This window comes from Variovorax boronicumulans, assembly GCF_040544675.1.
In the GTDB taxonomy this organism is placed as follows: Bacteria; Pseudomonadota; Gammaproteobacteria; order Burkholderiales; family Burkholderiaceae_C; genus Variovorax; species Variovorax boronicumulans_D.
Genome location: NZ_JBEPKK010000005.1, coordinates 112,709 through 170,379, shown reverse-complemented (window position 1 = coordinate 170,379; position 57,671 = coordinate 112,709). Strand labels below are relative to the sequence as shown.

Genomic DNA, 57,671 nt, shown 5'->3' with positions numbered 1-57,671 from the left:
ATCGCGGCCAACCTGAAGCACTACGACGTGGAGCGCAAGCAGCTCGTCATCGAGCATCCGCGCTTCAATGCGCGCGTCAAGCGCAACCTGCCCTGGGACGTGGTGCTGTGCGTGGACCAGAGCGGCTCGATGATGGATTCGGTGATCTACAGCGCCGTCATCGCCGGCATCATGAGTTCGCTGCCCGCGGTGCGCGTGAAGCTGGTGGTGTTCGACACCGCGGTGGTCGACCTGACGCACATGGCGCACGACCCGGTCGAGGTGTTGCTCACCGTGCAACTGGGCGGCGGCACCGACATCGGCCGCGCGGTGTCTTACTGCGAGTCGCTGGTGGGCAACCCGCAGCGCACGGTGTTTGCGCTCATCAGCGACTTCATGGAAGGCGCGGCGCCCGGCCCCTTGCTGGGCGCGGTGCAGCGCATGGCCGAGGCGCGCGTCACGCTGCTGGGCCTGGCTGCGCTCGACGAGTCGGCCAACCCGGTGTACGACCGGCAGATGGCGCAGCGGCTGGCCGGCAAAGGCATGCACATCGCGGCGCTCACGCCCACGCATTTCGCGCAGTGGCTGGCGGAGGTGATGAACTGATGGCCTGGTTCGACGGCTACCGCGCCTACGACGACGACACGCTCGCCACGCTCGCGAACCCGGGCTTGTTGCGCCGCGCCGCGAAGGACGTGGAGGCGGGCAAGGTCGCATGGGCGGAGCAGGGCGCCGAGGGCGGGGTGATCGAAGCCGACGGCCAGCGCGTGCAGCTCGATGCGCGCGGCCCGCAGCAGGCGCGCTGCGACTGCCCGGCGCCGGGCATCTGCAAGCACATCCTGGGCGCGGCGCTGTGGCTGCGGGCGCTGGAGCCGGCGGCTCCGGCCGACGCGGCTGCGGCACAAGAGGAAGAAACAAAGCAGACGCCCGCCGCCGCCGATCCCCTTGCGGAAATCCTCGCGCTGGATGCCGCCGCGCTCTTCAAGGCCGCCGGCATCGCCGCCGTGCGCCGCGCCGCCGCCGCGGCCAGCAGCGCCGTCGAATGGCGCGTGCAGGGCGGCGCGCTCGTCATGGACCTGCCCGAGCTCGGCGCCTCCTGCCGATGGGTGGCGGGCGCGGGCTACGCGGGCATGGTCTCCGAAGTGCCGGCCGCCGAGCGCAAGGCGGTGCACCTCATCGCCGTTGCCGCGCTGCGCAGCGCGCACGGCCAGTCTTTCGCATGGCCTGAAGGCGCGCGGCCCGCGCCGGTCGAGGACACCGCGCGCCTGGGCGACCGCGAGCGCGTCTTCCTGGGGCAGGTCGAGTCGATGCTGCAGGAACTGCTGACCGGCGGCCTCTCGCATGTGAGCGAGCTGACGTCGGCGCGCCTGCTGGCGCTCAACATGTCGGCGCGCGGCGAAGGCCTGCCGCGCCTCGCGGCCTTGCTGCGCAACCTCGGCGGCACGGTCGACCTGCTGGTGCGGCGCGACCACCGCGCCGAGGAGCGCGATGCCTTCGCGCTCATGGCACGCATCCACGCGCTGTGCGCGGCGCTGGCGCGGGCCGAGGGCGATCTGGCGGTTTCCTTGCGCGGCCGGCTGCGCCGCGACTTCGACGAAACCGCTGGTCTCGACCTGCTGCCGCTGGGCGCCCATTGGTGGCAGACGCGCGGCGGCGCGCGCGGCCTCACGGTGGCGTTCTGGGACCTGGCCGGCGCCCGCGTGCTGCAGGCCACGCTGGCGCGGCCCGACGGCACCGACACCGCCTTCACACGCAGCGGCGCCTGGTCGGCGAACGCGCTGTGGCCGGGCGCGGGCGCGGCCGAGAGCGTGTGCGAATCCGCACTGCGGCTCGAACAACCGCGCCTCGCCGAAGACGGCCGCCTCGCGTTGGGCGGCGCCTCGCGCGCGCAGCCCTTGCCCGCCTGGGCTGCCGACGATCCGCGCCTGAAGGAAATCGGTTGCGGCAACTGGGCCGAACTCGGCGAACGCCTGCGCGCCGCCACCGGCCTGGCGGGCGAGTCCTTCGATGCGGTGCTGCTGCGCCCCGCCGACACCCGCCCGCCCGTGCTCGACGAAGCGCAGCAGCGCCTGGACTGGCTGGTGCAGGACGATGCGGGCCAGTGGCTGCGCCTCGGTATTCCGGTCGGCCCCGAGCATCGGCAGCGCGTGGACACCCTCGACCGCTTCACCGCACGGCGTGCGCCGATGCATGCGGTGCTGGTGCGCATCGAGCGCTCCGCCGCCAGCACCGAACTGATGCCCATCGCGGTGCTGAGCACCGATGCCAGGAAGAAGCTGCAGGCGGTGTCGCTGGACTTCGCCAACGAGGCCGCGCGAACCACGTCGCTGGCCAATCGCATCCTGCGCATGTTCGAGGCGCGGCAGCAGCAGCGGCAAGCGGCGCCCATGGCCGCGCCCACGCTATCGGCGCGCCTGCTCGCGCCGGTGATCGACGTGGCCGAGACGCAGGCCGCGACCGGCCGCATGGCGCTGACGGCGCCGCAGCGGCAGCGCCTGCACGATGCGCTGGAGCGCACCGGCTCGGTCGGCCTGGAGGTGCTGGCGAATGCGTTGCGCGCGCACCTGGGCACGCCGCCCGCGTCCACCGCACCGGCTGCGGTGACGCTGCTGAAGCTGGGCTTTCTTTGCCAGCTGCTGAACGAGCTCGACGGGCTGCCGGTGCATCGAACACCCCAGGCATCGCAGGCAATTTAGAACCTTTGGTTTCGGATATTGCCGAGATTGGAGCGATGGCCGAAGCGTCATCGCCTACTGCCAAAATCCCCGGTCGCTTTCAGGAGAACGCATGGGATTTCTGGACAAGATCTTGGGTGCCGTCACGGGCGGTGCCACCCCCAAGGCCGAGGGCGGCCTCACGCGCGATCAGGCAAATCTGCTGGAGCAGGCCGTCGCATGTTTCGAGAAAGCCGGCAAGGAGCTGCCCGCCAAGGCCGCCGCGTTCCTGGTCCACGGCACGCAGGAGGCGGTGCTTCTCGAGCTGCAGGCCGCCCGCCCCTTCGAGCCCGGCCAGCTGCTCGGCGGACCCGGCCGCCTGCGCTGGGGCTTCAACAACTACCAGAACAAGCCGCTGGAGAAGATCGGCGAAAACAGCCTGGCTGTGCGCGGGCGCTTCTACGCCAGCATCAGCGCCGACACGCCGCCGCTCGATGCGCTGGTGCGCCTGGGCAAGGTGATCGCGGCCGCGGACGGCGGCCAGTCGCTGGAGCACCCCGGTGCAGCCGTGCCCGACTGGCTGCAGTACCTGATCAACGACGCCGTGTTCGCCACCTTCAACAAGGGCAGCGCCAACACCAACGACCGCGAACTGGCCAAGCACCGCCCCGCGTGGAACGTGCGGCTGATCGCGGCCCTGCTCGCGCATGAAGGGCTGGATGCGCAGCTCGCCCTGCAGGAGGTGTTCGAGCGCAAGGGCCTGGACAGCTGGTACCACGACCGTCTCGACGGCCTGGTCGATGCCGCCCAGGTGGCCGACTACATGCGAAGCCACCGCGACGCCGCCGAGGCGCTGCCCGCGCAACTCTCGGCCTCGGGCCGCGTGCTGCTGGCCAGGCGCATCGGCAAGGACAAGGCCCTGCTCAACGACTTTGCGCCGCTGTTCGTGCGCCTGGCCATCGACGGCAGCAAGACGGTGCGCGCCGAAGCGACGCCGCACCTGGAGGGCATCGCCGACCCGCAGCGGCTCGAACTGCTCGGTCAGTTGCTCAAGGACGGCGACACCACGCAGCGCACCCAGGCCGCCGAGCTGCTCGCGCGCCTGCCAGGCGACGCGGCCCGTGCGCTGCTGGCGGCCGCGGTCGAAACCGAAACCAGCAAGGCCGTGCAGCAGGCCATCCGCTCGGCGATGTCGCGGCTCGATGCGGCGGGCGATGCCGGCGAACTCGAACTGCCCGCGCCACCGGCCTGGCAGCCCTTCGAGGACCTGCCGCTCGGCGAAGACGCCGTGCAATTGCTGATCGCCAACCGCATCGAGCTGCTCGAGAAGAACCGCATCGCGGCCGAGGCCGAGATCGAGGAGAACAAGAGCGCCAAGCAGACGTACAAGTACAAGTGGCGCCAGGAAAGCTACGCCGCGCACAAGAAGCTCGGCGACGACGACATGCGCGCGGCGGTGCGCGTGCTCAACGGCCAGGGCAACAAGCACGACCGCACGCGCGTCAAGAGCAACAGCGCGCTGCAGCAGGTGGTGGGCCTGGGCAACCGGCTGCAGTCGATGCCCGCCTACGGCATGCCGCACCTGATCCGCTGGCTGGGCGTGTCCCGCCACTGGAACAGCTTCTGGTTCGACGACGGTTTTCACAAGTGGCTGGGCCGCCAGCCGGTGGGCGCGGTCGACCTGCGCGCGCTGGCCGAACTGCTGCAGCGCTCGGGCATGCCGATCGACGACGTGGCGCATGCCGCGCTCTACCAGTACTGGAACCAGGCCTCGGCGGTCGACGTGCTGCCGGCCGACCGCGTGTGGCCTTTCTTCGCCGAGCACCCCGAGTACATCGACGAAGGGCTGGGCCTCGTTGCGCCGCCCAAGCGCGAAGGCCGCCAGACCCAGCTGGACATGAACGCGACCCTGCGCACGCTGGCCGTCTTTCCGACGGTGCAGGCGCGCTGGCTGCCGCGCGTGATGGAACTGGCGCTGGGCGAAGGCAAGACGCACCGCGCGGCTGCGCAGAAGGCGCTGTCGCAGCTGCCGGACATCGGGCGGCGCGTGGTCGAGTCGCTGGACGCGACCAAGAGCGAGGTGCGCATCGAGGCGGCCAACTGGCTGGCCGACCTGAAGTACGCCGAGGCCGTGCCCGCCATCACCAAGGGCCTGGAGAAGGAAACGCGCGAAACCGTGCGCGCCGCCTACCTCACCGCGCTGGAGGCGCTGGGCGACGACATCTCGCCGCGCCTGGCGCCCGCGATCCTGCTGGCCGAGGCGAAGAAGGGGCTGAAGGCCAAGCCGCCCGCGGGCCTGGCGTGGTTCTCGCTCGATGCGCTGCCGGCCTGCCAATGGTCGGACGGCGGCGCGGTGGAACCCGAGATCGTGCGCTGGTGGGTGGTGCTCGCCTGCAAGCTCAAGGAGCCGGGCGGCAACGCGCTGCTCACGCGCTACCTGGGTCTTTTGGATGCGCCCAGCCGGCAAGCCATCGGCAGCCTGGTGCTGCGGCAGTTCATCGCGCAGGACACCCGCCATCCTTCGCTCGACGAAGGCATCGCGCACGCCAACGCGGTCGCGCCGCAGCGCTACCAGGGCAACCAGCAGCGCTACCAGAACGCCAAGGCCGAGCACAAGCAGTACTACGAAACCGACTTCCAGAAGACCCAAGAGCAGGTCTTCGAGGAATGCAAGCGCGAGAAGATGAGCGAGTACCTGGGCAGCGCCATCGGCGAGAAGGGCATCCTGGCCCTCACCGCGCAGGCGCCGGGCCACGAGGTGGTGACGCTGCTGCAGCAGTACATGCGCGACCACTACCAGCGCCGCTCGCAGATCGAAGCCATGCTCGAAGGCGTGGCGCCGGGCAACGACCCGGTGGTGATCCAGCTCCTGCTGGGCATTTCGCGGCGCTACCGCACCGCCTCGGTCCAGGAAAAGGCGCGCGCGCTGGTGCAGCAGATCGCCGACCGCAACGGCTGGACGCAGGACCAGCTGGCCGACCGCACCATTCCCACCGCGGGCCTGGACGACACCGGCACGCTGGCGCTGGCATACGGCGACCGCATCTTCACCGTGGTGCTCGACGCTGCCATGAAGCCCGAGCTGCGCAACCCCGAGGGCAAGGTCGTCAAGGCCCTGCCCGAGCCGCGGCAGAACGACGACCCGGCGCTCATCAAGGAAGCCAAGGCGCAGTTCTCGACCAGCAAGAAGGAGCTCAAGCAGGTCATCGACCTGCAGACCGCGCGCCTCTTCGAGGCCATGTGCACCGGCCGCGTCTGGCCGCAGGCCGAATGGCGCGAGTACCTGCACCGGCATCCGGTGGCGGGCCGGTTGATCCAGCGGCTGGTGTGGCTGGAGCTGGACGCCGAAGGCAAGGTGCGCGGCAGCTTCCGCCCCACCGAGGACGGCAGCCTGATCGACACGCAGGACGACGAGGTCGAGCTTGCGGCCGGCAGCCAGTTGCGCCTGGGCCACGCCTCGCTGGTCGACGAGGCCACGGCCGCCGCCTGGAACAGGCACTTCAAGGACTACAAGCTTGCGCCGCTGTTCCCGCAGATGACGCGCAAGCCGCCGGCCATCGCCTTCACCGACGCCAAGGGCCATGCGGTGAGCGAGATCGACGATCGCCTGGGCTGGATCAGCGACACCTTCACCCTGCGCGGCAGCTTCACCAAGCTGGGCTACCAGCGGGCGCAGGCCGAGGACGGCGGCTTCTTCTACCAGTACACCAAGGAGTTCTCGTCGGCGGGCGTGCGCGTGGCCATCGATTTCTCGGGCAACACCCTGCCCGAGGAAAACGTGCCCGCCGCGCTCAAGACCCTGGGCTTCGAGGACACCAAGGCCCGCGGCTACGGCGACCGGGCGCTGCCGCTCTCGGCCGTGCCGCCGGTGCTGCTGGCCGAGGCCTATGCCGACTACCTCGCCATTGCCGAGGCCTGCGCCGGCTTCGACGCGGACTGGGAAAAGAAGATGCCGTGGTAGGCCCAACGGCGGGCCGCGGGGTAGGCCTCACGTTAGGCCATTCGGCGGGTCTGCCGCGCTGCGCCAAACGGCGCATTGCCTTGCCACGGTGCATGAATCATGATGTGCGCCAATCCGGTGCCGACACGTAACGACAACACGGCTGCGCTCCCGCGGCACAACGAAGAAAGCATGATCCGTCGCCCCCGGGGCGGCCTCTCACCACACGCATGGCTCTTACCCTCGCCCCCGAAGATACGCGCGCACGCATCCACGACCTGGTGTGGTGCGGCTTCTATCCCGATGCCGATATCGAGTGGATGATCACCGACGAGTACCTCGACCCCGACGAGCTCACGGCAGAGGACCGGGCCTGGGTCAAGGCCGAGGCCGCGCGCGTCTGCGCCGACAAGCACGCCGCCGAGGCCGAGTGGCCCGCGCAGACCGAGTACGACCGCCTGGAGGCCGTGTTCGCCCAGCTGCGCAGCGAAAAGATCATTGCGCTGCATCGCGCCGGCAACACGCTCTCCGACGGCCACGACGACGTGCGGGAGCACTGGCGCGCCGCGGGGCGGCTGGCGTCGGGCATCCGGGGCTGCTGCTTCTATCACTCGCAAGACCTGGACACGGCGGTGCGCACCGGCCGGCTGCACCTGGCCTTCAGCGGCGGCATGATCCCCGAGATCGAGCAGCGCGAGGCCAACACCGTGGTGGTGGGCAACCGCATCGTCGAGCTGCTGCGCGCGGCCGGTTTCGAGGCGCACTGGAGCGGCAACATCAACGAGCGCATCGAGGCCCATCTCGGCCAATGGCGCAAGCGAGGCCCCTCGGTGTGAGCGTGCCGGCCTGGCAGCCGCCGCGCCGGATCGACGCGATCGATTTCTGGCTGCGCTCCCGGCTGCTGGCCACCGCGCACGCGCTGCGCGAGGCGCTCCGGCCCTCGGCGCGGCGCTGGCCGGGCGGGGCCGGGGCACTGGCCGATGCGCCGGTGCTGGCGCAATACCGTACCCCGCTGTGGTCCGACGGCCGCGCGGAAGAATTTCCCCTGGTGGCCGGCAAGGTGCACAACCTGCGCGTGGCGCGGCGTTGCTTCGATGCGGTCGAGGTGCCGGCCGGCGAGCTGCTGAGCTTCTGGCGTCAGCTGGGCCGGCCCAGCGGCTGGCGCGGCTTTGTGCAGGGGCGCGAACTGCGCGGCGGCTGCGTGGTGCCGACGCTGGCCGGCGGCATCTGCCAGCTGTCGAACGCGCTGGCCACCGTGGCGGCGCGCGCGGGGTTCGAACTGGTGGAGCGGCACGGCCATACCGCGCGCATCGAGCAGGCCGCCGATGCCGAAGGCGATGCCGTGGATGCGACGGTGTTCTGGAACTACGTCGATCTGAAAGTGCGCGCCAGGCATGCGTGGCGGCTCGAGGTCGAGTTGACGGCCGACGAACTGGTGCTGCGCATCCGCGCGCGCTCGCCTGTCGCGATGCCGCTGATGCCGGTGGTGCTGCGGCGCTCGAAGGAGCCGGCGGTGGGCGCGGGCCGTGCGCTGCCGGTGGCGCGCGGCTGCCTGAGCTGTGACCAGACGGCGTGCTTTCGCCATCGCCCGCCCGCCGAGTTGGCGCAGCAAGGACGCACGGCTGCGCTGCTCGACGCGTGGACGCCCGAGTTCGCGCGCTATCTGGATGCGCAGCATGCCGGCGCCGAGCGCATGCAGCCGGCGCCGATCCGCCTGGCGTTCTGGCGTCCACTGCCGGCTTCGGGCTGGCACCGGGAGGCTGCGGCATCCGTTCAGTCGCCGAGCTGGACGAGCCTGCGCCGCGCCGTCTGGCAGCGGCTCTGGGCGCGGCATGCGGGGCGGCGCCAGGCCAGCCTTCTCGACGGGCAGCGCTGGCTGGCGATCGCCTGCGCGGCGCGCCTCGTGCCGCAGCACACGCACCTGATCGTCGACCAGGCGCTGCTGCCGCACCTGCAACGGACCGGCGCGCTCGACGGCCGCCGCGTGACGGTGCTGGCCGGCGCGCTGCCGATGGCGGAGATCGAACGCCGGCTCGATGCCGCCGCCCAGCGCTGGCCCGGCGACGCCACGCTGCGCGACTTTCGCGCCGACCCTGCACTGGTGCGGGCCGAGGCCGCGGCGCTGGCGCAGGCCACGGCGGTGGTCACGCCGCATGCGGAGGTCGCGCGGCACCTGGCGCTTGCGGCGCCGCAGGCTTCGTTGCGGCGGCTCGACTGGGCGCAGCCCGTCGCGCAACCCGCTGTGCAGGCCGCGCAGCCTGCAACGGCTGCTGCGCGCAGCAGCCCGCCGCTGATCGTCTTCGCCGCCAGCGCGCTCGCCCGCAAGGGCGCCCGCGAACTCGCGGCCGCGCTGCAGGGCCTGCCGTGCCGCCTGCGCGTGCTGGGTTCCCCGTCGGACGACGCGCAACTGTGGCGCGGCATCGAACGCGTCGAGCACATGCACTGGCGCGGCGACGGCCTGCGCGGGGCCGATGTGGTCGTGCTCCCAGCCCACATCGAACATGCACCGCGTGCGCTGCTGCGCGCGCTGGCGGCCGGCGTGCCGGTGGTCGCCTCCACGGCCTGCGGCCTCGCGGGCATGCCCGGCGCGCGCTGCTTCGAGGTCGCGGCGGGCGATGTCGACGGCCTGCGCGCCGCGTTGCAGTCCGCGCTCGCCCGCACGCCACCCGCTACCATCGCCGACGCCCGATACGCGGCCGAAGAACCCTCTGTCACATCCCCATGAGCACCGGCACCCCATCGCCCAATCCTTCCGCCAACCTGGCCGTGCGCCTCGCCCCCGAGGCCCGCTATGCGGACGAACTCGCGCGCCTGCTGGCCGCGGACACCGACGCGCGCCCCACCGGCTGGAAGCTGTCGCCGCGCGCGGTGCGGCGCTTCATCCTCGGCGACGAGAAGCTGCAGGTGAGCCGCAAGTTCTACGGCGACGATCCGCTGGTCGACCGCGCCATCGTCACGCTCATGGGCCACCAGGGCCTGATGCTCGTGGGCGAGCCCGGCACCGCGAAGTCGCTGCTGTCCGAGTTGCTCGCGGCGGCCATCAGCGGCGATTCGGGCCTCACGGTGCAGGGCACGGCGGGCACCACCGAGGACCACATCAAGTACAGCTGGAACTACGCGCTGCTGCTGGCCGAGGGGCCGAGCCAGCGCGCGCTGGTGCCGTCCCCGCTGTACCAGGCGATGCGCGCGGGCAAGCTGGTGCGCTTCGAGGAAATCACGCGCTGCCCGCCCGAGATCCAGGACGTGCTGATCTCGCTGATGAGCGACAAGCAATTGATGATTCCCGAGCTCGGCGACGATGCGCGCCTCTATGCGCAGCGCGGCTTCAACATCATCGCCACCGCCAACCTGCGCGACCGCGGCGTGCACGAGATGTCCTCCGCGCTCAAGCGCCGCTTCAACTTCGAGACCGTCAAGCCGATCCGCGACCACGCCTTCGAGGTCGAACTGGTGATGGCGCAACTCAAGCGCGAGCTGGACGGCGGCGGTGAGTCGCCGGTCGATGTGCCGCGCGACGTGGTGGCCCTCCTGGTCACCACCTTCCAGGAACTGCGCGCGGGCCAGACGCAGGACGGCACCGCCATCAAGGGGCTGGACGCCGTGATGTCCACCGCCGAGGCGGTGAACGTGGCCTACGCAGCGGCCTTGCAGGCGCGCCATTTCAACGACGGCAAGCTCACCGCGCGCGAGATCGCGGGCCAGCTGCAGGGCGTGGTGCTCAAGGACAGCACCGACGACGTGAAGCGCGTGCGCCACTACTTCGACACCGTGGTGCGCGAGCGCGGCAAGCGCGATGCGCAGTGGAAGAGCTTTCACGACGCGGCGCGCGCGCTGTGGCAATAGAGCCGGTCACCGGTCGCGCGCTCCCCGCCGCGCTGGAGGCCGCGCGCAGCCGGCTGTTCGGCGAGGACGAGGTGTTCTTCGTGCCCGTGCGGCACCACAGCCCCGCGTGCGCCTTCGCCTTGCGCGGCTTGCTGCGCGAGGTGAAGCCCGCGGCCGTGCTGATCGAAGGACCCGATGACCTGGCCGCACTGCTGCCGCTGCTGCAGCATGAAAAAACCCGGGCCCCCGTCGCCTGGCTGTGCCAGACCACGCGCCAGGTGCCGGCCGACGACCCGGACGCGGAAGACAACAAGACGCGCAGCGAATCGCGCACCTCCTTCTTTCCGTTCTGCGACTACAGCCCCGAGTGGATCGCGGTGCGCGAAGGCGCGGCGCTGGGTGCGCAGCTCGGGCTGATCGACCTTCCTTGGCGCGACAAGGCCTGGCAGCGCGTAGACGACACCGAAAGCGACAGCGAAGGCGACGCGCGCGATGCCGCGCGCAGCCTGATGGAAGAGCGCCACTTTGCGCACAGCCGCTACCTGAACGCGATGGCCTCGCAGCTGGGCTGCGTGGACCACCAGGAGCTGTGGGACCGGCTGTTCGAGCTGCGCACCACGGCCGCGCTCGGCGACTGGCGCGCCTTTTTCTCCGACGTGTTCAGCTGGTGCGCGATGGCGCGGCTGGACTACGAACCCGAGGTGCTCGAAGCCGAACTCAGCCTGCCGCGCGAGCGCCACATGGCGGCGCACATCCGGCGCTGGCGCAACGAGGTGAAGGGGCCGATCGTGGTGGTGACGGGCGGCTTCCACACGCCCGAGCTCGTCGCGCAGTGGCGGCAGGCCAAGCCCGCCAAAGCGCCCGCCGCCGCCAAGGCGGGCGTGGCCGATGCCTGGCTGATCCGCTACAGCTTCGAGCGCCTGGACGCGCTCAACGGCTATGCCTCGGGCATGCCTTCGCCGGGCTACTACCAGCAGGTGTGGGAGCGGCTGGAGGCCGGCGAGGCCGACCCCTTCACCGCGGTGACGCTGGACAGCCTCACCCGCTTTGCGCGCCAGACCCGTGCGCAGGACCAGGTCGATGCCGTGTCCACCGCGCTGGTGCAGGCCGCCGCCGCGCAGGCGATGCGGCTCGCGGCACTGCGCGGCAACGCGGGGCCGGGCCGACAGGACCTGCTGGATGCGATCCGCTCGTGCTTCATCAAGGGCGCGATCGACGAGGGCACGCGCGGCTTCACGGCCGACCTGCGGCATTTCCTGAGCGGCACGCGCATCGGCGACGTGCCGCCCTCGGCCGGTTCGCCGCCGTTGATCGAGGACGCGCGGCGGCTCGCGCGCGCGGCCGGCGTGCGGCTGGACGACAGCACGGCGCGCGTGGCGCGGCTCGACCTGTACCGCAAGCCCTCGCACCGCGAGCGCAGTCGCTTCTTCCATGCGATGGCGTACCTGGATGCGGGTCTGGGCACCTGGCTCGCGGGGCCGGATTTTCTGGGCAACAGCCGGCTGCACATCCTGTTCGAGGAGTGGCGCGCCGCGTGGTCGCCGCTGGTCGAGGCGCGGCTGATCGAACTCGCCGCCGACGGCGCGAGCGTCGAGGCGGTGTGCATGGCCAAGCTGCGCAAGGAAGAGATTGCGCTCGCCGACCAGGGCCGGGGCCGCAGCGCGAGCGCGGCCGTGGCGCTGCTGCTGCGCGCCTGCCTGATCGGCCTGCAGTCGCGCCTGCCGCAGTTGCTGTCGATGCTCTCGACCCATCTCGATGAAGACGCCGCGCTCGGCTCGGTGGTCGATTGCGGCCATCGGCTCGTCACCCTGTGGCGGGCGCGCGAGCCGCTGGGCGTGCAGCAGCATCCGCAGTTGCGCAGCCTGCTGGAGCGCGTGTGGCCGGCCGCTTTGTTCCTGCTGCCCGACCTGGGGGCTGGCCCCGAAGAGGCCGAGGCAGGCGCTGTGAAGCAACTGCTGTCGCTGCGCGAACTGGGGCGGCTGCTCGCGTCGCTGAACGACGAACTGGGCGATGACGCCTGGTCCGTCGACCTCGATCTGCTGCGGGTGCAGCTGGAGCGCTTTGCGACGGGCGCAGCGGTCGCGCCGGCGGTGGCGGGTGCGGCATCGGCCCTGCTGTTTCTGGACGGCCATTGGGACGAGTACGCGCTCGAAACCGTGGTGCGGCAGCGCTTCGGTCCCGGTGCGCAGCCGCGCGAGGCGGTGCGTTTTCTCAACGGCGTGATGGCCGCCGCGCCCGAACTGCTGCTGCGCCTGCCCGCGCTGCTCGAAGGGCTGGATAGCCTGGTAAGCGGATGGGACGCCGAGGCCTTCGTGGCGCACCTGCCCGATCTGCGCCAGGCCTTCACCCGCCTGAAGCCGCAGGAAACCTCCGACCTCGCGGGCCGTGTCGCCGGCCTGCACGGCCTGGGCGAGGCGCAGGGCGAATCGCTCTACCAGGTGCACTACGAAACCTCCGAAGACGACCTGCTCGAAGGCGCGCAGCTGCAGCTCGCGCTGGCCGAGTGCCTCCGGCGCGACGGCCTTGCCGCGTGGCTGGCGGCTGCGGCACCTCCCCACATCGAAAGCACTTCTTCATGACCATCGACCTCCAGACGCTCAAGTGCGGCGAATGCGGCAGCAGCGTGCTCAAGCGCACCGGCCTCAACGAATACACCTGCGGCCACTGCGGCTCGGTCACGCTGGTGGAGGACAACGTGTCCGACCGGCTCGAACGCGTGCTGAACCAGGTCAAGAGCGAAGCGGGGCGCCAGCTCGCGGCCGAAGGCGCGCTCAGGCAGCAGCAGATGCTGCGCAAGGTCGGCATCGGCGTGGCCGTCGTGCTGGGCGTGGTGCTGGTGGCGAGCGTCGCCGGGCTGCTGCTCGACTCGCGCCGGCCCGACAGCGCGCGGCCCACGGTGGCCGCGTTCGTCGACCGCACCATTCCGGTGGACGGGCTCAAGCTGGGCGAACCGCGGCAGGTGCTGGTGGGCAGCGGCACCTCGGCGGTGCCCAAGCTGCTGGTGGTGGCGCGCAACGAAACCGGCAAGCCGCTGTCGCGCCCCGGCATCCGGGCCGTGTACTACGACGGCGAAACCCGGCTCGAAGAGCGCTCCGAGACGCTGCCGGTGTCGGTGCTCGCACCCGGCGAAAGCGCGCCCGTGCTGATCGACATGCCCCGCGGCAAGAACACGACACGGCAGGCGCTGGATGTGCAGAAACTCGCCGAGCCGTACAGGGCGGCCGAGGGGCCGCGCATGAGCTTCTCGCGCGTGCGGCTGGTGCAGCAGGGCGACCGGGTGCGGCTGGTGGGGCGCATCGTCAATGCCCAGGCGGATGGCCCCACCATTGGCGGCATCGACGTGCTCGCCACGCTGTACGACGACGCCGGCCAGGTGATCGGCTTCGGCCACGGCTACGGACAGTCGAACGAGGTCAAGGCCGGCGCGCAGACCTCGGTGGACATGAGCATCGCCCGCTTCGGCCGCGCCGCCGCTGTCGCAGCCTGGGACTACCGCATCGGCTACGACACCATCGACGCGTCGGGTGTTCGCACGGCGGTGCTGAGCGCCGACCGCGTGGTGCGCACCGCGGGCGGGCCCGAGAGCTTCAACCCCGAGCTGCGCCTGGGCACCCAGGACCTGCTGGCCGAGGACAGCGAGCGCTTCGACGAGAAGCAGCTCGAGCTGCTGCCGCTGGTCGACGGGCGCAACAACATCCAGCAGCGGCTCTTTCTGGGCGAGCTGGTGAACCGCAGCACCGACGCGATCGTGCTGGCGCCGGGCGGCGTGATTTCGCGCTTCAGCGGCAGCAAGGCGCACGGCACCACCAACATCACGGGGCTGGCCTACCTTTACCCGGGCGAGCGCTTCCCGATCTTCCTGGAGCCGGAAGACATGGAGCGCTTCACCTCGACCCGCATCGAGTGGAAGCCGATGCGCCGCGCCGCATTGCCGGGGCCGCGCAAGCCGCTCGAAGTGAAGGTGACGGGCACCAAGGCCGAGCTGGGCAGCGTGCTGCTCAACTTCAGCCAGCGCTTCACCTACAAGAGCGTGGAGGTCACGGGCAGCGTGAGGAACCCGGGCACGGCCATCGTGGGCAAGGTGCGGCTGTGGGTGAGCCTGCGCGACCGCAACGGGCAGCTCACCGGCTTCAAGCTGGTGGACAACCTGCCGCCCGTCGCGCCCGGTGAGAGCGTGCCGTTCCAGGTGAACGTGGAGCAGAACGGCCGCGACTTCGCGAGCGTGGCCACGCTATACCAAACCGAATAGACCTTGCCGGGGCGGCGTTGGACGGATCGCGCCATGATGGCGCCCATGATTCCGTTCTCGATCCTCGACCTCTCCCCCATCACCGAGGGCAGCGACGCTGCGCAGTCGTTCCGCAACTCGCTCTCGCTGGCGCAGCACGGCGAGAAGCTCGGCTACACGCGCTACTGGCTGGCCGAACACCACGGCATGCCGGGCATTGCCAGCGCGGCGACGGCGGTGCTGCTGTCGTACATCGGGGCGGGCACATCGTCCATTCGCATCGGCGCGGGCGGCGTGATGCTGCCGAACCATTCGCCGCTGGTGATTGCCGAGCAGTTCGGCACGCTGGCCTCGCTGTACCCGGGGCGCATCGACCTGGGCCTGGGCCGTGCGCCGGGTTCCGACCAGCGCACGGCGCGCGCGCTGCGCCGCAACCTCGAATCGGATGCCGACCAGTTTCCGCAGGACGTGGTCGAGCTGATGGATTTCATGTCGAAGTCGCCCCAGCAGCCGGTGCGCGCCGTGCCCGGCGAGGGGCTGGAGGTGCCGGTGTGGATCCTCGGCTCCAGCACCTTCGGCGCGCAACTGGCGGCGCACCTGGGGCTGCCGTATGCCTTTGCCTCGCACTTCGCGCCACAGCAGCTGATGCAGGCCATCCAGATCTACCGCGAGACCTTCAAGCCTTCGGCGCAGCTGAAGAAGCCGTATGTGATGCTGGGCTTCAACGTGTTCGCGGCCGACACCGATGAAGAGGCCGAATTCCGCGCCACCTCGTGGCAGCAGGCCTTCGTCAACCTGCGCAGCGGCCGGCCGGGGCGCCTGCCGCCGCCGGTGGAAAACTACCGCCAGAAGGTCGGCCCCGCGGAGAACGCGCTGCTCGACTCGGTGCTGTCGTGCTCGGCGGTCGGCTCGGTCGAGACGGTGCGTGCGGGCATGGAGGCCTTCATTGCGCGCACCGGTGCCGACGAGCTGATGATCACCTCGCAGGTGTTCGACCACGCGGCGCGGCTGCGCTCCTACGAGCTGCTGGCCGGCCTGCGTTAAGAAGCCCCGGGAGCGCCACGGTCCATTCCCCCACGCCGGGGGCCCTTGCGCCGGGGCTGGGACAATGGCGGGCTTATGGCAAAGCAACGGATCGTGGTGGGACTGAGCGGCGGGGTGGACTCCGCGGTCACGGCGCACCTGCTCAAGCAGCAGGGGCACGAGGTGGTCGGCATCTTCATGAAGAACTGGGAAGACGACGACGACAGCGAATACTGCTCGTCGAACATCGACTTCATCGACGCCGCCAGCGTGGCCGATGTGCTGGGCATCGAGATCGAGCACGTCAACTTCGCGTCCGACTACAAGGACCGCGTGTTCGCCGAGTTCCTGCGCGAATACAAGGCCGGCCGCACGCCCAACCCCGATGTGCTGTGCAACGCCGAGATCAAGTTCAAGGCTTTCCTCGACCATGCGATGCGCCTGGGCGCCGAGAAGATCGCCACGGGGCACTACGCGCGCGTGCGATGGAGCGAAGCCACGGGCAAGCACGAGCTGCTCAAGGGGCTGGACCCGGCCAAGGACCAGAGCTATTTCCTGCACCGCCTGAACCAGGCGCAGTTGTCGAAGACGCTGTTCCCGGTCGGCGAACTGCACAAGACCGAGGTGCGCCGCATCGCGGAAGACATCGGCTTGCCCAACGCGAAGAAGAAGGACTCGACCGGCATCTGCTTCATCGGCGAGCGGCCGTTTCGCGATTTCCTGAATCGCTACATCTCCAAGGAGCCGGGCCCGATCAAGGACGACCGTGGCCGCAAGCTCGGCGAGCACCAGGGCCTGAGCTTCTACACGCTGGGACAGCGGCAGGGGCTGGGCATCGGCGGCGTCAAGGACAAGGGCGCGCAGCGCGGATCGGGTGACCATTCGCCCTGGTTCGTGGCGCGCAAGGACGTCGAGAAGAACACGCTGTGGGTGGTGCAGGGGCACGACCATCCGTGGCTGCTGTCGTCGGAGCTGAAGGCCGATGACGCGAGCTGGGTGGCTGGCGAGGCGCCTGCGCCGGGCAGCTACGGCGCGAAGGCGCGCTACCGGCAGGCCGATGCGGCGTGCGAACTGGCCGGCGGCGCCGACGGGGCTCATGGGCCCTTCAGCCTGCGCTTCGATGCGCCGCAATGGGCGGTCACGCCGGGGCAGTCGGCCGTGCTTTACGACGGCGAGCGCTGCCTCGGAGGCGGCGTCATCGTTTGATCGGGGGCGAGCGCACCGATTCGTCGGTGTGGATGAGTTCCAGCGGATAGCGCTTGCAGGCGAGAAAGTCCTCGACGCACTGCAGCAGCAGCGGACTGCGATGCCGCGCCACGCTGGCGCGGATTTCATCGGGCGTCATCCACAGCGTGCGCACGATGCCCTTGTCCAGCGCGCGGCCCTCTTGCCTCGCGCCCAGCTCGCCGGTGAAGGCAAAGCGCATGTAGGTCACGTCCTTTCCCTGCTCGGCCTGCGGGCGGGCGCGCGAGAGGTAGACGCCGACCAGTGCGGTGGGCGTGAAGTGATGCGCGGTTTCTTCGAGCGTTTCGCGGATGCAGCCTTCGGCCGGGGATTCGCCGCGGTCCAGGTGGCCGGCGGGCGTGTTGAGCCGAAGGCCGTCGGGAGTTTGCTCCTCGACCAGCAAGAAGCGGCCGTCTCGCTCGATCACCGCGGCCACGGTGACGTTGGGCTTCCAGCGCGCGGCCATGGTCAACGCAGCACGTAGCCGGCAAAGCGCCAGGTGCGGTCGGGGTCGAGGCGAAAGCTCACCAGCTCGCGCAGCGTGCCGTCGGGCTTGTTGGCGAAACGGGTTTCGTATTCGATGCTGACGTACTGGCCGGCGGTGTCCGCATCGGCGGCGTCGGCCACCACCTGGCGGGTGACCGCCACCCATGTGCGCTGCTGGGGCTGGCCGAGCGGCGCGCGGCTTGCGGCGACCTTGCCGGTGAACTCGGCGCGGGTCACGCGCTTTCGGGTGGCCGGCGTGGCGCCGTCCCAGAGTTCGCCGACCTTGCCCTGGTCGATCATCTGGATCGCCTGCATGCCCCCTCGCACCATGTCGCTGGCCTCGACGACGTCCTGTGCGGCGGCCGGGCCGGTGAAGCCGCTCCAGAGCAGTGCGGCGGCAACCAGAAGCCGGGTCATGCGGTTCATCGTCTCATTCCTTGTTGAAGTCGCGGTGTCGGCGACACGCGCTGCTGTGCCCGCGGCGGGGAAGCCGTTGGAGACTGTAGCGCTGCAGAGATTCCCGGCCTTTTGGATCCCGGGCGCGGCGGTGCCTCGGCGGCCTCAGCGCGAGGGGGTCGAGTGCAGGGTGTTCGCCTCGATCGTTTCGAGCCTGTAGCCCAATCCGTAGATGGCGAGCAGCAGGAAACCGTTGGCGGGCCGCAGGTCCAGCTTGGTCCGCAGCCGCGACACATGGGTGTCGAGCGAACGGGAGAGCGCTTCGACGCCCAGGCCCCACACCGCCTCGTGCAGATGCTCGCGCGAGAGCAGGCGCCCCAGGTTCTGGAACAGGAACAGCGCCAGTTCGTACTCGCGGTTCTTCAGCTCGACCGGCCGGCCGTGGACCCGCAGGAGGCGCGAGGGAGGGTAGAAGTGATACGGGCCGAACACCAGCTCGGCTTCGTGCTTCGAGGGGTAGGAGCGGCGCAACAGCGCATTGACGCGGGCTTCGAGCTCGCCGGCCCGGATGGGTTTGGCCATGAAATCGTCGGCGCCGCCGTTGAGGCCCTCGACCATGTCGGCCTCTTCGCTCTTGTTGGTCACGAACAGGATGGGCAGACGGCTCTTGAGTTCCTGCCGGATGGTCTTCACCACGTCCAGGCCCTTGATGTCGGACAGGCGCCAATCGAGGATGAGGAGGTCGAAGGTCTGCCTGCGAAGAGATTGCAGCAGTGCCCTTCCTTCGGTGTACATGTGGCACTCGTGCCCGAGCGCCGCCATGGTCTTGTTGATCAGCTTGAGTTGTTCCGGCCCGCTGTCCAGTACGGCAATACGCATTCCATCTCCCATTTCTCTCCCGGCGTCGCCCGCCTCGTTGGGCGGGGCAATCGAGGCGAAGTGTATCTATCTGCGTCTGGCGTAGAAACCGAGAAATCCAACTAATGCACGCATATGAAGCTTGCTTCGATCGTGTTCGGCTCAATTGGCTGCAGTTAAAAACAAAGAATATCAATTGATCACTATTGCATCGACACTGGCGGCAGCCTTGCCGCTTGACCGGGGTCAAGAATTTGATTTGTTCTTCCGGTCAGACCCGTCCCGGGAATGGGCAAATACCCGAATTCGCTATGAATTAGATAGCTGCACCGAGAGCACGCACGGGGCCTGGCGGGCAAATTCGGTGCGGCGTTCGCGCGACACGGGCATTTGTAATCTTGCTGTAAGCTCTGCCCGCATTCCGTGCTGCCCCTTCCCCTGAGGAGATCTCTATGTTGATAGGCGTGCCTGCCGAAACCGCGGCTGGCGAAACCCGAGTGGCCGTGACACCCGAAACGGTGAAGAAACTGGTCGCTTCAGGACATACCGTTCGTGTGCAGTCGGGGGCCGGCGTTGCAGCCAGCGTGACCGACGCGGCCTATCAGACGGCCGGCGCGGAAATCACCGACCAGGCCGGTGCGCTGTCCGCCGACATGGTGCTCAAGGTGCGCACGCCCAGCGACGCGGAGGCCGCGCAGATGAAGTCCGGCGCTGTCGTCATCGGCATGCTGAATCCTTTCGACGCCGCGGGCCTGCAACGCCTGGCCGGCGCAGGCCTCACCGGCTTTGCGCTCGAGGCCGCGCCCCGCACCACGCGCGCCCAGAGCATGGACGTGCTCTCCTCGCAAGCCAACATCGCCGGCTACAAGGCCGTGATGATCGCGGCCGACCGCTACCAGCGCTTCTTTCCGATGCTCATGACCGCGGCGGGCACCGTGAAGGCCGCGCGCGTCGTCATCCTGGGTGTCGGCGTGGCGGGGCTGCAGGCCATTGCCACGGCCAAGCGCCTGGGCGCCGTGATCGAAGCCTCCGACGTTCGTCCGAGCGTCAAGGAGCAAATCGAATCGCTGGGCGGCAAATTCATCGAGGTCTCGTACGACACCGATGAAGAAAAGGAAGCCGCCGTCGGCGTCGGTGGCTACGCCAAGCCGATGCCTGCAAGCTGGCTCGCACGCCAGCAGATCGAGGTTGCCAAGCGCGTGGCGCAGGCCGACATCGTCATCAGCACCGCGCTCATTCCCGGCCGCGCCGCGCCCACGCTCATCACCGAAGACATGGTCAAGTCCATGAAGCCCGGCTCGGTGATCGTGGACATCGCCGCCGGCAAGGGCGCGGATGGCGTGGGCGGCAACTGCCCGCTCTCGGAAGCCGACAAGACGGTGGTCAAGCACGGCGTGACCATCGTCGGCGAGACCAACCTCGCGGCGCTCGTGGCGGCCGATGCATCGGCGCTCTATGCGCGCAACGTGCTCGACTTCCTCAAGCTGATCGTCACCAAGGAGGGGGCGCTCAAGATCGACCTCGAAGACGACATCGTCGCCGCCTGCCGCGTCACCCAAGACGGCCAGGTCACGAAGAAATAAGCGAACACGCGAACGCGAACAAGCGAGGAGAAGAGCCCATGGATCCCGTTTCCCACACAGTCATCAACCTGATCATCTTCGTGCTGGCCATCTATGTCGGCTACCACGTGGTCTGGACCGTGACCCCCGCGCTGCACACGCCGCTGATGGCCGTGACCAATGCCATCTCGGCGATCGTGATCGTGGGCGCCATGCTGGCGGCCGCGCTCACCACCACGCCGCTGGGCAAGACCATGGGCGTGCTCGCCGTGGCCCTGGCCGCGGTGAACGTCTTCGGCGGCTTCCTCGTCACCCGGCGAATGCTGGAGATGTTCAAGAAGAAGGAAAAGAAAGCCGCTCCCAAGGCCGAAGAAGGAGCCGCCAAGTGAGCATGAACCTCGTCACGCTGCTGTACCTGGTTGCCAGCGTCTGCTTCATCCAGGCCCTCAAGGGCCTGTCTCATCCCACCACCTCGATCCGCGGCAACATCTTCGGCATGACCGGCATGGCCATCGCCGTGCTGACGACCGTGGCGCTGATCCACGGACAGGCGCGTTCGCTCAACCTGGACTTCACCACGGGCATCGCCTGGGTGCTGGCGGCCGTGGTGGTCGGCGGCGGCCTGGGCGCCTTCATGGCCAACAAGGTCGAGATGACCAAGATGCCCGAGCTGGTCGCCTTCATGCACAGCATGATCGGCCTGGCCGCGGTGTTCATCGGCGTGGCCGCGGTGGCCGAGCCCTGGGCCTTCGGCATCACCGCCGCGCCCGTGGCCGCACTGGTCGGCGCGCAGACACCGGACGGCGCCGTCCTCCTCGACGGCTTCGTGCGCTATGCCATTCCCGCGGGCAACCGGCTCGAACTGTTCCTGGGTGCGGCCATCGGCGCCATCACCTTCAGCGGCTCGGTCATCGCCTTCGGCAAGCTCTCGGGCAAGTACAAGTTCCGGCTGTTCCAGGGCGCGCCGGTGCAGTTCTCGGGCCAGCACATGCTCAACCTCGTGCTGGGCCTCCTGACCGTTGCACTGGGCCTGGTGTTCGTCTTCACCGAAAGCTGGCCGGCGTTCTTCGCGATGCTGGCGCTGGCCTTCGTGATGGGCGTGCTCATCATCATCCCGATCGGCGGCGCCGACATGCCGGTGGTGGTGTCCATGCTCAACAGCTACTCGGGCTGGGCGGCCGCGGGCATCGGCTTCAGCCTGAACAACGCGATGCTGATCGTGGCCGGTTCGCTGGTGGGCTCGTCGGGCGCGATCCTGAGCTACATCATGTGCAAGGCCATGAACCGCTCGTTCTTCAACGTGATCCTGGGCGGCTTCGGCGGCGAGGCGGCCACCACCGGCGGCGCGGCCAAGGAACAGCGCCCGGTGAAGACCGGCAGCGCCGACGACGCGGCCTTCGTGCTCGGCAATGCCGAGACGGTGGTGATCGTGCCGGGCTACGGCCTGGCCGTCGCACGCGCGCAGCACGCGGTGAAGGAACTGGCCGCCAAGCTCACCGAGAAGGGCATCACCGTCAAGTACGCCATCCACCCGGTGGCGGGCCGCATGCCCGGCCACATGAACGTGCTGCTGGCCGAAGCCGAAGTGCCCTACGACCAGGTGTTCGAGATGGAAGACATCAACGGCGAGTTCGGCCAGGCCGACGTGGCGATCATCCTGGGCGCCAACGACGTGGTGAACCCGGCCGCGCACACCAAGGGCAGCCCGATCTACGGCATGCCCATTCTTGAGGCCTACAAGGCCAAGACGGTGATCGTCAACAAGCGCTCCATGGCCGCGGGCTATGCCGGCCTGGACAACGAGCTCTTCTACATGGACAAGACCATGATGGTTTTTGGCGATGCCAAGAAAGTAGTAGAAGATATGGGCAAGGCCATCGAATAGGCCGACGGTCCGGGCCCGCAGCAATGCCGGCCAGATCATCGCGGCGCCACATCGAGCGCCGTTTTCGTTTTCTGTTACCCGCAAGTTCCAAGACCTGGAGGAGACACACCCATGACCGACCGCCCCTGGCTCAGCAGCTACTCACAAGGCGTGCCTGCCGACATCGACGCTTCGCACTATTCCTCGCTGGTCGGGCTCATGGAGGAGAGCTTCACCAAGTACGCCGACCGCACCGCCTACAGCTTCATGGGCAAGGACGTGAGCTACGCCGAGACCGACAAGCAGAGCAAGGCCTTCGCCGCGTACCTGCAGGGCCTGGGCCTGGTCAAGGGCGACCGCGTGGCCGTGATGATGCCCAACTGCCCGCAGTACCCCTTTGCGGTGGCGGCCATCCTTCGCGCGGGGCTGATCCTGGTCAACGTGAACCCGCTCTACACGCCGCGCGAGCTCGAGCACCAGCTCAAGGACTCGGGCGCCAAGGCCATCGTGATCATGGAGAACTTCGGCACCACGCTGCAGCAGTGCATCGCGGCCACGCCGATCAAGCACATCGTGCTCACCGCAATGGGCGACCGCCTCGGTTTCCTCAAGGGTGCGCTGGTCAACTATGTGGTGCGCAACGTCAAGAAGTTGGTGCCGCAGTTCAGCCTGCCGGGCGCCGTGCGCTTCAACGAAGCGCTCGACAAAGGCGCCGGCCGTACGCTGCAGGTTCCGGCCATCGGCCCCGACGACGTGGCCGTGCTGCAGTACACCGGCGGCACCACCGGCGTCTCCAAGGGTGCGGTGCTGCTGCACCGCAACGTGATCGCCAACGTGCTGCAGTCCGAAGCCTGGAACGAGCCCGTGATGGCGAAGGTGCCGGCCAACGAGCAACCCACCAGCGTGTGCGCGCTGCCGCTGTATCACATCTTCGCGTTCACGGTCGGCATGATGCTGAACATGCGCACGGGCGGCAAGCTGATCCTGATCCCGAATCCGCGCGACCTCGCGGGCGTGCTGAAGGAGCTGTCCAAGCACACCATCCACAGCTTCCCGGCGGTCAACACGCTGTTCAACGGGCTGGCGAACCACCCCGACTTCAACACCGTCAACTGGAAGAACCTCAAGGTCTCGGTGGGCGGCGGCATGGCGGTGCAGGCCGCGGTGGCCAAGCTCTGGCTCGAAAAAACCGGCTGCCCGATCTGCGAGGGCTACGGCCTTTCTGAAACCTCGCCTTCGACCACCTGCAATCCCACCGACAGCAAGGCCTACACCGGCACCATCGGCCTGCCGCTGCCGGGCACATGGCTCAAGCTGCTGGACGACGACGGCAACGAAGTGCCGACAGGCCAGCCCGGCGAAATCGCGATCAAGGGTCCGCAGGTGATGGCGGGCTACTGGCAGCGCCCCGACGAAACCGCCAAGGTCATGACGCCCGACGGCTACTTCAAGAGCGGCGACATCGGCGTGGTCGACGAGCGCGGCTACTTCAAGGTGGTCGACCGCAAGAAGGACATGATCCTGGTGTCGGGCTTCAACGTGTACCCCAACGAGATCGAAGACGTGGTCGCACAGATTCCGGGCGTGCTCGAATGCGCGGCGGTGGGTGTGGTCGACGACAAGACCGGCGAAGCGGTGAAGCTGGTGATCGTCAAGAAAGACGAGTCGCTCACCGAAGCGCAGGTGCGCGACTACTGCAGAGCAAACCTTACGGGTTACAAGCAGCCGCGAATCGTAGAGTTTCGTACGGATCTGCCGAAGACACCGGTCGGCAAGATCCTTCGCCGCGAACTGCGCGACGCGAAGAAGTAGCCTGCGGATAAGGGTTCGGCCCGGGTAGGGCCACGGCATCGATCTTGCATATTCGCGGGTCGATGCTCAGATTCATATTCACGCGCTTGAGCCTGCTGGTGCCGACCTTCATCGGCATGACACTGCTGGCCTTCTTCCTCATCCGGCTCGTGCCGGGCGATCCCATCGAAACCATGGCCGGCGAGCGCGGCATCGATCCCGCGCGCCACGCCGAACTGCGCACCGCCTACGGCTTCGACAAGCCGGTGCTCGTGCAGTACGGCATCTACATCGGCCGGGTGCTGCACGGCGATCTGGGCAAGTCGATCATCACGCAGGACACGGTGATGAGCGAGTTCCTCGCGCTGTTCCCGGCCACCGTCGAGCTGGGCGTGTGCGCCATTCTTTTTGCGCTGCTGCTGGGCCTGCCCGCGGGCATCCTCGCGGCGGTGCGGCGCAATTCCATCTTCGACCACGGCGTGATGGCGACCTCGCTCACCGGCTACTCGATGCCGATCTTCTGGTGGGGCCTGCTGCTGATCCTTTTCTTTTCGGTGCAGCTCGGATGGACGCCCGTTTCAGGGCGCATCGCGGTGCAGTATTTCATCGAGCCCCAAACGGGCTTTTTGCTGATCGATTCGCTGCGCGCCGGCGACATCGACGCCTTCTGGTCGGCGCTGCATCACCTGATTCTTCCGGCCATCGTGCTGGGCACGGTGCCGCTCGCGGTGATCGCACGCATGACGCGCTCGGCCATGCTCGAAGTGTTGGGCGAGGACTACATCCGCACCGCGCGCGCCAAGGGGCTCTCGCGTTTTCGCGTGGTCGGGGTGCATGCGCTGCGCAATGCGCTGATCCCGGTGGTGACCGTCATCGGGCTGCAGGTCGGCGTGCTTTTCACCGGTGCGATCCTCACCGAGACCATCTTTTCCTGGCCCGGTGTCGGCAAGTGGCTCATCGAGGCCATCGGCCGGCGCGACTACCCGGTGCTGCAGGGCGGCATGCTGCTCCTGGGCGGCATCGTGATGCTGGTCAACCTGCTCGTCGACGTGGCTTACGGCGTCATCAACCCCCGCATCCGACGCTGATGAACACGACCACGCCCCCCGCGTCCCCCAGCATTCCGACGGCCGGCGCGAGCGCCGCGCCGCCCGGCCCGTGGCGCGAGTTCTGGACGGCCTTCTCGGCGAACCGCGGCGCGGTCATCGGGCTGGCCATCATCGTCGTGCTGCTGCTCGTTGCGCTCTTCGCGCCGTGGATCGCGCCGCACGCGCCCAACGAAACCAACAGCGCCGTCTTCCTGCAGCCGCCGGCCTGGCAGCAAGGCGGCTCGATGAGCTACCTGCTGGGCACCGACGCCATCGGCCGCGACATCCTGTCGCGCCTCATGTACGGCGCGCGGCTCTCGCTGTCGATCGGCATGGCCGTGGTGGCGCTGTCGGTGGTGGCGGGCGTGGTGCTGGGGCTGATCGCCGGGTTCTTTCGCGGCGTGCTCGAGATCGCGATCATGCGGCTCATGGACATCGTGCTCACGCTGCCGAGCCTGTTGCTCGCCATCGTGATCGTCGCGATCCTCGGCCCGGGGCTCGTCAACGCCATGCTCGCGGTGGCCATCGTGGTGCTGCCCCACTACGTACGCATCACGCGCGCCGCCGTCATCGCCGAGGTCTCGCGCGACTACGTGACCGCCGCCCGCGTGAGCGGCGCCGGCACGCTGCGGTTGATGTTCCGCGAGGTGCTGCCCAACTGCGCCGCGCCGCTGATCGTGCAGGCCTCGCTCGGCATCTCCACCGCCATCCTCGATGCGGCGGCGCTCGGCTTCCTCGGCCTGGGCGCGCAGCCGCCGTCGCCCGAGTGGGGAACGATGCTGGCCGACGCACGCGAGTTCGTGCTGCGCGCGTGGTGGGTCGTGACCTTCCCGGGCCTTGCCATCCTCGCGGCGGTGCTGGCTTTCAATCTGCTGGGCGACGGTCTGCGCGATGCGCTGGACCCGAAGCTCAAGCGCTGAAAGCAAAGGAAATAACAGATGCCTTTGCTTGAAATAAAGGACCTGCACGTCGAATTCCCTACGCAGGGCGGCGTGCTGCATGCCGTCGACGGCGTGAGCCTCACCCTTGAAGAAGGCGAAGTGCTCGGCATCGTCGGCGAATCGGGCTCGGGCAAGAGCGTCACGATGATGGCGCTCATGGGGCTGGTCGGCTTTCCGGGCCGCGTACGCGCGGAGCACATGCGCTTTGCGGGCAAGGACCTGCTCGGCATTTCGGACAAGGCGCGCCGCTCGCTGGTCGGCAAGGAGGTCGCGATGATCTTCCAGGAGCCGACCACCAGCCTCAACCCCTGCTTCACCATCGGCTTCCAGCTGATGGAGACGCTGCGCCTGCACCTGAACCTGGACAAGCGCACCGCGAAGAAACGCGCAACCGAACTGCTGGAGCAGGTCGGCATTCCCGCCGCGTCGTCGCGCCTGGGCAGCTATCCGCATCAGCTCTCGGGCGGCATGAACCAGCGCGTGATGATCGCGATGGCGATCGCCTGCAACCCGCGCCTCCTGATCGCCGACGAGCCGACCACCGCGCTCGACGTCACCATCCAGGCGCAGATCCTCGACCTGCTGCGCGAGTTGCAAAAGGAGCGCGGCATGGCGCTGGTGCTGATCACGCACAACATGGGCGTGGTGAGCGAAATGGCGCAGCGCATCGCCGTGATGTATGCGGGCCAGGTGATGGAGCACCAGCGCGTCGACCGGCTCTTCGCATCGCCGCAGCACCCGTACACCGAGGCCCTGCTCGCGGCTTTGCCCGAGCGCGCCGCGCCCGAAGAGCGGCTGGCCACCATCAGCGGCGTGGTGCCCGGCGTGCACGACCGGCCCTCGGGCTGCCTGTTTGCACCGCGCTGCGGCTACGTCACCACGCGCGCCTGCAATGTGCGTCCCGCATTGCGCGAATTCCAGGGCGCGGAGGTGCGCTGCCATTACCCGCTCGGCGAGCCGGGCCGCACCGTGGCGATCGAGCAAGACCGGCCGCGGCAGTTGCCCGTGGCGGAGGCGCTGCCATGAACAACGACAAAGGCGCGCCTGGCGACATCGTGGTCGAGGCCACCCATCTGCAGCGCACCTACGACGTGCGGCGCGGACTCTTTCGCGCGCCGGCCAAACTGCGCGCGGTGGGCGACATCTCGTTTCGCCTGGAGCGCGGGCGCACGCTGGCGGTGGTCGGTGAGTCGGGTTGCGGCAAGTCCACGCTCGCGCGCATGGTCGCGCTCATCGAAAAGCCGACGGCGGGGCAGCTCACGCTCGTCGGCGCCGATGCGGTGAATCCGCCGGCCGAGCGCAAGCGCGAGCTGCGCCAGGCCGTGCAGCTGGTGTTCCAGAACCCCTACGGCTCGCTCAATCCGCGCAAGAAGATCTCGGCCGTGCTCGAAGACCCGCTCGCGATCAACACCACCATGGGCAAGTTGGAGCGCGCCGCCAAGGCGCGTGAAATGCTTGCCCGCGTGGGCCTGCGTCCCGAATACGCGAACCGCTATCCGCACATGTTCTCGGGCGGCCAGCGCCAGCGCATCGCGATCGCGCGCGCGCTCATGCTGTCGCCGCGCCTCCTGGTGGCCGACGAGCCGGTGTCGGCGCTCGACGTGTCGATCCAGGCGCAGGTGCTGAACCTGCTGGCCGACCTGCAGGCCGAACTGGGGCTCGCGTACCTTTTCATCTCGCACGACCTGGGCGTGGTGCGCCACATCGCGCACGACGTGCTCGTGATGTACCTCGGCCACGCGGTGGAGCAGGGTCCCAAGGGGCGCATCTTCGCGCGGCCGCTGCACCCGTACACGCAGGCACTGCTGGCCTCGACGCCGGGGCTCAGCAGCCAGCGCATCGTGCTCAAGGGCGAGCTGCCCTCACCGTTGAATCCGCCCTCGGGCTGCGTCTTCAGCACGCGCTGCCCGCATGTGCAGCCGCGCTGCAGCCAGGAGCGGCCGCTGCTGCGCGCGCTCGACGAGCGGCTGGTGGCCTGCCACTACGCAGAGAAGTTTCTCGACGGCGCGGCTCCCGTGCGCGCCGATGTCCCCTCGCTCGCCGTTCCGATGGCGACGAATCTCTAAGCAAGTTCGTTTTTTCTCAACCGTGTCTGAAGGAGTCCACATGAAGACCCAACCATCCGTTTCGCGCCGCTCACGAAAGCTGGCGCTCCTGGCACCGACAGCGCTTGCAGCCCTTACCCTGGTTTGCGGCGCGGTGTCAGCCAAGACGCTGGTGTACTGCTCCGAAGGAAGCCCGGAGAATTTCTATCCGGGCATGAACACCACCGGCACGTCCTTCGACGTGACCACGCAGGTCTACAACACCATCGTCGAGTTCGAGCGCGGCGGCACCAAGGTCGGGCCGGGCCTGGCTGAAAAATGGGACATCTCTGCAGACGGCACGGTCTACACCTTTCACCTCCGCAAGGGCGTGAAGTGGCACACCACCAGCAAGAGCTTCAAGCCCACGCGCGACTTCAACGCCGACGACTTCATCTTCATGATCGAGCGGCAGTGGAAGGAGAGCGACCCCTTCTTCAAGGTCACGAGCCAGAACCACTCGTACTTCAACGACATGGGCATGCCCAAGCTCCTGAAGTCGGTGGACCGCATCGACGACTACACCGTGAAGATCACGCTCAATCAGGCCGAGGCGCCGTTCCTGGCCAACCTGGCGATGCAGTACGCGGGCATCCAGTCCAAGGAATACGCCATTGCCATGCTGAAGGCCGGCACGCCCGAGAAGGTGGACCAGGACCCGATCGGCACCGGCCCCTTCTACCTCGTGCAGTACCAGAAGGACGCGGTCATCCGCTTCAAGGCCTTTCCGCAGTACTGGGGCGGCAAGGCGAAGATCGATGACCTCGTGTTCGCGATCACGCCCGATGCCTCGGTGCGCTGGGCCAAGCTGCAGAAGGGTGAATGCCATGTGATGGCCTACCCGAACCCGGCCGACCTCGATGCGATCCGCAAGGACCCGAACGTGCAGCTGATGGAGCAGCCCGGCCTCAATGTGGGCTACCTCTCGTACAACACGACGAAGAAGCCTTTTGACGACGTGCGCGTGCGCAAGGCCATCAACATGGCGATCAACAAGAAGGCGATCATCGACGGCGTCTACCTGTCGACCGGTGTTGCGGCGAAGAACCCGATTCCGCCGACCATGTGGTCCTACAACGATGCGATCAAGGACGACCCGTACGACCCCGAAGCCGCCAAGAAGCTGCTGGCGCAGGCCGGTTTCCCCGACGGCTTCACGACCGATCTCTGGGCCATGCCGGTGCAGCGGCCCTACAACCCGAACGCCAAGCGCATTGCCGAACTGATGCAGGCGGACCTCGCCAAGATCAACGTCAAGGCCGAGATCAAGAGCTTCGAGTGGGGCGAGTACCGCAAGCGCCTGCAGGCCGGCGAACACCAGATGGGCATGCTGGGCTGGACGGGCGACAACGGCGATCCGGACAACTTCCTCTACACGCTGCTGGGCTGTGCTTCGGCCAAGTCGGCGAGCGGCAGCAACATCTCCAAGTTCTGCTACCAGCCGTACGAAGACCTCGTGGTGAAAGCCAAGACCGTGACCAAGCAGGCCGACCGCGATGCGCTCTACAAGAAGGCCCAGGTGATCTTCAAGGAGCAGGCGCCGTGGTTCACCATCGCGCATGCGGTGCAACTGAAGCCCGTGCGCAAGGAAGTCATCGACTTCAAGCTGAGCCCCTTCGCGCGTCACACCTTCTACGGCGTGGACATGAAGTAATCCATGGCCGGGCCCATCGCCATCGTCGCGGCGATGCACGAGGAGCTGAAGGCGCTCCTCGCGCAGATGCCCGACGAGCAGCGCGTGCGCGTTGCCGGGCGCGACTTCTGGGTGGGCCATCTGCATGGGCAGCCCGTGGTCGCGGTGCTGTCGCGCATCGGCAAGGTCGCGGCGGCGGTGACGGCCACGGTGCTGCTGGAGCGGTTTGCCGTGCGGGCCATCGTGTTCAGCGGTGTCGCGGGCGGGCTCGCGCCGGGCGTGGCTGTCGGCGATGTGGTCGTGGCAACCGAACTGCTTCAGCACGACATGGACGCATCGCCACTCTTTCCCAGATACGAAGTGCCCTTGATGGGCCTTTCGCGTTTCACGGCCGACGCTGCAATCAGCGATGCACTGGCGGCCGTGGCCGAAGAGACGCTGCGTGATCCAGTCGCGTTGGTAGGGCAGGGCGCCATCGACGAGTTCGGCCTTCGTTCACCGAAGGTGCACCGCGGGCTGCTGGTGAGCGGCGACCGCTTCGTTTCGACCGCTGCCGAAAGCGAAGCGCTGCACCGCCATCTGCCCGATGCGCTCGCGGTCGAAATGGAAGGCGCCGCCGTGGCCCAGGTGTGCCACGACTACGGCGTGCCCTTCGCGGCGATGCGGACCATTTCGGACCGCGCCGACGACGAAGCCCATGGCGACTTCGCGCGCTTCGTCGCCGAGGTCGCGAGCCGCTACAGCCTCGCGCTGATCGGCGCGTGGCTCGCCGGCCTGCCTTCGGACAGCGCGGCTACTTGAGCCAGCCGCGCCGGCGGAAGTACCACATCGGCACCAGCGCGCTGGCCGCCATCAGCGCGATGGCATACGGATAGCCCATCGCCCAGTCGAGCTCGGGCATGAACTTGAAGTTCATGCCGTAGATGCTCGCGATCAGCGTGGGCGGCAGCAGCGCCACGCTCGCCACCGAGAAGATCTTGATCGTCTTGTTCTGGTTGATGTTGATGAAACCGACGGTCGCATCCATCAGGAAATTGATCTTGTCGAAGAGGAAGGCGGTGTGGTTGTCCAGCGACTCGATGTCGCGCAGGATCTGCCGCGCTTCCTCGAACTGCTCGGCGTTGAGCATCTTGCTGCGCATCATGAAGCTGACCGCGCGGCGCGTGTCCATCACGTTGCGGCGGATGCGGCCGTTCAAGTCTTCCTGCCGCGCGATGGCGCCGAGCACCTCGCCGGCGAGCTCGTCGCTGACGTTGCCCGAGAGCACCTTCTTGCCCGCCACTTCGAGCTCGTCGTAGATGTTCTCCAGCGTGTCGGCCGAGTATTCGGCGTCGGCGTCGAACAGCTTCAGCAGCACCTCTTTGGCGTCCTCGATCAGGCCGGGGGCGCGGCGCGCGCGCATGCGCAGAAGGCGGAACACCGGCACGTCTTCGTCGTGGATCGAAAACAGCACGCCGCGGCTGCGCAGGTCGGTGTTGTGCTGGTTCAGGATGAAGGCCACGCGCACGGTGCGCGGGTCTTCGTCGTCGTCGATCAGGAAGTCGGAGCGGATGTGCAGCTCGCCGTTGTCTTCCTCGTAGAAGCGGGCGGATTCCTCGATGTCCTCGTCCATCGCGTCTTCGGGAATCGAGAGGCCGTAGTACTGCTTGATCCAGCGCTTTTCTTCGAGCGTGGGCGACTCGAGGTCGACCCAGATGGGCTGGAACTTGGAGAGCTCTTCGAGCGACTCGATCTCTTCCTGGACGAGGCGGCCGTTGGCGAGCGTAAAGATATTGAGCATGGGCTCACTCCCGGAGATGACTGAAACGGTGGGCGGGGGAGGGGCGCTTTCAATTCCCAGGCCCGGCGCGGGGCGTCAGAAGGGAGTTGAAAGCTGCCGAGACGGGGCGGTTTCCATTGGGGAGTCTCCGGTTGCAGCGAGGCGCGATTATGTCACCGGCCACATGGCCGCAAGGCGTCCGGGCTGGACGTTCATACAGTACAGTCGTGCGCCATGCAGGCCGCTGCGCCCCCCGTCATTTCCACTGCGCCGAAGACCCAGGCCGAGCGCCTGGCCGCGGCCTTGGCCACGCTCAACGACGACCAGCGCGCGGCGGTGGAGCACGGCGTCGGCGCCGCGTCGGCCAACGATCGCCGCCCGCTGCTGGTGATTGCCGGCGCGGGCTCCGGCAAGACCAGCACGCTGGCCCACCGCGTGGCGCACCTGATCGCGGACGGGGTCGATCCGCAGCGGCTGCTGCTTCTGACCTTCTCGCGCCGCGCCGCGCAGGAAATGGAGCGCCGCGCGGGCCAGGTGCTGGCCAAGGTGCTCGGCCTGAAATCGGAGCGGCCGCCCGCGCTGCCATGGGCCGGCACCTTCCACGGCATCGGGGCACGCCTGCTGCGCGAATACGCCGCGCAGATCGGCCTCGACGAGAACTTCACGATCCACGACCGCGGCGATGCCGAAGACCTGATGGGGCTGGTGCGGCATGAGCTGGGGCTGTCGTCCACGGTGAACCGCTTCCCGCGCAAGGGGACATGCCTCTCGATCTACTCGCGCTGCGTGAACACGCGCGCTTCGGTGGCCGAGGTGCTGAAGGAGGCCTTTCCGTGGTGCGGCGAATGGGAGGCCGAACTCAAGAAGCTCTTCGGTGCCTACGTGGAGGCCGAGCAGCAGCAGAACGTGCTCGACTACGACGATCTGCTGCTCTACTGGGCCGGGATGGTCGCCGAGCCCGCGCTGGCCGAGGCTGTCGGCGAGCGCTTCGACCATGTGCTGGTCGACGAGTACCAGGACACCAACCTGCTGCAGGCCTCGATCCTCCTGTCGATGAAGCCCGACGGGCGCGGCGTCACGGTGGTGGGGGACGACGCGCAATCGATCTACTCGTTCCGCGGCGCCACGGTGCGCAACATCCTCGACTTTCCGGCGCAGTTCAGCCAGGAGGCGCGGGTCGTCACGCTGGAGCGCAACTACCGCTCGACGCAGCCCATCCTCGACGTGTCGAACCGCGTGATCGCGCACGCGGCCGAGCGGCATGCCAAGACGCTGTGGACCGACAAGCCCTCCGCCGGCAAGCCGCAACTGGTGCTGGTGCCCGACGAAGCAGGGCAGGCGCGCTGGGTGGCCGACAAGGTGCTCGCGCACCGCGAGGGCGGGCTGGCGCTCAAGTCGCAGGCGGTGCTGTTTCGCACCTCCTCGCACAGCGCGGCGCTCGAACTGGAGCTCGCGCGCCGCAACATCCCGTTCGTGAAGTTCGGCGGCCTCAAGTTTCTGGAGGCCTCGCATGTGAAGGACCTGCTCGCGGTGCTGCGCTTCGCCCAGAATCCGCGCGGTCGCATGGCGGGGTTTCGCGTCACGCAACTGATTCCCGGCATCGGGCCGGCCACCGGCACGCGCCTGCTCGATGCAATGGACCAGGCGGCCGATCCCGTCGCGGCCGTGCGCGATTTCGTGCCGCCGTCTGCCGCGCGCGAGCAATGGACGGGCTTTGCGCAGACCTACGCCGCCTTGCGCGCGCCGTCGCTGGCATGGCCGGCCGACATGGAGCTGGCCCTGGGCTGGTACCTGCCGCACCTGGAGCGGCTGTACGAAGACACCTCCGGCGTGCGTCGCCAGGACGTGGAGCAGTTGGTGCGGCTGGCCGCGGGCTACGGTTCGCGCGAGCGCTTCCTGACCGAACTGACGCTCGATCCGCCCGAAGCCACGAGCGACCGCCCCGGTCCGCCGCTGCTGGACGAGGACTACCTGATCCTTTCCACCATCCATTCGGCCAAGGGGCAGGAGTGGAGTTCGGTGCATGTGCTCAACGTGGTCGACGGCTGCCTGCCGGCCGACGTGGCGCAGGGCGCCCACGAGCTCGAAGAGGAGCGGCGCCTGCTCTATGTGGCGATGACACGGGCCCGCGACCACCTGCATCTGCTGGTGCCGCAGCGCTTCTATGTCACGCAGCAGGCGGTGCGGGGCGACCGGCACCTGTATGCCAACCGCACGCGCTTCATCACGGAGTCCGACCTTGCGGGTTTCGAGCAGCAGACCTGGCCGCCGCCGCCCGTGCGCCCGTCCGCGGTACCGCCGCCGAGCGCCGTGATCGACCTGCGCAACCGCATGCGCGCCGCCTGGCGCTGAAACGGCTGGCCCTTTGCACGGCAGGGTCACCGGGCGGCAAGGGCGGAAACACTTGTTGGCAAAGCGCCGCAACGGCGGCCCGCCGTGCGTGGGCAGCTATGTATTCAATAGCGGATTGAAGCCGGTGGCAGCGGCCGGCGCCATCCGGAGAACCCGGGTATTGCAATACCGTGACAGCTTGGGCATAGTGAATCGAACGACCCTTCTTTCGCTTCTCTCTTCTTCCCCTCTCTCTCTTCCAACCTCATCCTGTTTCGCCGGTCACGCTTCATTTCGAAGCGGGGCCATTTTCCCAACCGTCAATTCTCAGGAGGTCATTCATGAATTTGACGATCAGCGGTCATCACCTCGACGTTACCCCCGCCTTGCGCACCTACGTGACGAGCAAGCTGGACCGGATCACACGGCATTTCGACCAGGTGGTCGATGTGAAGGTGATCCTTACGGTGGAAAAGCAGAAGGAAAAGGAAGGCCGACAAAGGGCGGAATGCAACATCCACGTCAAGGGCAACGACATGTTCGCGGAGTCGAGCCACGCTGATCTCTACGCTGCGGTCGACAACCTGGTCGACAAGCTGGATCGCCAGGTGGTGCGTCACAAGGACCGCCTGCAGGACCACCACCACGTGGCACCCAAGCGCGTGATGTGACGATGAGCACAGGGCGAGGCCCTGGCGCTCGCACCTCAGGCCGCCTTCGGGCGGCTTTTGTTTTTCCGACTGTCTCTGGGGGGCTTTGTCTGTTTTGCCAAGGCCAGCGAGGCCTGCGGGCAACATGTAGACAGAAAGTAGATAAGGGGACTGGGGGTTTTTACCAAGCGGGTGCATAATCGCGCCCGCTCTTCCCCCACCATGAATCGCCTCGCGTCCATCCTGCCGCCCGCTCAAGTGCTTGTGAGCGTTGACGCCACCAGCAAGAAACGTGCTTTCGAAGAAGCGGGTCTGTTGTTCGAAAGCCTTCACGGCCTGGGACGCGCCCTCATCACCGACAGCCTGTTTGCGCGCGAGCGCCTGGGTTCCACCGGCCTGGGCCACGGCGTTGCCATTCCGCATGGCCGCATCAAGGGCCTGAAGGCGCCGATGGCCGCCGTGTTCCAGCTGGCCAACCCCATCGGCTTCGACGCCCCCGACGAGCAACCTGTGGGCCTCCTGATCTTCCTGCTGGTGCCCGAAGCCGCCACGCAGAAGCACCTCGAGATCCTCTCCGAGATCGCCGAGCTGCTGAGCGATGCCGGCCTGCGCGAGCAGATCAAGTCCAGCACCGACGCCGGCGCCCTGCACGGCCTCATTGCCGGCTGGCAGTCCACGCAGGTCGCCTGAGCCCGTGCGTCGGCACGCGTGGCTGCTGATAAGCTGCGCGGCACCCCTGTCACTCATCACTCCAATGACGGCGCCGAGCGCCGTCTCCTGAACGCATGAAGCCGACCGTCATCAGCGCCGATGCCATGTTCGAGGAGTTCCGCGGGTCGCTCCGCTGGGAATGGCTCGCCGGGCTGGGTGCTTCAGAACGCCAGTTCGACCCCGAAGTCATCAGCCGCGCGCAGTCGGCCGCCGACCTGGTCGGCTACCTCAACTACATCCACCCGTACCGCGTGCAGATCCTGGGCGCCCGCGAGGTCGCCTACCTCACGCGCGGCAGCCCGGAAGACTGCGCCCGGCGCATCGCCCGCATCGTCACGCTGGAGCCGCCGATGCTGGTGCTGGCCGACGGCCAGGTGCCGCCCGACGAACTGCTGGCGATCTGCGAGCGCGCCCAGTTGCCGCTCTTTGCCACGCGCGAGTCGTCGGCCTTCGTGATCGATCTGCTGCGCGCCTACCTGTCCAAGCACTTCGCCGAGCGCACCTCGATGCACGGCGTGTTCATGGACATCCTGGGCATGGGCGTGATGATCACCGGCGAATCGGGCCTGGGCAAAAGCGAGCTGGGCCTGGAGCTGATTTCGCGCGGCAACGGCCTGGTGGCCGATGACGCGGTCGACCTGTACCGCATCAACCAGAACACCATCGAAGGGCGCTGCCCCGACCTGCTGCTGAACCTGCTGGAAGTGCGCGGCATCGGCCTCCTGGACATCCGCGCGATCTTCGGCGAGACGGCGGTGCGCCGGAAGATGCGCCTGAAGCTCATCGTGCACCTGGTGCGGCGCGACAGCTTCGAGCGCGACTACGAGCGCATGCCCTCGGCGCCGCTCACGCAGGACGTGCTGGGCATTCCGGTGCGCAAGGTCATCATCCAGGTGGTGGCGGGGCGCAACATCGCGGTGCTGGTCGAGGCGGCCGTGCGCAATTCGATCCTGCAGCTGCGCGGCATCGACACCTATGCGGACTTCGTGGCGCGCCACCACAAGGCAATGGAAAGCGGCCGCGACAGCGACTGAGGCCGTCTTTTCAGCCGGCCTAGCGTTTCTTTACACAGTCGCCGCAGAGGCCGTAGAGCGACATGGCGTGGTCCTGCAGGATCCAGCCCTTGTCCTTGGAAATCATCTGCTGGCGGCGTTCGATCTCGGCGTCGTAGAACTCCTCGACCTTGCCGCACGAGGTGCAGATCAGGTGGTCGTGGTGAGTGCCTTCGTTGAGTTCGTAGACGGCCTTGCCACTCTCGAAATGGCTGCGCTCCAGGATGCCGGCCTGCTCGAACTGCGTCAGCACCCGGTAGACCGTGGCCAGGCCGATGTCGGAGCGCTCGTTGAGCAGCACGCGAAACACGTCCTCCGCCGTCATGTGGCGCTGGCTGCCGGTCTGGAAGATTTCGAGGATCTTCAGGCGCGGCAAAGTGGCCTTGAGGCCGGTGTTCTTGAGTTCGTCGATATTGGCCATGATGGTTCCTGCACCCTGCGCGGCGGTCAGGTCCTGAAAAGGTCAGCCGCTACAATGGCCGATCATATCGCTACCCCCCTTTCCTCCCATGCCTGCCATTCTCCAACGCCGTCCCTGGCTGCTGGCTGCTGCCGTCGCCGCGACGCTCTGCCTCGGTGCCTGCAGCGGTTTCAGCGATCGCACGCGTGGCGCGCTGTCCGCGGTCACGCCCTACAAGGTCGAAGTGGTCCAGGGCAATTTCGTGTCGAAGGAGCAGGTCGCGGCGCTCAAGCCCGGCATGTCGCGCCAGCAGGTGCGTGAAATCCTCGGCACGTCGCTGCTGAACGATGTGTTCCATGCCAACCGCTGGGACTACGTGTTCACCATCCGCCGCCAGGGTGTCGAACCCCAGGAACGCCGGCTGACCGTGTACTTCAACGGCGAGCTGATGGACCGCTTCGAGGGCGACGCCATGCCCAGCGAAGAAGAGTTCGTCGCCACGCTCGACACCCGAAAGAAGTCTGGCAAGGTGCCCCAGCTCGAGGCCTCGGAAGACGAGCTCAAGAAATTCGCCCCGGCCAAGGACGCCAAAGCCGATCCGGCCGCGGCAGCCGCGCCTGTCGTGCCCCCGCTGCCGGCGGCCTATCCCCCGCTCGAAGCCGCGCGCTGAGCGCAGCAGCAGGAGCGGGCGGCGCCCGCCGGGTCAGGCGGCGTCCGTCCGGTGCCCATGGTTCCCAGTGGCCTTGCGGCCATTTCGACGACCGAAGACTGAATCCGCGTGACTGAACCTACTGCTTCCTCTTCCATTTCCGCCACGCCCGCGCTGCGCCGCATCGCCATTGCCGGCGCTTCGGGCCGCATGGGCCACATGCTGATCGAGGCCGTGCGCAACGCGCCCGACTGCCGCCTGGCCGGCGCGCTCGACATCGCCGGCAGCCCGGCCATCGGCGCCGACGCAGCCGCTTTTCTCGGCTTCACGAGCGGCGTGCCCATCGTCTCCGACCTGCGCACCGGCCTGCAAGACGCGCAGGTGCTCATCGACTTCACCCGTCCTGAAGGCACGCTCGCGCACCTGGCGATCTGCCGCGAGCTCGGCGTGCAGGCCGTCATCGGCACCACCGGCTTCAGCGACGCGCAAAAGGCCGAGATCGCCGAGATCGCGAAAGACATCGCGATCATGCTGGCGCCCAACATGAGCGTGGGCGTCAACGTCACGCTCAAGCTGCTCGAAATGGCTGCCAAGGCCATGGCCACCGGCTACGACATCGAGATCATCGAAGCCCACCACCGCCACAAGGTCGATGCGCCTTCGGGCACCGCGCTCCAGATGGGCGAAGTGATCGCCGATGCGCTGGGCCGCGACCTGAAGGACTGCGCCGTGTATGCCCGCGAAGGCATCACGGGCGAGCGCGATCCCTCGACCATCGGCTTCTCGGCCATTCGCGGCGGCGACATCGTGGGCGACCACACCGTGCTGTTCGCCGGCATCGGCGAGCGCATCGAGATCACCCACAAGTCGTCCAGCCGCGTCACCTATGCGCAGGGCGCGCTGCGCGCGGTGCGTTTCCTGGCCGATCAGAAGGCCGGCCTGTTCGACATGTTCGACGTGCTGGGCCTGCGTTAGAGAGCCGCGGATGAGCGTCCTCGAACTGCTGACCCATGGCGACGGCGTCAGCCGTTCGGTGGCGGCGCTGCTGCTGGCGATGTCCATCGCCAGCTGGGTCGTGATCCTCTGGAAGGCCTGGCTCCTGCGCGGCGGCACGCGCGACGTGCTGCGCAGCATCGCGGCGTTCTGGCAGTCGGCCACGCTGGCCGATGCGGAACAGAAGCTCAGGGCCTTCGACCGGGCCGCGCTGGTGCTGCCGGCGGTGCTCGCCATCAAGCATGCGGCGGTCGCTGACGTCAACGGAACGCTGGGCGCCGCGGGCGACCGCAACCAGCGTCTCACGCGCGCGCTGCGCGACGCCCTGCATGCCGCGCTGCGCCGCCTGCAGGCCGGGCAGATTCTTCTTGCCACCGTGGGCGCCACGGCCCCTTTCGTCGGCCTGCTGGGCACGGTCTGGGGCATCTACGGCGCGCTCGCGGGCATCGCGGGCCAGGCCGGCGGCTTCACCATCGACAAGGTGGCCGGCCCCGTCGGCGAAGCGCTGGTGATGACGGCCTTCGGCCTCGCGGTCGCCATTCCGGCCGTGCTGGCCTACAACGTGTTCGGCCGCGTCGTCGGCCGCGTCGAAGCCGAGCTCGAAGGCTTTGCGCACGACCTGCTGGGCAGCTTCGGCGAAGCGCCCGTACCTCCCGCACCGCCGCCCGCGCGGCCGATGCCGGTCTGACGACCCACGCAGCATGGCCTTCGGTCGCTCTTCGCTAGGCAGCAGCGCCACCGGCGGCGGCGGGCAGCGTCCGCTGTCGGACATCAACGTGACGCCGCTGGTCGATGTGATGCTGGTGCTGCTGGTGATCTTCATCATCACCGCGCCGCTGATGGCCAGCTCGATCAAGCTCGACCTGCCGCAGACCGATGCGGGCCAGCCCAACGATGCGCCCAAGTTCGTGAGCCTCGCGGTCGATGCCGCAGGCAAGGTCTTCCTCAACGATCAGCCGGTGACCGACGAAGAACTGGCCGCGCGGCTCGAGAAGGCCGCCGTGGACAGCAAGGACACCGAAGTGCAGCTGCGCGCCGACCAGACCGTGCCCTACGGCAAGGTGGTGGCTCTGATGGGGATTGCGAACAAGGCGGGGCTGAGCCGCATCGGGTTCGTGACAGAGGCCGCCGAGGCCCCTGGAAAGCCGCGCTGAATTTGTCTTGCTCCTTCCCCTCCCGGGGGAAGGCTGGGATGGGGGCAAGCGGCCTTTGAAAAGTCGCTGCGATTGATACGCCGCCGTGCCCCCACCCCGGCCCTCCCCCGGGAGGGGAGGGAGAAATACCGAACGAAGACTCAGCCCAGCACCACCGGCTTGGTGTTCCAGATCTCATGCGCGTACTGCGCAATCGTGCGGTCCGACGAGAACGCCCCCATCCCCGCCACGTTCAGGATCGCCATCCGCGTCCACGCATCCGAGTCGCTGTACAGCGCATCCACCTCCGCCTGCTTGGCCACATAGCTCGCGTAGTCGGCCAGCAGCAGGTAGTGGTCGCCCCAGTTCACCAGCGCGTCGTAGATGCCCTGGTAGCGCCCCGGCTCGCCGGCCGAGAACGCGCCGTCGCGGATCGCATCGAGCACGCGCTTCAAATCCGCGTTCTCCTCGTAGATCTCGCGCGGCTGGTAGCCGCGCGCCCGGATGTCGGCCACCTCCGGCGTCGTGTTGCCGAAGATGAAGATGTTCTCCGGCCCCACGTTCTCGCGCATTTCCACATTGGCGCCGTCCAGCGTGCCGATGGTGAGCGCGCCGTTGAGCGCGAACTTCATGTTGCCCGTGCCCGAGGCCTCGGTGCCCGCGGTGGAAATCTGCTCCGACAGGTCGGCCGCCGGCATGATGATCTCGGCCAGGCTCACGCTGTAGTTCGGCAGGAACACCACCTTCAGCAGCTTGCCCACGCGCGCATCGGCGTTGATGGTGCTCGCCACGTCGTTGATGAGCCGGATCACCAGCTTGGCCATCACGTAGGCCGAGGCTGCCTTGCCCGCGAACACCACCACGCGCGGCACGATGTCGATGGGTGTGCCCGCCGCCTGCGCGTCCAGGATGCGGTGGTACCGCGACACCACATGCAGCACGTTGAGCAGTTGCCGCTTGTACTCGTGGATGCGCTTGACCTGCACGTCGAACATCGCGTCGGTGTCCAGGTCGATCTTCAGGTGCTCGCCGACCCAGTTGGCCAGGCGCAGCTTGTTCTCGCGCTTGGCATGGCGAAACGCGCGCACGAACGCGGGCTGCGCGACCATCGGCTTGAGGGCTTCCAGCTGCGAGAGGTCGCGCCGCCACCCCTTGCCGATGCGCTGGTCCAGCAGCGCGGCCAGCGGCGGGTTGGCCTGCGCCAGCCAGCGGCGCGGCGTGACGCCGTTGGTCTTGTTGTTGAAGCGCTCCGGAAAGATCTTGTCGAAGTCCGCAAAGATCGATTGCTTCATCAGCTCCGAGTGCAGCCCCGACACGCCGTTGATCGAGTGGCTTGCCAGCACCGCCACGTACGCCATGCGCACGCGCCGCTCGCCCGATTCGTCCACCAGCGACAGCCGGCGCATCAGTTCCACGTCGTTGCCCACCTTCTGTGCCACCGTGGCCAGGAACTTGGCGTTCATGTCGTAGATGATCTGCAGGTGCCGCGGCAGGATGCGCCCGAGCATTTCCACCGGCCAGGTCTCCAGCGCCTCATGCATCAGCGTGTGGTTGGTGTAGCTGAACACCTTCTGCGTGTGCGCCCAGGCCTCGTCCCATGCCAGGCCGTGCTCGTCGAGCAGGAGGCGCATGAGCTCGGGCACCGCAAGCACCGGGTGCGTGTCGTTCAGGTGGATGCTGACCTTGTCGGCCAGCTGGTCGAAGCTCTTGTGGTTGCGCAGGTAGCGGCGCAGCAGGTCCTGCACGCTCGCGCTGCAGAAGAAGTATTCCTGGTGCAGCCGCAGCTCACGGCCCGAGGGCGTGGAGTCGTCGGGGTAGAGCACCCGCGAGACGTTCTCCGACTGGTTCTTGCTTTCCACCGCGCCCATGTAGTTGCCGCGGTTGAAGGCCGAGAGGTCGATCTCCTCGGTGGCGCGCGCCGACCAGAGGCGCAGCGTGTTCGTGGCCTGCGTGCCGTAGCCCGGGATGATGGTGTCGTAGGCCACGGCGCGCACGTCGTGCGTGTCGACCCAGTCGGCCGCGCCGTAGGGCGCGTTCAGGCCTTCGCGCTTTTGCACATGGCCGCCGAAGCGCACGCGGTAGTTCACCTCGGGCCGCTGGAACTCCCAGGGGTTGCCGCGCGTGAGCCAGTAGTCGGGCGTTTCCACCTGCTGGCCGTCGACGATGCGCTGGCGGAACATGCCGTACTCATAGCGGATGCCGTAGCCCATGCCCGGCACGCCGAGCGTGGCCATCGAATCGAGAAAGCAGGCTGCGAGCCGGCCGAGGCCGCCGTTGCCCAGCGCCGCGTCGGGCTCGCGCTCGGACAGCGCCGCCATGTCCACGCCGAAGTCGGCCAGGGCCTCGCGCACCGTGTCGTAGAGGTCGACCGCGAGCAGCGCGTTGGTGAAGGTGCGCCCGATGAGGAACTCCATCGAGAGGTAGTAGACGCGCTTCAAGTCCTGCGCGTAGTTGGCGCGCGTGGTCATCATCCAGCGCTCGACCAGCTGGTCGCGCACGGCCTGCGAGGTGGCGTTGAGCCAGTCGTCCTGGCTGGCCGCGACCGGGTCCTTGCCGACCGCGTAGATCAGCTTGTTGGCCACGGCGCGCTTGAAGGCCGCGACGTCGCGGTCGGGATGGTCGTAGGCAAAGTCTTTGATCGTCATGGTGAGCGTTCTGGTGTGAGTGTTTGGTGTTGGCCGTGCAAGGGTCAGGGGGAGCCCAGGGCCTGCCTGTAGACATCGATGTACTGCGCGGCCGCGGTGGCCCAGTCGGCCGGCCTCCGCATGGCATGGCCTCGCACGCGGCGCCAGTCGGGCGCGCGTTGGTAAAGGGCGAAGGCGCGGCGCAAGGCGCGCTCGTAGTCGGCGCCGTCGAAGCGGTCGAACACGAAGCCGGTGGCCTCGCCGCTCGCCATGTCTTCCAGCGTGCTGTCCACCACCGTGTCGGCCAGGCCGCCCACGCGGCGCACCAGCGGCAGGCTGCCGTACTTCAGGCCGTACATCTGCGTGAGGCCGCAGGGTTCGAAGAGAGAGGGCACCAGCGTCACGTCGCCCGCGCCGAAGAGCTGGTGGGCGAGCATTTCGTTGTAGCCGATGGTGACGTTAACCGATTGCGGGGCCGCCGCCGCGCGCTGGCGAAAGGCCTCTTCGAGCCACGCCTCGCCGCTGCCCAGCAGCGCGAGCTGGCCGCCCTGGGCGAGCAGCGCATCGAGGCCGCCCAGCACCAGGTGCAGGCCCTTCTGTTCGGTGAGCCGGCTCACCAGGATGAAGAGCGGCGCGTCCGGCCGCTCGGCCAGGCCGAGCTGGTGCTGCAGCACCGCCTTGCAGCGCGCCTTGCCCGCCATGTGCCGGCCTTCGGGCGTGTGATAGCCCTGCACCAGCGCGGCGTCGGCGGCCGGGTTCCAGACCTTGTCGTCCACCGCATTGAGGATGCCGCTGAGCACGCCGCTGCGCTGGCGCAGCAGGCCGTCAAGGCCACAGCCCTGCTCGGGCGTCTGGATCTCCAGCGCATAGGTGGGGCTCACCGTGGTGAGCCGGTCGGCGAAGTAGAGGCCCGCCTTCATGAACGACACCTGGCCGTGGTACTCGAGCCCGTTGATGTGGAAGGCGGGCGCCGGCAAACCGAGGTCGGCGAAGTTCCAGGGCGCGAACACACCCTGGTAGGCCAGGTTGTGCACCGTGAACACGCTGCCCACATGCGGCCGACCCGGCTGCCGGGCGAAGGCGAGGTACGCGGGCGCCAGCGCCGCATGCCAGTCGTGCGCATGCACGACCTCGGGCTGCCACGCCGGATCGAGCCCTTGGGCCAGCTGCGCCGCAGCCCAGCCGAGCAGCGCGAAGCGCCGGTGGTTGTCGGCGTAGGGCTGGCGCGCCGCGTCTTCGTAGGGGTTGCCGGGCCGGTCGTAAAGGGCCGGCGCGTCGATCACATAGGCCGGAATGGCCGGTGCGCCGTCGATGGCGATGTGCCCGGCGCGCAGGCCGAAGCGCTCGCCCCAGGGCGCCGCGAATTCGGCCACCGGCGCCAGGTCGCGCACGCCGGCCACGATGGCCGGAAAACCCGGCAGCAGCACCCGCGCGTCCTGCCCCTGGGCCATGAGCGCCAAGGGCAGGGCGCCGGCGATGTCCGCCAGGCCGCCGGTCTTGAGGAGGGGAAAGAGTTCGGCGCTGACCTGGAGGATTCGCATCGTTCGCGGTCGTGGCCTCAGGCGGCCAGCCTTTTCAGCATTTCGCGGGTGACCAGCACCACGCCGGTCTCGGTGCGCTCGAAGCGGGCCGCATCGGCGGCGGCATCCTCGCCGATCACCATGTCGTCGGGAATCACGCAGCCGCGGTCGATCACCACCTTGCGCAGCCGGGCGCCGCGGCCCACCTCGACGTCGGGCAGCAGCACCGCCTGGTCGATCTCGCAGAACGAATGGATGCGCACGCCCGAGAACAGCACCGAGCTGCTCACCTTGGAGCCCGAGACGATGCAGCCGCCCGAGACGATGGTGTTGACCGTCATGCCGTGCTGGCCGTGGCGGTCGAGCACGAACTTGGCCGGGGGCAGCTGCCGCTGGTAGGTCCAGATGGGCCAGTCGGTGTCATAGATGTCGAGCTCGGGGGTGATCGAGGCCAGGTCGAGGTTGGCTGCCCAGAATGCATCAATCGTGCCCACGTCGCGCCAGTAGGCCTGGGCGCCCGGCCCGCGCGAGGCCCGCGTGACGCAGGACATGCTGAAGGGATGCGCCAGCGCGCGGCCCTGTGCCACGGCGCGCGGAATGATGTCCTTGCCGAAATCGTGGCTCGAATCGGGGTTGGCGGCGTCTTCTTCCAGCAATTGGTAGAGGTAGGCGGAGTCGAACACGTAGATGCCCATGCTGGCCAGCGCCACGTCGGGGTTGCCGGGCATCGCGGGCGGATCGGCCGGCTTTTCGAGAAAGGCCGTGATCTGCCGGCCGTCGTCGATGGCCATCACGCCGAAGGCGGTGGCCTCCATGCGCGGCACCTCGATGCAGCCCACCGTGCAGCCCAGCCCGCGCTCGGCATGGTCCTTGACCATGATCGAGTAGTCCATCTTGTAGATGTGGTCGCCGGCCAGCACCACCACGTAGTCGTGCTTGGTGGAGCGGGTCTGGATGATGTCCAGGTTCTGGTACACCGCATCGGCCGTGCCGCGGTACCAGTGCTCGTCGCCCGTGCGCTGCTGCGCGGGCAGCACGTCCACCATCTCGTTGAGCTCCGCGCGCAGAAAGCTCCAGCCGCGCTGCAAATGCCGCATGAGCGAATGCGACTTGTACTGCGTGACCACCGCCATGCGCCGGATGCCGGAGTTCAGGCAGTTCGACAGTGCGAAATCGATGATGCGGAATTTGCCGCCGAAGTAGACGGCCGGCTTGGCCCGCCGGTCGGTCAGTTGCTTCAGGCGCGAGCCCCGGCCGCCGGCCAGCACCAGGGCGATGGTGCGGCGAACCAGTTGATGCGCTTGCAGGGGTTCCTGCGGTGTGTTCTTGTGGTCCATCCTGTGTCTCCGTTCGTTCGTTCGCTTGTTGGAATTCGTCGTCAGGGTTTCTGCAGAGAGACTAGCACCGGCCCGCGCCGGTGGCTCCTACCTTCTTGCAACCCGGATGCTCGAAAAAGGCACTTCCGCGCCATCGCCCAGCGCCTGCGGCGCGGCCTGGTGGTCGTGGCCCGGATCGGTGGCCAGGCAAAGACGCCATGGGCCTTGCGGCAGCGTGAAAGACACAGCCTCCGCCCCCGCATTCACCAGCACCAGCCATGACGCATCCGCATCCTGCGTCGCAGCGCTTTCGAACAGGATTGCAAGCGCCGTGCCCGACTGCCAGTCGGCCGGTGCCATTGGCTCACCGTCGGGGCGCAGCCAGCGGATGCCCGGCGTGCCTTCCGCCGGATCCGCCGGCCACCAGCGCGTGCTGCGCAGCGCCGCGGCTTCGCGGCGCAAGGCCGCGAGCCGCGCCACGAAATCGCTGGTGCGCGCCATGTCGCTCGCCGGGTCGGACGCGCCGATCCAGGCCAGCCAGGTGGTCTCGTTGTCCTGGCAATAGGCGTTGTTGTTGCCCTGCTGGCTGTGGCCGAGCTCGTCGCCGGCCAGCAGCATCGGCGTGCCCTGCGAAAGCAGCAGCACCGCGAGCAGCGCGCGCTGCAGGCGACTGCGCCGCGCGAGCACATCGGCGTCGTCGCTCGGGCCTTCGACGCCGCAGTTGTTGCTCAGGTTGTGCGCATGGCCGTCGCGGTTGTGCTCGCCGTTCGCGAGGTTGTGGCGCTCTTCGAAACTCACCAGATCGCGCAGCGTGAAGCCGTCGTGCGCGGTGATGAAGTTGACACTCGCCGTCGGCGCCCGGCCGTGATGCGCAAACTGCGTGCTGGACGCGGTGAACCGGTGCGCGAAATCGCCCAGGCCGGCTGCGCCGTCGCGCCCTTGCCGCAGCCAGAAACCGCGCTGCGTGTCGCGGTAGCGGTCGTTCCATTCGAGCCAGCCCGGCGGAAATTCGCCGAGGCGATAACCGCCGGGGCCGATGTCCCACGGCTCGGCGATCAGCAGCGTGCGCGAGAGCACCGGGTCTTGCGCAATCGCTGCGAAGAAGGGCGCACGCGCATCGAAGCCCCGCGCCGCATCGCGCCCCAGCACCGGCGCAAGGTCGAAGCGGAAGCCGTCGACGCCGAACTCGCAGGCCCAGTGGCGCAGGCTGTCCATCACCAGCTGCAGCACGCGGGGCTCGCCCAGGTTCAGGCAGTTGCCGGTGCCGGTCCAGTTCTCGTAGAGCGCACGGTCGTCGTCGCGCAGGTGGTAGTACAGGTCGTTGTCGATGCCGCGCAGCGAGAGCGTGGGGCCGAACTCGTCGCTCTCGGCGCTGTGGTTGTAGACCACGTCGATCACCAGTTCCATGCCGCGCGCATGCACCGCATCGGCCATCGCGCGGAATTCGCTCGCGGGCGTGGTGCCGGGACGGCCGCTCCAGTAGCGCGCCTCGGGCGCGAACCATCCGATGGTGTTGTAGCCCCAGTAGTTGGAAAGGCCCATGGCGAGCAGGCGTTGCTCGTCGGCGCGATGCTGCACCGGCATCAGGCTCAGGGTGGTGATGCCCAGGTGCTGCAGGTGGTCGAGCACCGCGGGTTCGGCCAGCCCCGCATAGGTGCCGCGCAATGCAGCCGGCACACCCGGGTGCAGGCGGGTCTGTCCCCGGACGTGCAACTCGTACAGGACGCGGTCACCGGCCGCGATGCGCGCATGGCCCGGCGGCAATGTTGCCGTGCCGGTCGTCGCCACCACACGCGCCTTCAGCGCGACAGCACCGTTGTCGCGCCCATCCCGTCGCTCGGGCTGCGAGGCGTCGTGCCCCATGAACAGATCGCTGCCGTCATACCGCCCCACGATCTCCCGCGCATACGGATCGAGCAGCACCTTGGCGGCATTGAACCGTTGCCCGTCATGCGGCGCCCACGGCCCATGCACGCGGTACCCGTACACCAGCCCGGCCTGCCCACTGGGCAGCAGCCCATGCCACACCCCATCGGTGCAAGCAGGCAGTCGAAGGCGTTGCTGCTCGTGCACCCCCGTCCCGTCAAAAAGACAAAGCTCGACAGCCTCCGCGCGAGGCGCGACAAGCGCGAAGTTCAACCCGGCGGCGGAAAGCGATGCCCCCAGAGGAAACGGCGACCCAAGACTCAGCATGACAACAAACGGGAGGAACCAACCGACAGCGTGCCCACGGCGGCGGGTGCTGCATGTCCGGCTGGCCGTTGAGGCACCGCCGAGCAGCGCAGCGACAGGCGGATCAGGGCTCGCCCTTGTTTGAGCGAAGCGAGTTTGGGCGAGACCCCGCCTGTCGCGAGCAGCGCAGGGAAGCCCGAAGGGCCGGTGACGTCGGCCGGCCGGCCATGCAGCACCCGTCGCCGCCCCCGTCGCCGCTCCCCAGGCAGCCCCCAGATACAAAAGAGAGAAATCAAACCAGCACCCACATCACAGTCCCCAAAGGCGGCACGCTGACAGAGATCGAATCCGCCTTCCCATGCCAGCCGACAGCAGAACTCTGGACCACTCCGTTCCCCACACCGCTTCCCCCATACACAGCCCCGTCGGTATTCAGCAGCTCGCGGTAAGCCCCCGCACAAGGAACCCCCAGCCGATAGGAATGCCGAGGCAACGGCGTGAAGTTGCAGACAACCACCACGAACGCCCCGTCCCGCGCCTTTCGAACGAAGGCGAACACCGACTGGTCCGCATCGTCGTGCACGATCCACTCGAACCCCGCGCTGTCGTTGTCCAGTTCGTGAAGCGCGGGAAAGTGCCGGTACACATTGTTCAGATCGCGCACCAGCCGCCGCACCCCTTGATGCGGTGCGTGCTCCAGCAGATGCCAGTCCAGGCTGCGGTCCGCATTCCATTCGGCGACCTGCGCGAACTCGCTCCCCATGAACAGCAACTTCTTCCCCGGATACGCCCAGAGGTAGCCATACAGGTTGCGCAGCCCCGCAAACTTTTGCCACGCGTCGCCCGGCATCCGCCCGATCATCGAGCCCTTGCCGTGCACCACCTCGTCGTGCGAGAGCGGCAGCACGAAATTTTCGGTGTGCGCGTACATCAGCCCGAAGGTCACCTGCTGATGGTGGTGCTTGCGATAGAGCGGGTCGGTGCCCGCATACGCGAGCGTGTCGTTCATCCAGCCCATGTTCCACTTGTAGTGAAAGCCCAGCCCGCCGTGCTCCGGCGGACGCGTCACGCCCGGAAAGCTCGTCGACTCTTCGGCCAGCGTCACCGCCCCCGGCCGCTCCACGCCCACCACGCGGTTCATGCGGCGCAGGAAATCGATCGCTTCCAGGTTCTCACGGCCGCCTTGCGCATTCGGCACCCACTCGCCGGCCTTGCGGCTGTAGTCGCGGTACAGCATCGACGCCACCGCATCCACGCGCAGCCCGTCGACGCCATAGCGCTCCAGCCAGTACAGCGCATTGCCCACCAGGTAGTTGCGCACCTCGGTGCGCGCGAAGTTGAAGATCAGCGTCTGCCAGTCGTTGTGAAAACCTTCGCGCGGATCGGCGTATTCATACAGCGCCGTGCCGTCGAAATTACCCAGCCCGTGCGCATCCGTCGGAAAGTGCGCCGGCACCCAGTCGAGGATCACGCCCAGCCCCGCCGCATGCGCAGCTTCCACGAAATGCCGGAAGTCCCCCGGCGTGCCGAAGCGCGAGGTCGGCGCATAGAGGCCGATCGGCTGGTAGCCCCACGAGCCGTCGAAGGGATGCTCGCTGACCGGCAACAGCTCGATGTGCGTGAACCCCATGTCCCGCGCATAGGGCACCAGCGTGTCGGCCAGGTCGCGGTAGTCCAGCCATTCGTCACCGTTCTTGCGGCGCCAGGAGCCGAGGTGCGCTTCGTAGATGCTGATCGGCGCATGCCGCTCGTTGGCGGCCGCGCGCCCTTCGGGCATCGGCACGGGCGCGGGCAGCGGCGCCACGACGCAGGCCGTCTCGGGCCGCAGCCGCGATGAAAAGGCAAAGGGGTCGGCCTTGCGCAGCACCTCGCCCCTGGCCGACAGGATCTCGAACTCGTAGCTGTCGCCCGTGGCCACATGCGGCGCGAAGATTTCCCACACACCGCATTCGCGCCGCAGCCGCATCATGTGCCGCCGCCCGTCCCAGTTGTTGAAGTCGCCCACCACCGACACGCGCCGCGCATTCGGCGCCCAGACCGCGAAGGCCACGCCCTTGACCCCGTCGATCTCGCGCAGGTGCGCGCCCAACTGCTCGAAAGGCCGCAGGTGCGTGCCTTCGGCCAGCAGCCACACATCGGTTTCGCCCAGCACGAACGGAAAACGGTACGGGTCCTCCAGCCGCGAGGTGTGCGAGCCCCAGTCGACCTGGAACGAATAGCCCAGCCGCGCCTCCGCCGCCGGCACCAGCCCGACGAACAGGTCGGAGCCCTCCTGCCGCGTGAGCATGGCCAGCGGCCAGCCGGTGCGCGAATGCATCACCGCCACGCTCTGCGCGCCGGGCAGCAGCGCGCGCACCTCCAGGCCTTCGCGCGTTTCATGCGGCCCGAGCACGGCGAAGGGATCGCCATGTTCGGCGCGCATCAGGGCGCGGACTTCGGAGGCTGGCAGGGGCTTGGGCGGCATGGCGGTCAGCTGTGTCCTTTTTCTTTTTCTTCGGCGGGTGTGGCGAGAAAGACGCCGTAGGGCGCCAGCGTGAGCATGCGCCTTTCGCCGTCGGCCTCGAAAGTAGCGGCTTCGGACAGCGGATGGCCCTGCAACGGCACCAGCGTTTCGCGCAACGGCAACGACACCGGCGCGCTCCCCAGGTTGAATACCGCCTGCAGCGACTGGTTCCCCTGGCGCCGCTCGAACCACAGCACGGGCTCGGGCGCGTCGAAGAAGGCGATGCGGCCGGTGCGCAGCAGCGGCTGCGTGCGGCGCCAGCGCAGCAGGGCGCGGCTGAAGGCCAGCATCGAGTGCGGGTCGTCGGCCTGGTTGTCAACCGCCAGCGGCAGGTGTGCGCCGAACACGGGCAGCCATGGCGTGCCGGTGGTGAAGCCGCCGTGCGGCAGATCGGCTTGCCAGGTCATCGGCGTGCGGCAGCCGTCGCGGCCCTTGAACTCGGGCCAGAAGGCGCGGCCGTAAGGGTCCTGCAGCAGCTCGAATGGCACCTCGGCCTCGGGCAGTCCGAGTTCCTCGCCCTGGTAGATGCTGGCGCTGCCGCGCAGCGTGAGCAGCAGCATGAGCCAGAGCCGGTCGCGCCGTGTGTCCGCCGCACCGCCATTGTTCCAGCGCGTGGCCACGCGCGGCACGTCGTGGTTCGACACCGCCCAGCAGCCCCAGCCGCCCGTGGGCGCCAGCGCATGGTCGAGCGCCTCGACCTGGTGGCGGATGTGCCCGGCGCTGTGGTCCGCCGTCAGCAGGCTGAAGCTGTAGGCCAGGTGCAGGCGTTTGCCGAACTCGGTGTACTGCGCCATGACGGGCGGCGCGTTCTCGTCGCCGACCTCGCCCAGCGCCACCGCGCCGTAGCCGTCGAGCAGGCGGCGCAGGCTTTCGAGAAAAGCCAGGTTCTCGGTCTGGCTCTTGTCGTACAGGTGCTGCTGCATCGCATAGGGGTTGTCGGCGCGCACCGTGCTCACTTCGCCGATGGACGCGAGCGAGGCCGGCGGGTTGTCGCGCAGCAGCGCGTCGTGGAACTGGTGGTTGCAGGCGTCGAAGCGAAAGCCGTCCACGCCGCGTTCGCACCAGAAGCGCACCTCGCCGAGCAGGGCCTGCTGCACTTGCGCGCAATGGAAGTTGAGGTCGGGCTGCTCGGCGAGGAAGCTGTGCAGGTAGTACTGCCTGCGGCGCGAATCCCACTGCCAGGCCGAGCCGCCGAAGACCGAGAGCCAGTTGGTGGGCGGCGTGCCGTCGGGCTTGGGATCGGCCCACACGTACCAGTCGGCCTTGGGGTTGTCGCGGCTCGACCGGCTCTCGGCGAACCAGGCGTGCCGGTCGGAGGTGTGCGAGAGCACCTGGTCGATGATGAGCTTGAGCCCCAGCGCATGCATGCGCGCGAGCATCGCGTCGAAGTCGGCGAGCGTGCCGAAGATCGGATCGACCGCCCGGTAGTCGGACACGTCGTAGCCGAAGTCCTTCATCGGCGAGCTGAAAAAGGGCGAGACCCAGACCGCATCGACGCCCAGGCTCGCCACATGGTCGAGCCGGGCCGTGATGCCGGGCAGGTCGCCGATGCCGTCGCCGTTGCTGTCCATGAAGCTGCGCGGGTAGATCTGGTAGATCACCGCGCCGCGCCACCATTCGCCATTGCTGCTCTCGCTGCTGCTGCCCATGCCTGCCCCTGTGGTCGGAATTCATTGTGGCATGCGAGATTCGGGCCAGTGATGCGCCCTCGGGGGCTGCCGTGCGCGGCTTCGGCAGGCCGCGAAGCTTTCTACACTGGGCGCTGTTTCCGTTCTTCCAAATGACGACACCAGATTCCGCTTCATCCCTCGCCGCGCTCGAGGCGCGCCTTGCCCAGGACCTCGACTACCTCGGCTTCCCCGGCCGCCAGTGGATGCCCGTGCGGCAGGTGGCGGGCGAGGCGATGGTGGACGTGGCCGTCATCGGCGGCGGACAGGCCGGCCTCGCAGCCTCGGTGGCGCTGGCGCAGCAGGGCATCCGCACGGTGGTGTTCGACCGCTCGCCCGAGGGGCACGAAGGCCCCTGGGCCACCACGGCGCGCATGGAGACGCTGCGCTCGCCCAAGGAACTCACCGGCCCCGCGCTGGGCCTGCCGGCGCTCACATTCCGTGCGTGGTTCGAAGCGCAGTTCGGGCGCGAGGCCTGGGCCGCGATGGACAAGATCCCGCGCCTTCAATGGATGGACTACCTGGCCTGGTACCGGCGCGTGATGAAGGTGGACGTGCGCAACGACACGGCGGTCACCGGCATCCGTCCGCTGCCCGATGGCACGGCCGTGCGGCTCGACCTGCGAACGCCGGCTGGCGTTGCCAGCGTGCTCGCGCGCCGCGTCGTGCTGGCCACCGGCCGCGATGGGCTCGGCGGCCCGGCGGTTCCGGCGTTCGTCAACGCGTTGCCGCGCTCGCAATGGGCGCACTCCTCCGACGCGATGGACTACGGGCGGCTTGCCGGCCTGCGGGTCGGCGTGATCGGCGCGGGTTCGTCGGCGATGGACAGCGCGGCCACTGCGCTGGAAGCGGGTGCGAAGAGCGTCGAACTGCTGATCCGCCGCGCCGACCTGCCGCGCGTCAACAAGAGCAAGGGCGCGGGCGTGCCCGGCCTCACGCAGGGGCACTTCGACCTGCCCGACGCGCTGAAATGGCGCATCCGCCACTACATCAACGTGGCGAACGTGCCGCCGCCGCACGGCAGCACGCTGCGGGTGTCGGCATTTCCGAATGCGTTCTTCAACTTCGGCTGCCCGGTGCTGTCGATTGCGCCGCGGGGCACGGCCATGCGCGTGACCACGCCCAAGGGCGATTTCGAGTTCGACTTTCTCATCGTCTCGACCGGCTTCAAGGTCGATTGGCCGAATCGCCCCGAGTTCGACGCCATTGCCCCCCACGTGCGCACATGGAAAGACCGCTTCGTGCCCCCGCCCGGCGACGAAGACCAGGAACTCGCCGATTCGCCGGACCTCGGCCCGGTCTTCGAATTCCAGCAGCGCGTGGCCGGCAACTGCCCGGGGCTCGCACGGATCCATTGCTTCTGCTATCCGGCGGCGCTGTCGCACGGCACGGTGTCGGGGGACATTCCGGCGATCAGCGACGGCGCCCGGCGGCTGGCGAACGGCATCGCCAGCCTGTTCTACCGCGAGGATTTCGACCACCACTTCGCCAACCTCGAGGCCTACAGCGAGCCCGAGCTTTTCGGCGATGAATGGGTGCCCGCGCCGCCGCCCGGCGAACGCACCTGAACTGCATACTTTTTTCCTCCCGCAAGGACCCCGAATGACAAATCCTTCCGTGGCACTGCCCGCCATCGACGTGGTCGATGACGCCGTGTCTCTCGCCTCGAACCAGCCGACCTGGACCCTGCGCCGACAGCGCGACAAGGTCGTGGCCGCCACCCAGAGCAGCCACGACGCCATGTTCTCGCAAGAGGTCGAAGGCTTGTCGCGCACCGAGCGCCTGCTGGTCGCGCTGCATGCCTGCCGCGTCTCGAAGGCGCCGGGTCTCGCCGCGCACTACCGCGAGGCGCTGGCGGCCGAGAACGCCGACGCCCTGGTGGCCGACGCGGTGGAGCGCGGCGACATCGCCTCGCTGGCCGATGCGCGCTTGCGCGCGATGCTCGGCTTTGCGGGCAAGCTCATCGAGCGGCCGATCGAGGGCGACCGCGCGGCCATCGAGGCACTGGCGGCGCACGGGCTGTCGACGCCCGCCCTTGTGGCGCTGGCCCAGCTGATCGCTTTTCTCTCGTACCAGGTCCGCGTTGTCGCAGGCCTGAAGGCGCTGGCCGCCGCGGAGGTTTCGGCATGACGCGCCCGATCCGCATCAAGGGTTTCACCAACGAGGTGGTGGGTTGGACGCCCTGGCTGGCCACGGTGGACGTAGCCACCGCCACGCCGGACCAGCTGGCCGCGCTGGACGAGATGAGCCCGCAGGCGCGCACCTCGCCGTACTTCCTGGTGCTCGCGCACCAGCCCGAGATCCTGCTGCAGCGCTCCATCGCCTTCAACGCGATCATGTTCGCGCCCGGTGGCATGCCGCGCGCCGAGCGCGAACTGGGCGCCACGGTGGAATCGCGTGTCAACGGCTGCGTGTACTGCGCCTCGGTGCATGCGCAGCGCTTCGAGCAACTGGCCAAGCGCAACGACGTGATCTCTCAGGTGTTCGAGGAGCCGGCCACCGCGGGCACGACGCCGCGCGAGAAAGCCATCGTCGAGTTCTCGATCAAGCTGGGTGCGGAGCCTGACAAGGTGGCGGTCGAGGACGTTCGCGCGCTGAAAGAGGTCGGGCTGGACGAGCTGGAGATCCTCGACCTGATTCACTCGGTGGCCCTTTTTGCCTGGGCCAACCGCCTGATGCTCAACCTGGGCGAGCCGGTCTTGCCCGCCGACGGGTCATAGGCGGGCGACCAGCCCGGAATCCGCCGGCGACGATTCCGCAGGCCGCCGCCCCTCGGCGCGCAGTGTTTGCCCCCGTTTTTTCGCGAAACACCGCGGAACCGGCTCCGCCGGGCCGCAGGTGTTGCCCCCGGCAGGGGGTTGGAGAAGCGACACGAAGTGCGCGAAGCCTGGGGGCGGGCCTCGTCCAGCGCGATAATCCGCCTTCCCCGGCCGCCTTGCGCCGGGCTCCTGCCGAGCCGACATGAACCCCAGCTACAAACCCAGCGACGTCGAGTCCGCTGCCCAGGCGCAATGGACCGCCGCCGATGCCTACCGCGTCACCGAGGACGCGAGCCGCAAGAAGTACTACGCCTGCTCCATGCTGCCGTACCCCAGCGGCAAGCTGCACATGGGCCATGTGCGCAACTACACCATCAACGACATGCTCACGCGCTACCTGCGCATGAGCGGCTACAACGTGCTGATGCCCATGGGCTGGGACGCCTTCGGCCTGCCGGCCGAGAACGCGGCGCTGAAAAACGGGGTTCCGCCGGCCAAGTGGACCTACGAGAACATCGACTACATGCGCGGCCAGCTCCAGGCCATGGGCCTGGCCATCGACTGGAGCCGCGAGATCGCCACCTGCGATCCGAGCTACTACAAGTGGAACCAGTGGCTGTTCCTGAAGATGCTTGAAAAGGGCATTGCCTACCGCAAGACCCAGGTCGTGAACTGGGACCCGGTCGACCAGACCGTGCTGGCCAACGAGCAGGTGATCGACGGCAAGGGCTGGCGCACCGGCGCCACGGTCGAGCGCCGCGAAATCCCCGGCTACTACCTCAAGATCAGCGACTACGCCCAAGAACTGCTCGAGCACACGCAGCACAAGCTGCCGGGCTGGCCGGAGCGCGTCAAGCTGATGCAGGAAAACTGGATCGGCAAGAGCGAGGGCCTGCGCTTTGCGTTCACGCACGACATCAAGAACGCGAGCGGCGAGCTGATCCAGGACGGCCGCATGTACGTGTTCACCACGCGCGCCGACACGATCATGGGCGTGACTTTCTGCGCCGTGGCGCCGGAGCATCCGCTGGCCGCGCACGCCGCCACGCTCGATCCCAAGGTCGCGGCCTTCATCGAGGAGTGCAAGAACGGCGGCACCACCGAGGCCGAGCTCGCCACGCAGGAAAAGAAGGGCGTGCCCACGGGCCTGACCGTGAAGCACCCGATCACCGACGAGCAGGTGCCGGTGTGGGTGGGCAACTACGTGCTCATCGGCTACGGCGACGGCGCCGTGATGGGCGTGCCCGCGCACGACGAGCGCGACTTCGCCTTCGCCAACAAGTACGGCATCGAGATCATCCAGGTGGTGCTGGTGGACGACGAGCCGCACTTCGACTATCACAAGTGGCAGGACTGGTACGGCGACAAGCAACGCGGCGTGACCATCAACTCCGACAACTTCAGCGGCATGTCGTACAAGGAGGCCGTGGCCGCCGTGGCACATGCGCTGGGCCAGAAGGGCCTGGGCGAGCTGCAGACCACCTGGCGCCTGCGCGACTGGGGCGTGAGCCGCCAGCGCTACTGGGGTACGCCGATCCCGATCATTCATTGCGAAGAACACGGCGCGGTGCCGGTCCCCGAGAAGGACCTGCCCGTGGTGCTGCCCACCGACTGCGTGCCCGACGGTTCCGGCAACCCGCTGGCCAAGCACGAAGGCTTTCACGCCGGCGTGGTCTGCCCCGTGTGCGGCAAGGCCGCGCGGCGCGAGACCGACACCATGGACACCTTCGTGGATTCGTCCTGGTATTTCATGCGCTACTGCGATCCGAAGAACGACCAGGCCATGGTCGCCGAGGGCGCCGACTACTGGATGCCGATGGACCAGTACATCGGCGGCATCGAGCACGCGATTCTTCACCTGCTGTACGCGCGCTTCTGGACCAAGGTGATGCGCGACCTCGGCCTAGTGAAGGCCGACGAGCCCTTCGCCAAGCTGCTGACGCAGGGCATGGTGCTCAACCACATCTTCTACAAGCGCAACGAAAAGGGCGGCAAGGACTACTTCCCGCCGACCGAAGTCACGCCGGTGCTCGACGCGCAGGGCCGCATCACCGGCGGCACCACGGCCGATGGCACGAAGGTGGAGTACGGCGGCGTCGGCAAGATGGGCAAGAGCGAGCGCAACGGCGTCGACCCGCAGGACCTGATCGAGAAGTACGGCGCCGACACCGCGCGCCTGTACACCATGTTCACCGCGCCGCCCGAAGCCACGCTCGAGTGGAACGACGCGGCCGTCGAAGGCAGCTACCGGTTCCTGCGCCGGGTGTGGAACTTCGGGGTGGCGCAGGCCGATGCGCCCAAGGCCGCGCTCGCCGGCCAGACCTTCGGCAAGCCCGCCCAGGCGCTGCGCCGCGAGGTGCACACGGTGCTGCGCCAGGTCGACTACGACTATCAGCGCATGCAATACAACACGGTGGTGTCTGGCGCGATGAAGCTGCTGAATGCGCTCGAAGGCTTCAAGCCCGATGGCAGCGCGGGCGACGCGGCCGCGCTGCGCGAAGGCTTCGGCATCCTGCTGCGCTGCCTGTACCCCGCCACGCCGCACATCGCCCAGCAGCTCTGGGACGAACTCGGCTACGACAAGGACCTCGGCGGCCTGCTCGACGCAGCCTGGCCCACGGTCGACGTCGCCGCGCTTGCGCAGGACGAGATCGAGCTCATGCTGCAGGTCAACGGCAAGCTGCGCGGCAAGCTGCTGGTGCCGGCCGGCGCTTCCAAGGAAGAGATCGAGAAGCTCGCGCTCGCCTGCGACGATTTCGTCGCCTTCGCCGAGGGCGCGCCGCCCAAGCGCGTGATCGTGGTTCCCGGCCGTCTGGTCAACGTGGTCCTTTGAACGATAGAAGCATGAACACTCGCAATGCCTCGCTGCCGCGCCGCGGCTTTCTCCTCGGCCTTGCGGCCACCGGCGCCACGCTGGGGCTGGCCGGCTGCGGCTTCGAGCTGCGCATGGCACCGATCTTCGCGTTCAAGACGCTGTCGCTGGAGGGCAACTCGGCGCTGATCAACCGCGTGCGGCGCGACCTGCGCGCGGCCGGCACGGTGACGCTGGTGGCCAAGGAAGAAGCCCAGACCGCCGACGCCATCCTGAAGGTGCTGGGCGAGGACCGCGACCGCTTCGTGATCTCGACCAACTCGGACGGCGCGCTGCGCGAACTGCAACTGCGCCTGCGCGTGCGCTTCAGCCTGGTCACACCAGGCGGCAAGGAGCTGCTCGCGGCTTCCGAGGTGTCGCAGACGCGCGACCTGAGCTTCAACGAAACCAACGCGCTCGCCAAGGAAGGCGAAGCCGAGTTGCTGTTCCGCGACATGCAGGCCGACATCGCGCAGCAACTGCTGCGCCGCCTGGGCGCCGTCAAGTCGCTCTGAGCGTCTCGCGGCGTTTTCCTTCTTTCTTCGTTCCATGCAACTTGCCAGCGCCCAGCTCGCCGTCCATCTGCAGAAGGGCCTGAAGCCGCTCTACACGATCCACGGCGACGAGCCGCTGCTCGCGCAGGAAGCGGCCGACGCCATCCGCGCCGCCGCGCGCACACAGGGCTACACCGAGCGCAGCTCGTACACCGTGGCCGGCGCGCACTTCGACTGGAGCGCGGTGCTGGCGGCCGGGGGCTCGCTTTCGCTGTTCGCCGACAAACAGATCGTGGAGATACGCATTCCCTCGGGCAAGCCCGGCAAGGACGGCAGCACGGCGCTGCAGCAACTGGCCGAGGCCGCGCCCGGCAACGACAGCACGCTCACGCTGGTGATGCTGCCGCGGCTGGACAAGGCCACGCGCACCGGCGCCTGGTTTTCGGCGCTGGAGAGCAACGGCGTGAGCCTGCAGGTCGAACCGATCGAGCGCGCGGCGCTGCCCCAGTGGATC

The 57,671-nt window shown here is 68.2% G+C and carries 45 protein-coding genes (2 of these 45 running past the window's edge); 34 read left to right on the top strand and 11 right to left on the bottom strand.

Features of this window, described 5'->3' with window-relative positions:
- The 10 genes from ABIC90_RS11440 to mnmA form a co-directional block, all read left to right on the top strand.
- On the top strand, positions 1-585 hold the 3' portion of the coding sequence (locus ABIC90_RS11440; RefSeq protein ID WP_354354232.1) for a VWA domain-containing protein. 549 nt of this gene lie to the left of the window's left edge; 585 of the gene's 1,134 nt are visible here — the last part of the coding sequence; its start codon lies off the left edge, out of view; it ends in the stop codon at positions 583-585.
- The gene (locus ABIC90_RS11435) at positions 585-2,675 is read left to right on the top strand and encodes an SWIM zinc finger family protein (RefSeq protein ID WP_354354231.1); all 2,091 of its coding nucleotides are present in this window, start codon (positions 585-587) and stop codon (positions 2,673-2,675) included. The genes ABIC90_RS11440 and ABIC90_RS11435 overlap by 1 nt, the downstream gene beginning before the upstream one ends.
- 91 nt (positions 2,676-2,766) lie before the next feature.
- Positions 2,767-6,594, top strand: a complete 3,828-nt coding sequence (locus ABIC90_RS11430; RefSeq protein WP_354354230.1) for a DUF4132 domain-containing protein — start codon at positions 2,767-2,769, stop codon at positions 6,592-6,594.
- A 209-nt stretch (positions 6,595-6,803) separates the two neighbouring features.
- Positions 6,804-7,409 (top strand): DUF6891 domain-containing protein, encoded by a 606-nt coding sequence (locus tag ABIC90_RS11425; protein WP_354354229.1) that lies wholly within the window; start codon positions 6,804-6,806, stop codon positions 7,407-7,409.
- Positions 7,406-9,298 carry a VanW family protein gene (locus tag ABIC90_RS11420; protein ID WP_354354228.1) on the top strand — a complete coding sequence of 631 codons (1,893 nt, stop codon included), beginning with the start codon at positions 7,406-7,408 and terminating at the stop codon, positions 9,296-9,298. The genes ABIC90_RS11425 and ABIC90_RS11420 overlap by 4 nt, the downstream gene beginning before the upstream one ends.
- Positions 9,295-10,416, top strand: coding sequence for an ATP-binding protein (locus ABIC90_RS11415; RefSeq protein WP_354354227.1), 1,122 nt, complete (start codon positions 9,295-9,297; stop codon positions 10,414-10,416). Before ABIC90_RS11420 ends, ABIC90_RS11415 begins: the two co-directional genes overlap by 4 nt.
- Complete coding sequence (locus ABIC90_RS11410; RefSeq protein WP_354354226.1) at positions 10,407-12,974, top strand: DUF5682 family protein; 2,568 nt, start codon at positions 10,407-10,409, stop codon at positions 12,972-12,974. Before ABIC90_RS11415 ends, ABIC90_RS11410 begins: the two co-directional genes overlap by 10 nt.
- Positions 12,971-14,644, top strand: a complete 1,674-nt coding sequence (locus ABIC90_RS11405; RefSeq protein ID WP_354354225.1) for an FxLYD domain-containing protein — start codon at positions 12,971-12,973, stop codon at positions 14,642-14,644. Before ABIC90_RS11410 ends, ABIC90_RS11405 begins: the two co-directional genes overlap by 4 nt.
- A 45-nt stretch (positions 14,645-14,689) precedes the next feature.
- Complete coding sequence (locus ABIC90_RS11400) at positions 14,690-15,667, top strand: LLM class flavin-dependent oxidoreductase (protein WP_354354434.1); 978 nt, start codon at positions 14,690-14,692, stop codon at positions 15,665-15,667.
- 75 nt (positions 15,668-15,742) lie between these two features.
- Positions 15,743-16,852, top strand: a complete 1,110-nt coding sequence (gene mnmA / locus ABIC90_RS11395; RefSeq protein ID WP_354354224.1) for a tRNA 2-thiouridine(34) synthase MnmA — start codon at positions 15,743-15,745, stop codon at positions 16,850-16,852.
- Here mnmA and ABIC90_RS11390 read toward each other — a convergent pair.
- The 3 genes from ABIC90_RS11390 to ABIC90_RS11380 form a co-directional block, all read right to left on the bottom strand.
- On the bottom strand, positions 16,842-17,336 hold the full coding sequence (locus tag ABIC90_RS11390; protein ID WP_354354223.1) for an NUDIX hydrolase: 495 nt from the start codon (positions 17,334-17,336) through the stop codon (positions 16,842-16,844). The genes mnmA and ABIC90_RS11390 overlap by 11 nt on opposite strands.
- A gap of 2 nt (positions 17,337-17,338) precedes the next feature.
- Entirely contained in the window at positions 17,339-17,782 is a 444-nt protein-coding gene (locus ABIC90_RS11385; RefSeq protein ID WP_354354222.1) for a DUF4019 domain-containing protein, read from the bottom strand.
- Between the two features lie 135 nt (positions 17,783-17,917).
- Positions 17,918-18,631 carry a response regulator transcription factor gene (locus ABIC90_RS11380; RefSeq protein WP_354354221.1) on the bottom strand — a complete coding sequence of 238 codons (714 nt, stop codon included), beginning with the start codon at positions 18,629-18,631 and terminating at the stop codon, positions 17,918-17,920.
- Between the two features lie 431 nt (positions 18,632-19,062).
- Between ABIC90_RS11380 and ABIC90_RS11375 the strand changes: the two genes are divergently transcribed.
- From ABIC90_RS11375 to ABIC90_RS11330, 10 genes are all read left to right on the top strand, one after another.
- Positions 19,063-20,193 carry a Re/Si-specific NAD(P)(+) transhydrogenase subunit alpha gene (locus ABIC90_RS11375; protein ID WP_354354220.1) on the top strand — a complete coding sequence of 377 codons (1,131 nt, stop codon included), beginning with the start codon at positions 19,063-19,065 and terminating at the stop codon, positions 20,191-20,193.
- 38 nt (positions 20,194-20,231) lie between these two features.
- Positions 20,232-20,561 (top strand): NAD(P) transhydrogenase subunit alpha, encoded by a 330-nt coding sequence (locus ABIC90_RS11370; RefSeq protein ID WP_206176840.1) that lies wholly within the window; start codon positions 20,232-20,234, stop codon positions 20,559-20,561.
- Positions 20,558-22,057 (top strand): NAD(P)(+) transhydrogenase (Re/Si-specific) subunit beta, encoded by a 1,500-nt coding sequence (locus ABIC90_RS11365; RefSeq protein WP_354354219.1) that lies wholly within the window; start codon positions 20,558-20,560, stop codon positions 22,055-22,057. The genes ABIC90_RS11370 and ABIC90_RS11365 overlap by 4 nt, the downstream gene beginning before the upstream one ends.
- Before the next feature lie 111 nt (positions 22,058-22,168).
- Positions 22,169-23,848, top strand: coding sequence for a long-chain-fatty-acid--CoA ligase (locus ABIC90_RS11360; protein ID WP_354354218.1), 1,680 nt, complete (start codon positions 22,169-22,171; stop codon positions 23,846-23,848).
- Between the two features lie 62 nt (positions 23,849-23,910).
- Positions 23,911-24,915 (top strand): ABC transporter permease subunit, encoded by a 1,005-nt coding sequence (locus ABIC90_RS11355; protein ID WP_354354217.1) that lies wholly within the window; start codon positions 23,911-23,913, stop codon positions 24,913-24,915.
- A complete protein-coding gene (locus ABIC90_RS11350) occupies positions 24,915-25,835 on the top strand; it encodes an ABC transporter permease subunit (protein WP_354354216.1) in 921 nt (306 codons plus the stop codon). The genes ABIC90_RS11355 and ABIC90_RS11350 overlap by 1 nt, the downstream gene beginning before the upstream one ends.
- 18 nt (positions 25,836-25,853) lie before the next feature.
- The gene (locus ABIC90_RS11345) at positions 25,854-26,882 is read left to right on the top strand and encodes an ABC transporter ATP-binding protein (RefSeq protein ID WP_354354215.1); all 1,029 of its coding nucleotides are present in this window, start codon (positions 25,854-25,856) and stop codon (positions 26,880-26,882) included.
- Positions 26,879-27,922, top strand: a complete 1,044-nt coding sequence (locus ABIC90_RS11340) for a dipeptide ABC transporter ATP-binding protein (protein ID WP_354354214.1) — start codon at positions 26,879-26,881, stop codon at positions 27,920-27,922. The genes ABIC90_RS11345 and ABIC90_RS11340 overlap by 4 nt, the downstream gene beginning before the upstream one ends.
- A 40-nt stretch (positions 27,923-27,962) precedes the next feature.
- Positions 27,963-29,594 (top strand): ABC transporter substrate-binding protein, encoded by a 1,632-nt coding sequence (locus ABIC90_RS11335; protein WP_354354213.1) that lies wholly within the window; start codon positions 27,963-27,965, stop codon positions 29,592-29,594.
- Between the two features lie 3 nt (positions 29,595-29,597).
- Complete coding sequence (locus ABIC90_RS11330; protein ID WP_354354212.1) at positions 29,598-30,374, top strand: 5'-methylthioadenosine/adenosylhomocysteine nucleosidase; 777 nt, start codon at positions 29,598-29,600, stop codon at positions 30,372-30,374.
- Here the strand turns inward: ABIC90_RS11330 and corA are convergent.
- Positions 30,367-31,353 carry a magnesium/cobalt transporter CorA gene (corA, locus tag ABIC90_RS11325; protein ID WP_354354211.1) on the bottom strand — a complete coding sequence of 329 codons (987 nt, stop codon included), beginning with the start codon at positions 31,351-31,353 and terminating at the stop codon, positions 30,367-30,369. The two genes, ABIC90_RS11330 and corA, sit on opposite strands and share 8 nt — an antisense overlap.
- 213 nt (positions 31,354-31,566) lie before the next feature.
- Between corA and ABIC90_RS11320 the strand changes: the two genes are divergently transcribed.
- The 4 genes from ABIC90_RS11320 to hprK all read left to right on the top strand — a co-directional run bounded on the left by ABIC90_RS11320 (position 31,567) and on the right by hprK (position 36,058).
- The gene (locus tag ABIC90_RS11320) at positions 31,567-33,684 is read left to right on the top strand and encodes an ATP-dependent helicase (RefSeq protein ID WP_354354210.1); all 2,118 of its coding nucleotides are present in this window, start codon (positions 31,567-31,569) and stop codon (positions 33,682-33,684) included.
- A 320-nt stretch (positions 33,685-34,004) separates the two neighbouring features.
- Positions 34,005-34,334, top strand: a complete 330-nt coding sequence (hpf, locus tag ABIC90_RS11315; protein WP_354354209.1) for a ribosome hibernation-promoting factor, HPF/YfiA family — start codon at positions 34,005-34,007, stop codon at positions 34,332-34,334.
- A 201-nt stretch (positions 34,335-34,535) separates the two neighbouring features.
- Positions 34,536-35,003 carry a PTS sugar transporter subunit IIA gene (locus ABIC90_RS11310; RefSeq protein ID WP_354354208.1) on the top strand — a complete coding sequence of 156 codons (468 nt, stop codon included), beginning with the start codon at positions 34,536-34,538 and terminating at the stop codon, positions 35,001-35,003.
- A 95-nt stretch (positions 35,004-35,098) separates the two neighbouring features.
- Entirely contained in the window at positions 35,099-36,058 is a 960-nt protein-coding gene (gene hprK, locus ABIC90_RS11305) for an HPr(Ser) kinase/phosphatase (RefSeq protein WP_354354207.1), read from the top strand.
- A gap of 19 nt (positions 36,059-36,077) precedes the next feature.
- On the opposite strand, the gene fur is transcribed toward hprK, so the two are convergent.
- Positions 36,078-36,497, bottom strand: a complete 420-nt coding sequence (gene fur / locus ABIC90_RS11300; protein WP_354354206.1) for a ferric iron uptake transcriptional regulator — start codon at positions 36,495-36,497, stop codon at positions 36,078-36,080.
- Between the two features lie 88 nt (positions 36,498-36,585).
- On the opposite strand from fur, the gene ABIC90_RS11295 reads away from it, so the two are divergent.
- The 4 genes from ABIC90_RS11295 (at position 36,586) to ABIC90_RS11280 (ending at position 39,272) form a co-directional block, all read left to right on the top strand.
- Positions 36,586-37,146, top strand: coding sequence for an outer membrane protein assembly factor BamE (locus ABIC90_RS11295; protein WP_354354205.1), 561 nt, complete (start codon positions 36,586-36,588; stop codon positions 37,144-37,146).
- Between the two features lie 153 nt (positions 37,147-37,299).
- Positions 37,300-38,100 (top strand): 4-hydroxy-tetrahydrodipicolinate reductase, encoded by an 801-nt coding sequence (dapB, locus tag ABIC90_RS11290; RefSeq protein WP_436318203.1) that lies wholly within the window; start codon positions 37,300-37,302, stop codon positions 38,098-38,100.
- 10 nt (positions 38,101-38,110) lie between these two features.
- Positions 38,111-38,806: a MotA/TolQ/ExbB proton channel family protein gene (locus tag ABIC90_RS11285; protein ID WP_354354203.1), complete on the top strand. Its 696-nt coding sequence runs from the start codon at positions 38,111-38,113 to the stop codon at positions 38,804-38,806.
- A 13-nt stretch (positions 38,807-38,819) separates the two neighbouring features.
- On the top strand, positions 38,820-39,272 hold the full coding sequence (locus ABIC90_RS11280; RefSeq protein WP_354354202.1) for an ExbD/TolR family protein: 453 nt from the start codon (positions 38,820-38,822) through the stop codon (positions 39,270-39,272).
- A gap of 140 nt (positions 39,273-39,412) precedes the next feature.
- Here ABIC90_RS11280 and ABIC90_RS11275 read toward each other — a convergent pair whose 3' ends face one another.
- The 6 genes from ABIC90_RS11275 to ABIC90_RS11250 all read right to left on the bottom strand — a co-directional run bounded on the left by ABIC90_RS11275 (position 39,413) and on the right by ABIC90_RS11250 (position 51,035).
- Complete coding sequence (locus ABIC90_RS11275; RefSeq protein ID WP_354354201.1) at positions 39,413-41,896, bottom strand: glycogen/starch/alpha-glucan phosphorylase; 2,484 nt, start codon at positions 41,894-41,896, stop codon at positions 39,413-39,415.
- 44 nt (positions 41,897-41,940) lie between these two features.
- Positions 41,941-43,416, bottom strand: a complete 1,476-nt coding sequence (gene glgA / locus ABIC90_RS11270; RefSeq protein ID WP_354354200.1) for a glycogen synthase GlgA — start codon at positions 43,414-43,416, stop codon at positions 41,941-41,943.
- Positions 43,417-43,433: 17 nt separating this feature from the next.
- The gene (gene glgC, locus ABIC90_RS11265) at positions 43,434-44,732 is read right to left on the bottom strand and encodes a glucose-1-phosphate adenylyltransferase (RefSeq protein WP_354354199.1); all 1,299 of its coding nucleotides are present in this window, start codon (positions 44,730-44,732) and stop codon (positions 43,434-43,436) included.
- A gap of 87 nt (positions 44,733-44,819) precedes the next feature.
- Positions 44,820-46,904 (bottom strand): glycogen debranching protein GlgX, encoded by a 2,085-nt coding sequence (gene glgX, locus ABIC90_RS11260; protein WP_354354198.1) that lies wholly within the window; start codon positions 46,902-46,904, stop codon positions 44,820-44,822.
- 271 nt (positions 46,905-47,175) lie between these two features.
- Positions 47,176-49,347: a 1,4-alpha-glucan branching protein GlgB gene (gene glgB, locus ABIC90_RS11255; RefSeq protein ID WP_354354197.1), complete on the bottom strand. Its 2,172-nt coding sequence runs from the start codon at positions 49,345-49,347 to the stop codon at positions 47,176-47,178.
- A gap of 5 nt (positions 49,348-49,352) precedes the next feature.
- The gene (locus ABIC90_RS11250; protein WP_354354196.1) at positions 49,353-51,035 is read right to left on the bottom strand and encodes an alpha-glucosidase; all 1,683 of its coding nucleotides are present in this window, start codon (positions 51,033-51,035) and stop codon (positions 49,353-49,355) included.
- A 131-nt stretch (positions 51,036-51,166) separates the two neighbouring features.
- On the opposite strand from ABIC90_RS11250, the gene ABIC90_RS11245 reads away from it, so the two are divergent.
- The 6 genes from ABIC90_RS11245 to holA form a co-directional block, all read left to right on the top strand.
- Positions 51,167-52,621 (top strand): NAD(P)/FAD-dependent oxidoreductase, encoded by a 1,455-nt coding sequence (locus tag ABIC90_RS11245; RefSeq protein ID WP_354354195.1) that lies wholly within the window; start codon positions 51,167-51,169, stop codon positions 52,619-52,621.
- Between the two features lie 34 nt (positions 52,622-52,655).
- Entirely contained in the window at positions 52,656-53,183 is a 528-nt protein-coding gene (locus ABIC90_RS11240; protein ID WP_354354194.1) for a CMD domain-containing protein, read from the top strand.
- Entirely contained in the window at positions 53,180-53,773 is a 594-nt protein-coding gene (locus tag ABIC90_RS11235; protein WP_354354193.1) for a peroxidase-related enzyme, read from the top strand. The genes ABIC90_RS11240 and ABIC90_RS11235 overlap by 4 nt, the downstream gene beginning before the upstream one ends.
- A gap of 241 nt (positions 53,774-54,014) precedes the next feature.
- Positions 54,015-56,645, top strand: coding sequence for a leucine--tRNA ligase (gene leuS, locus ABIC90_RS11230; RefSeq protein WP_354354192.1), 2,631 nt, complete (start codon positions 54,015-54,017; stop codon positions 56,643-56,645).
- 11 nt (positions 56,646-56,656) lie between these two features.
- Positions 56,657-57,178: an LPS assembly lipoprotein LptE gene (gene lptE / locus ABIC90_RS11225; protein WP_354354191.1), complete on the top strand. Its 522-nt coding sequence runs from the start codon at positions 56,657-56,659 to the stop codon at positions 57,176-57,178.
- A gap of 34 nt (positions 57,179-57,212) precedes the next feature.
- A protein-coding gene (gene holA, locus ABIC90_RS11220; protein WP_354354190.1) for a DNA polymerase III subunit delta crosses the window boundary here: on the top strand, positions 57,213-57,671 show its beginning. 618 nt of this gene lie beyond the right edge of the window; only the first 459 of its 1,077 coding nucleotides appear in the window; its start codon is at positions 57,213-57,215; the stop codon falls past the right edge of the window.

Bases quoted from the DNA above. Each gene is read 5' to 3' on its own strand.
- ABIC90_RS11435 (WP_354354231.1), top strand. From the start codon at position 585: ATGGCCTGGTTCGACGGCTACCGCGCCTACGACGACGACACGCTCGCC.
- ABIC90_RS11430 (WP_354354230.1), top strand. From the start codon at position 2,767: ATGGGATTTCTGGACAAGATCTTGGGTGCCGTCACGGGCGGTGCCACC.
- ABIC90_RS11425 (WP_354354229.1), top strand. From the start codon at position 6,804: ATGGCTCTTACCCTCGCCCCCGAAGATACGCGCGCACGCATCCACGAC.
- ABIC90_RS11415 (WP_354354227.1), top strand. From the start codon at position 9,295: ATGAGCACCGGCACCCCATCGCCCAATCCTTCCGCCAACCTGGCCGTG.
- ABIC90_RS11405 (WP_354354225.1), top strand. From the start codon at position 12,971: ATGACCATCGACCTCCAGACGCTCAAGTGCGGCGAATGCGGCAGCAGC.
- ABIC90_RS11400 (WP_354354434.1), top strand. From the start codon at position 14,690: ATGATTCCGTTCTCGATCCTCGACCTCTCCCCCATCACCGAGGGCAGC.
- mnmA (WP_354354224.1), top strand. From the start codon at position 15,743: ATGGCAAAGCAACGGATCGTGGTGGGACTGAGCGGCGGGGTGGACTCC.
- ABIC90_RS11390 (WP_354354223.1), bottom strand. From the start codon at position 17,336: ATGGCCGCGCGCTGGAAGCCCAACGTCACCGTGGCCGCGGTGATCGAG.
- ABIC90_RS11385 (WP_354354222.1), bottom strand. From the start codon at position 17,782: ATGAACCGCATGACCCGGCTTCTGGTTGCCGCCGCACTGCTCTGGAGC.
- ABIC90_RS11380 (WP_354354221.1), bottom strand. From the start codon at position 18,631: ATGCGTATTGCCGTACTGGACAGCGGGCCGGAACAACTCAAGCTGATC.
- ABIC90_RS11375 (WP_354354220.1), top strand. From the start codon at position 19,063: ATGTTGATAGGCGTGCCTGCCGAAACCGCGGCTGGCGAAACCCGAGTG.
- ABIC90_RS11370 (WP_206176840.1), top strand. From the start codon at position 20,232: ATGGATCCCGTTTCCCACACAGTCATCAACCTGATCATCTTCGTGCTG.
- ABIC90_RS11360 (WP_354354218.1), top strand. From the start codon at position 22,169: ATGACCGACCGCCCCTGGCTCAGCAGCTACTCACAAGGCGTGCCTGCC.
- ABIC90_RS11355 (WP_354354217.1), top strand. From the start codon at position 23,911: ATGCTCAGATTCATATTCACGCGCTTGAGCCTGCTGGTGCCGACCTTC.
- ABIC90_RS11350 (WP_354354216.1), top strand. From the start codon at position 24,915: ATGAACACGACCACGCCCCCCGCGTCCCCCAGCATTCCGACGGCCGGC.
- ABIC90_RS11345 (WP_354354215.1), top strand. From the start codon at position 25,854: ATGCCTTTGCTTGAAATAAAGGACCTGCACGTCGAATTCCCTACGCAG.
- ABIC90_RS11340 (WP_354354214.1), top strand. From the start codon at position 26,879: ATGAACAACGACAAAGGCGCGCCTGGCGACATCGTGGTCGAGGCCACC.
- ABIC90_RS11335 (WP_354354213.1), top strand. From the start codon at position 27,963: ATGAAGACCCAACCATCCGTTTCGCGCCGCTCACGAAAGCTGGCGCTC.
- ABIC90_RS11330 (WP_354354212.1), top strand. From the start codon at position 29,598: ATGGCCGGGCCCATCGCCATCGTCGCGGCGATGCACGAGGAGCTGAAG.
- corA (WP_354354211.1), bottom strand. From the start codon at position 31,353: ATGCTCAATATCTTTACGCTCGCCAACGGCCGCCTCGTCCAGGAAGAG.
- ABIC90_RS11320 (WP_354354210.1), top strand. From the start codon at position 31,567: ATGCAGGCCGCTGCGCCCCCCGTCATTTCCACTGCGCCGAAGACCCAG.
- hpf (WP_354354209.1), top strand. From the start codon at position 34,005: ATGAATTTGACGATCAGCGGTCATCACCTCGACGTTACCCCCGCCTTG.
- ABIC90_RS11310 (WP_354354208.1), top strand. From the start codon at position 34,536: ATGAATCGCCTCGCGTCCATCCTGCCGCCCGCTCAAGTGCTTGTGAGC.
- hprK (WP_354354207.1), top strand. From the start codon at position 35,099: ATGAAGCCGACCGTCATCAGCGCCGATGCCATGTTCGAGGAGTTCCGC.
- fur (WP_354354206.1), bottom strand. From the start codon at position 36,497: ATGGCCAATATCGACGAACTCAAGAACACCGGCCTCAAGGCCACTTTG.
- ABIC90_RS11295 (WP_354354205.1), top strand. From the start codon at position 36,586: ATGCCTGCCATTCTCCAACGCCGTCCCTGGCTGCTGGCTGCTGCCGTC.
- ABIC90_RS11285 (WP_354354203.1), top strand. From the start codon at position 38,111: ATGAGCGTCCTCGAACTGCTGACCCATGGCGACGGCGTCAGCCGTTCG.
- ABIC90_RS11280 (WP_354354202.1), top strand. From the start codon at position 38,820: ATGGCCTTCGGTCGCTCTTCGCTAGGCAGCAGCGCCACCGGCGGCGGC.
- ABIC90_RS11275 (WP_354354201.1), bottom strand. From the start codon at position 41,896: ATGACGATCAAAGACTTTGCCTACGACCATCCCGACCGCGACGTCGCG.
- glgA (WP_354354200.1), bottom strand. From the start codon at position 43,416: ATGCGAATCCTCCAGGTCAGCGCCGAACTCTTTCCCCTCCTCAAGACC.
- glgC (WP_354354199.1), bottom strand. From the start codon at position 44,732: ATGGACCACAAGAACACACCGCAGGAACCCCTGCAAGCGCATCAACTG.
- glgX (WP_354354198.1), bottom strand. From the start codon at position 46,904: ATGCTGAGTCTTGGGTCGCCGTTTCCTCTGGGGGCATCGCTTTCCGCC.
- glgB (WP_354354197.1), bottom strand. From the start codon at position 49,347: ATGCCGCCCAAGCCCCTGCCAGCCTCCGAAGTCCGCGCCCTGATGCGC.
- ABIC90_RS11250 (WP_354354196.1), bottom strand. From the start codon at position 51,035: ATGGGCAGCAGCAGCGAGAGCAGCAATGGCGAATGGTGGCGCGGCGCG.
- ABIC90_RS11245 (WP_354354195.1), top strand. From the start codon at position 51,167: ATGACGACACCAGATTCCGCTTCATCCCTCGCCGCGCTCGAGGCGCGC.
- ABIC90_RS11240 (WP_354354194.1), top strand. From the start codon at position 52,656: ATGACAAATCCTTCCGTGGCACTGCCCGCCATCGACGTGGTCGATGAC.
- ABIC90_RS11235 (WP_354354193.1), top strand. From the start codon at position 53,180: ATGACGCGCCCGATCCGCATCAAGGGTTTCACCAACGAGGTGGTGGGT.
- leuS (WP_354354192.1), top strand. From the start codon at position 54,015: ATGAACCCCAGCTACAAACCCAGCGACGTCGAGTCCGCTGCCCAGGCG.
- lptE (WP_354354191.1), top strand. From the start codon at position 56,657: ATGAACACTCGCAATGCCTCGCTGCCGCGCCGCGGCTTTCTCCTCGGC.